Source organism: Methylobacterium sp. Leaf113, assembly GCF_001423325.1.
Taxonomy (GTDB): domain Bacteria; phylum Pseudomonadota; class Alphaproteobacteria; order Rhizobiales; family Beijerinckiaceae; genus Methylobacterium.
Genome location: NZ_LMNJ01000005.1, coordinates 169,521 through 225,535, shown reverse-complemented (window position 1 = coordinate 225,535; position 56,015 = coordinate 169,521). Strand labels below are relative to the sequence as shown.

General features: G+C 68.7%; 52 protein-coding genes (1 of these 52 only partly in view). 32 read left to right on the top strand and 20 right to left on the bottom strand.

The genetic code is table 11. The features are described 5' to 3' along the window. Nucleotides 1-24: 24 nt before the first annotated feature. Nucleotides 25-954 carry a glutaminase gene (locus ASF60_RS06010; protein WP_056182011.1) on the bottom strand — a complete coding sequence of 310 codons (930 nt, stop codon included), beginning with the start codon at nt 952-954 and terminating at the stop codon, nt 25-27. Between the two features lie 419 nt (nt 955-1,373). On the opposite strand from ASF60_RS06010, the gene ASF60_RS25520 reads away from it, so the two are divergent. Then, complete coding sequence (locus ASF60_RS25520; protein ID WP_056181874.1) at nt 1,374-1,703, top strand: NepR family anti-sigma factor; 330 nt, start codon at nt 1,374-1,376, stop codon at nt 1,701-1,703. After that, nucleotides 1,700-2,284 carry a sigma-70 family RNA polymerase sigma factor gene (locus ASF60_RS06000; RefSeq protein ID WP_056181871.1) on the top strand — a complete coding sequence of 195 codons (585 nt, stop codon included), beginning with the start codon at nt 1,700-1,702 and terminating at the stop codon, nt 2,282-2,284. The genes ASF60_RS25520 and ASF60_RS06000 overlap by 4 nt, the downstream gene beginning before the upstream one ends. A 5-nt stretch (nt 2,285-2,289) precedes the next feature. Here the strand turns inward: ASF60_RS06000 and ASF60_RS05995 are convergent, their stop codons facing one another. Next, nucleotides 2,290-2,631, bottom strand: a complete 342-nt coding sequence (locus tag ASF60_RS05995) for a hypothetical protein (protein ID WP_056181867.1) — start codon at nt 2,629-2,631, stop codon at nt 2,290-2,292. A gap of 502 nt (nt 2,632-3,133) precedes the next feature. Between ASF60_RS05995 and ASF60_RS05990 the strand changes: the two genes are divergently transcribed. Together ASF60_RS05990 and ASF60_RS05985 are read left to right on the top strand one after the other, a co-directional pair. Further along, a complete protein-coding gene (locus tag ASF60_RS05990) occupies nt 3,134-3,637 on the top strand; it encodes a YciE/YciF ferroxidase family protein (RefSeq protein WP_056181863.1) in 504 nt (167 codons plus the stop codon). 149 nt (nt 3,638-3,786) lie between these two features. Then, on the top strand, nt 3,787-5,931 hold the full coding sequence (locus ASF60_RS05985; RefSeq protein WP_056181859.1) for a helicase-related protein: 2,145 nt from the start codon (nt 3,787-3,789) through the stop codon (nt 5,929-5,931). Between the two features lie 78 nt (nt 5,932-6,009). On the opposite strand, the gene ASF60_RS05980 is transcribed toward ASF60_RS05985, so the two are convergent. Continuing rightward, complete coding sequence (locus tag ASF60_RS05980) at nt 6,010-6,375, bottom strand: SWIB/MDM2 domain-containing protein (protein ID WP_056181855.1); 366 nt, start codon at nt 6,373-6,375, stop codon at nt 6,010-6,012. A 607-nt stretch (nt 6,376-6,982) separates the two neighbouring features. Here ASF60_RS05980 and ASF60_RS25985 point away from each other — a divergent pair. Both ASF60_RS25985 and ASF60_RS05975 read left to right on the top strand, forming a co-directional pair. Next, nucleotides 6,983-7,108, top strand: coding sequence for a hypothetical protein (locus tag ASF60_RS25985; RefSeq protein WP_274533543.1), 126 nt, complete (start codon nt 6,983-6,985; stop codon nt 7,106-7,108). 132 nt (nt 7,109-7,240) lie between these two features. Next, a complete protein-coding gene (locus tag ASF60_RS05975; protein ID WP_056181852.1) occupies nt 7,241-7,678 on the top strand; it encodes a PRC-barrel domain-containing protein in 438 nt (145 codons plus the stop codon). A gap of 55 nt (nt 7,679-7,733) precedes the next feature. Here the strand turns inward: ASF60_RS05975 and ASF60_RS05970 are convergent, their stop codons facing one another. Beyond that, nucleotides 7,734-8,393 carry a response regulator gene (locus ASF60_RS05970; RefSeq protein WP_082507778.1) on the bottom strand — a complete coding sequence of 220 codons (660 nt, stop codon included), beginning with the start codon at nt 8,391-8,393 and terminating at the stop codon, nt 7,734-7,736. 142 nt (nt 8,394-8,535) lie between these two features. Here ASF60_RS05970 and ASF60_RS05965 point away from each other — a divergent pair, with 142 nt between their 5' ends. From ASF60_RS05965 to ASF60_RS05950, 4 genes are all read left to right on the top strand, one after another. After that, nucleotides 8,536-9,708 (top strand): FIST N-terminal domain-containing protein, encoded by a 1,173-nt coding sequence (locus tag ASF60_RS05965; protein ID WP_056181847.1) that lies wholly within the window; start codon nt 8,536-8,538, stop codon nt 9,706-9,708. Nucleotides 9,709-9,800: 92 nt separating this feature from the next. After that, on the top strand, nt 9,801-11,063 hold the full coding sequence (locus ASF60_RS05960) for an ATP-binding response regulator (protein ID WP_082507782.1): 1,263 nt from the start codon (nt 9,801-9,803) through the stop codon (nt 11,061-11,063). A gap of 308 nt (nt 11,064-11,371) precedes the next feature. After that, a complete protein-coding gene (locus ASF60_RS05955) occupies nt 11,372-13,345 on the top strand; it encodes an acyl CoA:acetate/3-ketoacid CoA transferase (protein WP_056181840.1) in 1,974 nt (657 codons plus the stop codon). 241 nt (nt 13,346-13,586) lie between these two features. Further along, complete coding sequence (locus ASF60_RS05950) at nt 13,587-14,507, top strand: bestrophin family protein (protein WP_056181837.1); 921 nt, start codon at nt 13,587-13,589, stop codon at nt 14,505-14,507. Nucleotides 14,508-14,580: 73 nt separating this feature from the next. On the opposite strand, the gene ASF60_RS05945 is transcribed toward ASF60_RS05950, so the two are convergent. From ASF60_RS05945 to ASF60_RS05935, 3 genes are all read right to left on the bottom strand, one after another. Further along, on the bottom strand, nt 14,581-15,201 hold the full coding sequence (locus tag ASF60_RS05945; RefSeq protein ID WP_244478335.1) for an alpha/beta fold hydrolase: 621 nt from the start codon (nt 15,199-15,201) through the stop codon (nt 14,581-14,583). Nucleotides 15,202-15,309: 108 nt separating this feature from the next. Then, nucleotides 15,310-16,476, bottom strand: a complete 1,167-nt coding sequence (locus ASF60_RS05940) for a type II asparaginase (protein ID WP_056181830.1) — start codon at nt 16,474-16,476, stop codon at nt 15,310-15,312. 204 nt (nt 16,477-16,680) lie between these two features. After that, the gene (locus ASF60_RS05935; protein WP_056181826.1) at nt 16,681-17,043 is read right to left on the bottom strand and encodes a hypothetical protein; all 363 of its coding nucleotides are present in this window, start codon (nt 17,041-17,043) and stop codon (nt 16,681-16,683) included. Nucleotides 17,044-17,142: 99 nt separating this feature from the next. On the opposite strand from ASF60_RS05935, the gene ASF60_RS05930 reads away from it, so the two are divergent. The 3 genes from ASF60_RS05930 (at nt 17,143) to ASF60_RS05920 (ending at nt 21,160) form a co-directional block, all read left to right on the top strand. Next, a complete protein-coding gene (locus ASF60_RS05930) occupies nt 17,143-18,075 on the top strand; it encodes a LysR family transcriptional regulator (RefSeq protein ID WP_056181823.1) in 933 nt (310 codons plus the stop codon). Nucleotides 18,076-18,308: 233 nt separating this feature from the next. Beyond that, nucleotides 18,309-18,611, top strand: a complete 303-nt coding sequence (locus ASF60_RS05925; protein ID WP_056181820.1) for a hypothetical protein — start codon at nt 18,309-18,311, stop codon at nt 18,609-18,611. Nucleotides 18,612-19,030: 419 nt separating this feature from the next. Beyond that, entirely contained in the window at nt 19,031-21,160 is a 2,130-nt protein-coding gene (locus tag ASF60_RS05920; RefSeq protein ID WP_056181817.1) for a TonB-dependent siderophore receptor, read from the top strand. Nucleotides 21,161-21,203: 43 nt separating this feature from the next. Here ASF60_RS05920 and panB read toward each other — a convergent pair whose 3' ends face one another. The 4 genes from panB to ASF60_RS05900 form a co-directional block, all read right to left on the bottom strand. Further along, entirely contained in the window at nt 21,204-22,028 is an 825-nt protein-coding gene (gene panB, locus ASF60_RS05915; RefSeq protein WP_056181814.1) for a 3-methyl-2-oxobutanoate hydroxymethyltransferase, read from the bottom strand. A gap of 472 nt (nt 22,029-22,500) precedes the next feature. Then, nucleotides 22,501-23,088, bottom strand: coding sequence for a rhodanese-like domain-containing protein (locus ASF60_RS05910; protein WP_056181811.1), 588 nt, complete (start codon nt 23,086-23,088; stop codon nt 22,501-22,503). A 14-nt stretch (nt 23,089-23,102) separates the two neighbouring features. Then, complete coding sequence (locus ASF60_RS05905) at nt 23,103-23,918, bottom strand: quinoprotein dehydrogenase-associated SoxYZ-like carrier (RefSeq protein ID WP_056182007.1); 816 nt, start codon at nt 23,916-23,918, stop codon at nt 23,103-23,105. A gap of 159 nt (nt 23,919-24,077) precedes the next feature. After that, the gene (locus ASF60_RS05900; RefSeq protein ID WP_056181808.1) at nt 24,078-25,031 is read right to left on the bottom strand and encodes a quinoprotein relay system zinc metallohydrolase 2; all 954 of its coding nucleotides are present in this window, start codon (nt 25,029-25,031) and stop codon (nt 24,078-24,080) included. Nucleotides 25,032-25,225: 194 nt separating this feature from the next. On the opposite strand from ASF60_RS05900, the gene ASF60_RS05895 reads away from it, so the two are divergent. Then, on the top strand, nt 25,226-25,828 hold the full coding sequence (locus tag ASF60_RS05895; RefSeq protein WP_056181805.1) for a TetR/AcrR family transcriptional regulator: 603 nt from the start codon (nt 25,226-25,228) through the stop codon (nt 25,826-25,828). A 67-nt stretch (nt 25,829-25,895) separates the two neighbouring features. Beyond that, nucleotides 25,896-26,882, top strand: coding sequence for a CobW family GTP-binding protein (locus ASF60_RS05890; RefSeq protein ID WP_056181802.1), 987 nt, complete (start codon nt 25,896-25,898; stop codon nt 26,880-26,882). 58 nt (nt 26,883-26,940) lie between these two features. Here ASF60_RS05890 and ASF60_RS05885 read toward each other — a convergent pair whose 3' ends face one another. Continuing rightward, nucleotides 26,941-28,632, bottom strand: coding sequence for a methyl-accepting chemotaxis protein (locus ASF60_RS05885; RefSeq protein ID WP_056181799.1), 1,692 nt, complete (start codon nt 28,630-28,632; stop codon nt 26,941-26,943). Between the two features lie 528 nt (nt 28,633-29,160). On the opposite strand from ASF60_RS05885, the gene ASF60_RS05880 reads away from it, so the two are divergent. From ASF60_RS05880 to ASF60_RS05810, 15 genes are all read left to right on the top strand, one after another. After that, nucleotides 29,161-30,327 carry an FtsW/RodA/SpoVE family cell cycle protein gene (locus ASF60_RS05880; protein ID WP_056181796.1) on the top strand — a complete coding sequence of 389 codons (1,167 nt, stop codon included), beginning with the start codon at nt 29,161-29,163 and terminating at the stop codon, nt 30,325-30,327. After that, nucleotides 30,324-31,433, top strand: coding sequence for an undecaprenyldiphospho-muramoylpentapeptide beta-N-acetylglucosaminyltransferase (murG, locus tag ASF60_RS05875; protein ID WP_056181792.1), 1,110 nt, complete (start codon nt 30,324-30,326; stop codon nt 31,431-31,433). Before ASF60_RS05880 ends, murG begins: the two co-directional genes overlap by 4 nt. A gap of 72 nt (nt 31,434-31,505) precedes the next feature. Continuing rightward, complete coding sequence (murC, locus tag ASF60_RS05870) at nt 31,506-32,921, top strand: UDP-N-acetylmuramate--L-alanine ligase (protein WP_056181790.1); 1,416 nt, start codon at nt 31,506-31,508, stop codon at nt 32,919-32,921. A gap of 7 nt (nt 32,922-32,928) precedes the next feature. Further along, nucleotides 32,929-33,471 (top strand): endonuclease domain-containing protein, encoded by a 543-nt coding sequence (locus ASF60_RS05865; RefSeq protein WP_056181785.1) that lies wholly within the window; start codon nt 32,929-32,931, stop codon nt 33,469-33,471. Then, nucleotides 33,468-34,400: a UDP-N-acetylmuramate dehydrogenase gene (gene murB, locus ASF60_RS05860; protein WP_056181784.1), complete on the top strand. Its 933-nt coding sequence runs from the start codon at nt 33,468-33,470 to the stop codon at nt 34,398-34,400. The genes ASF60_RS05865 and murB overlap by 4 nt, the downstream gene beginning before the upstream one ends. Before the next feature lie 37 nt (nt 34,401-34,437). After that, nucleotides 34,438-34,671 carry an AbrB/MazE/SpoVT family DNA-binding domain-containing protein gene (locus ASF60_RS05855; RefSeq protein ID WP_056181781.1) on the top strand — a complete coding sequence of 78 codons (234 nt, stop codon included), beginning with the start codon at nt 34,438-34,440 and terminating at the stop codon, nt 34,669-34,671. A 16-nt stretch (nt 34,672-34,687) separates the two neighbouring features. Further along, entirely contained in the window at nt 34,688-35,032 is a 345-nt protein-coding gene (locus ASF60_RS05850) for a type II toxin-antitoxin system PemK/MazF family toxin (RefSeq protein WP_156633889.1), read from the top strand. Nucleotides 35,033-35,070: 38 nt separating this feature from the next. Beyond that, nucleotides 35,071-35,994, top strand: coding sequence for a D-alanine--D-alanine ligase (locus ASF60_RS05845; RefSeq protein WP_056181774.1), 924 nt, complete (start codon nt 35,071-35,073; stop codon nt 35,992-35,994). Next, nucleotides 35,961-36,962 (top strand): cell division protein FtsQ/DivIB, encoded by a 1,002-nt coding sequence (locus ASF60_RS05840; protein WP_082507776.1) that lies wholly within the window; start codon nt 35,961-35,963, stop codon nt 36,960-36,962. The genes ASF60_RS05845 and ASF60_RS05840 overlap by 34 nt, the downstream gene beginning before the upstream one ends. 66 nt (nt 36,963-37,028) lie before the next feature. Continuing rightward, complete coding sequence (ftsA, locus tag ASF60_RS05835; RefSeq protein WP_056181771.1) at nt 37,029-38,351, top strand: cell division protein FtsA; 1,323 nt, start codon at nt 37,029-37,031, stop codon at nt 38,349-38,351. 124 nt (nt 38,352-38,475) lie between these two features. Continuing rightward, complete coding sequence (ftsZ, locus tag ASF60_RS05830; protein ID WP_056181768.1) at nt 38,476-40,260, top strand: cell division protein FtsZ; 1,785 nt, start codon at nt 38,476-38,478, stop codon at nt 40,258-40,260. 327 nt (nt 40,261-40,587) lie between these two features. Next, on the top strand, nt 40,588-41,535 hold the full coding sequence (gene lpxC, locus ASF60_RS05825; protein ID WP_056181765.1) for a UDP-3-O-acyl-N-acetylglucosamine deacetylase: 948 nt from the start codon (nt 40,588-40,590) through the stop codon (nt 41,533-41,535). A 220-nt stretch (nt 41,536-41,755) separates the two neighbouring features. After that, on the top strand, nt 41,756-42,634 hold the full coding sequence (locus tag ASF60_RS05820; RefSeq protein ID WP_056181763.1) for an outer membrane protein assembly factor BamD: 879 nt from the start codon (nt 41,756-41,758) through the stop codon (nt 42,632-42,634). A gap of 142 nt (nt 42,635-42,776) precedes the next feature. Then, nucleotides 42,777-44,444 (top strand): DNA repair protein RecN, encoded by a 1,668-nt coding sequence (gene recN / locus ASF60_RS05815; protein ID WP_056181760.1) that lies wholly within the window; start codon nt 42,777-42,779, stop codon nt 44,442-44,444. Between the two features lie 146 nt (nt 44,445-44,590). Next, entirely contained in the window at nt 44,591-44,800 is a 210-nt protein-coding gene (locus ASF60_RS05810) for a hypothetical protein (protein WP_244477027.1), read from the top strand. A 6-nt stretch (nt 44,801-44,806) separates the two neighbouring features. On the opposite strand, the gene ASF60_RS05805 is transcribed toward ASF60_RS05810, so the two are convergent. Both ASF60_RS05805 and ASF60_RS05800 read right to left on the bottom strand, forming a co-directional pair. Beyond that, nucleotides 44,807-45,049 carry a hypothetical protein gene (locus ASF60_RS05805; protein ID WP_056181753.1) on the bottom strand — a complete coding sequence of 81 codons (243 nt, stop codon included), beginning with the start codon at nt 45,047-45,049 and terminating at the stop codon, nt 44,807-44,809. 133 nt (nt 45,050-45,182) lie between these two features. Then, nucleotides 45,183-45,704, bottom strand: coding sequence for a GcrA family cell cycle regulator (locus ASF60_RS05800; RefSeq protein ID WP_056181750.1), 522 nt, complete (start codon nt 45,702-45,704; stop codon nt 45,183-45,185). Nucleotides 45,705-46,177: 473 nt separating this feature from the next. Between ASF60_RS05800 and ASF60_RS05795 the strand changes: the two genes are divergently transcribed. Then, on the top strand, nt 46,178-46,858 hold the full coding sequence (locus ASF60_RS05795) for an HAD family hydrolase (protein ID WP_056485042.1): 681 nt from the start codon (nt 46,178-46,180) through the stop codon (nt 46,856-46,858). A 101-nt stretch (nt 46,859-46,959) separates the two neighbouring features. On the opposite strand, the gene ASF60_RS05790 is transcribed toward ASF60_RS05795, so the two are convergent. The 5 genes from ASF60_RS05790 to ASF60_RS05770 all read right to left on the bottom strand — a co-directional run bounded on the left by ASF60_RS05790 (nt 46,960) and on the right by ASF60_RS05770 (nt 52,806). Further along, the gene (locus ASF60_RS05790) at nt 46,960-47,676 is read right to left on the bottom strand and encodes a DUF4142 domain-containing protein (protein WP_056181743.1); all 717 of its coding nucleotides are present in this window, start codon (nt 47,674-47,676) and stop codon (nt 46,960-46,962) included. 201 nt (nt 47,677-47,877) lie between these two features. Further along, complete coding sequence (polA, locus tag ASF60_RS05785) at nt 47,878-50,967, bottom strand: DNA polymerase I (protein ID WP_056181741.1); 3,090 nt, start codon at nt 50,965-50,967, stop codon at nt 47,878-47,880. 48 nt (nt 50,968-51,015) lie between these two features. Then, nucleotides 51,016-51,360, bottom strand: coding sequence for a HepT-like ribonuclease domain-containing protein (locus ASF60_RS05780; RefSeq protein ID WP_056181738.1), 345 nt, complete (start codon nt 51,358-51,360; stop codon nt 51,016-51,018). Continuing rightward, the gene (locus tag ASF60_RS05775) at nt 51,350-51,646 is read right to left on the bottom strand and encodes a nucleotidyltransferase family protein (RefSeq protein ID WP_056181735.1); all 297 of its coding nucleotides are present in this window, start codon (nt 51,644-51,646) and stop codon (nt 51,350-51,352) included. Before ASF60_RS05775 ends, ASF60_RS05780 begins: the two co-directional genes overlap by 11 nt. Before the next feature lie 44 nt (nt 51,647-51,690). Then, nucleotides 51,691-52,806 carry a YihY/virulence factor BrkB family protein gene (locus ASF60_RS05770; RefSeq protein ID WP_056181733.1) on the bottom strand — a complete coding sequence of 372 codons (1,116 nt, stop codon included), beginning with the start codon at nt 52,804-52,806 and terminating at the stop codon, nt 51,691-51,693. Nucleotides 52,807-53,177: 371 nt separating this feature from the next. Here ASF60_RS05770 and ybaL point away from each other — a divergent pair, with 371 nt between their 5' ends. After that, the gene (gene ybaL, locus ASF60_RS05765; RefSeq protein WP_056181729.1) at nt 53,178-54,992 is read left to right on the top strand and encodes a YbaL family putative K(+) efflux transporter; all 1,815 of its coding nucleotides are present in this window, start codon (nt 53,178-53,180) and stop codon (nt 54,990-54,992) included. 127 nt (nt 54,993-55,119) lie between these two features. On the opposite strand, the gene ASF60_RS05760 is transcribed toward ybaL, so the two are convergent. Next, nucleotides 55,120-56,015, bottom strand: partial view of a UdgX family uracil-DNA binding protein gene (locus ASF60_RS05760; RefSeq protein ID WP_082507774.1) — the 3' portion only. The gene runs 661 nt beyond the window's last position; 896 of the gene's 1,557 nt are visible here — the last part of the coding sequence; its start codon lies beyond the right edge, outside the window — the gene reads right to left on this strand; its stop codon occupies nt 55,120-55,122.

Below are 56,015 nucleotides of genomic sequence, written 5' to 3'. Positions count from 1 at the left end.
AGCGGTCCGGAGGTCGAGCGTCCTTTACGCCCCGAAGATCGACCATCCGAGACGCTTCGTCAGCATCTCCAGGGCGATCCGCCCGAGGTGTGAGTTGCCCGAGGTGTCGAGTCCGGGCGACCAGACGGCGATCGAGGCCTTGCCGGGAGCGATCGCCAGGATGCCGCCGCCGACGCCGCTCTTGCCGGGCAGGCCGACCCGGTAGGCGAACTCGCCGGAACCGTCGTAATGGCCGCAGGTGAGCATCACCGCGTTGATGCGGCGCGCCCGCTCCGGCGAAACCACGGAATGTCCCGTGGAAGGATTGCGCCCGGAATGGGCGAGGAAGCGCCCGGCCATGGCGAGCTGGCGGCACGACATGGCGATGGCGCAGTGGTGAAAGTAGACGCCGAGGGTGAAATCGACCGGGTTGTCGAGCACCCCGAAGGATTTCATGTAGTTGGCCAGCGCCATGTTGCGGAAGCCCGTGCGCAGTTCCGAGGCCGCGACGGCCTCGTCGATGGTGATGGTGGGGTCCTGGGCCAGGAACTGCAGGAAGCGCAGGATCTCGCCGAGGGCCTCCCGAGGCTGGTGGCCCGAGAGGATCAGATCGGTGACCGCGATGGCGCCCGCATTGATGAAGGGATTGCGCGGGATGCCGCGCTCGCGTTCCAGCTGGACGATGGAATTGAACGGGCTGCCGGATGGCTCGCGCCCGACGCGGCGCCAGAGCCGGTCGCCGGCCATGCCGAGGGCGAGGGTCAGGGTAAAGACCTTCGAGATGCTCTGGATCGAGAACGGCACGTCGCAGTCGCCGCCGGCCGCGACCCGGCCCTCGGCGTCGATCACCACGAGGCCGAAGGCCCCGGCATCGACGCGCGCGAGTTCGGGGATGTAGGTCGCCACCTCGCCGCGGTCCTGCCGATCCCGCATCTCGTCGGTGATCTCGCGGACGACACGGTCGAGGTCGGGCACGTCTGACGGCATCGGATGGGAGTTCCGCTGGAGGCTACGAAGGGGCGGGCAAAGACCCGCCAAGCGTCAGGCAAGGATCGGGCAAGGATTGGGCAAGCGCCGGGCCACGGCGAACGCGAAGCGTGCGGACGGGTGAGCCGCCGGTCGTTGCCGATGCACAGGTCCTTCGCGGCGGCGTACGGTTCAGCTTAGCGACAGCATCCGTGGACTATACCGCTGCCATGGTGATGCTTGATTGAGAGTTCAAGTTTGTATCTAATCGTTTCTGAATAAAGGACGTGGTCTTTCGGCTGCATTCGCAGACTTAAGATCCGATGAATGCTTTTTTCAGTGGCCGTTAAATCGCGCAGCCGTAGCACGGCGACCGAAATGACGGCGCTCCGGGCTCTCCCGAAGCTGCCGTCGAGCGATGGGCAGCGATGAGCACTGATTCGAGCGAACCGAACCTGAGCCTCCTGGACGGCAATTCGTTCCCCGGCACGCCGGCTGTCTGCATCGCCGCCGATGCATCGACAGTCCTCGCGGAGGAGACCGCGGCGGTTCTCGGCGGTCCTGCGGGTGTCGTGCCCCACGCCCTGTCCGTCTCTCGGCGCACTTCGCAGACCGGCATGACGCCGGAGGCCCGCCGGCGCATCGGCCGCAACCTGCGCCTCCTCTACGCCGAGGTGCTGCAACAGCCCCTTCCCGACCGTTTCGACGCACTCCTCGCCGATCTGGCCACCCGCAGCAACTCGCGAGGATCTTCATGAGCGCCGCGATGCAGAGCCCGGTCGGTACCCCACGGGGCGCCGACGACGAGATGCGCAATCTGCTGCTGGGCGCGATTCCCGCGCTGCGCGCCTTCGCCTTCTCGCTGACCTACGATCTCGACCGCAGCGACGACCTCGTGCAGGACACCCTGGTGCGCGCCTGGACCAAGGCCGACAGCTTCACGCGGGGGACCAACCTCACCGCCTGGCTGTTCACCATCCTGCGCAACCTGTTCTATTCGGAGCAGCGCAAGCGCAAGCGCGAGGTGGAAGATGCCGATGGTGCCCTGGCGGGGCGCCTCACGAGCCTGCCCGAGCAGGAGATCCGCGTCGAGATGCTCGAGTTCCAGGAAGCCCTGAACACCCTGCCGTTCAGCCAGCGCGAGGCCCTGGTGCTCGTGGGTGCGCAGAACTTCACCTACGAGGAGGCGGCCGAGATCTGCGGCGTGGCCGTGGGCACCATGAAGAGTCGCGTCAGCCGGGCGCGCGGACGGCTCATCGAGAGCCTGGGCATGAACGGCACCGACGATATCGGCGCCGATGCCTTCACGCGGGCGGCCCTGGGGGCGCCCCCCGGGTAGCGAGTTCAGACCAGGGCGCTTCGCACTGCGCGGGCGATCTTGTCGGCCGGCACCTCGCTGCGATCTCCGAGCAGGCGCCGGCCGGAGGCGATCACCTGCAGGGCCTCGCGGCTGCTGCCCTCCCGCAGGGCCACAGCCTCGAGGTCGCGCAGGTATTCGATCACGCCTTCGCGGACCTGGCCTTCACGAACCTGGCCTCCGCGAGCCTTGCCCTCACGCGCCTTGCCCTCACGAACCTTGCCTTCACGAATCTGGCCTTCGCGAGCCAGCACCGGCTCGACCCGTGACGTGACGTCGTGCGCCACCGAGGCCCAGAATGCGGCCGGTCCGGCGGAATTCTCGTGCATCGTCTCGCTTCCCTGACGTGTGTTGACGCGTAAGGGGTGACGGCCCGCGTCGAGCCACCTGCGTCGGGCATGGCGAACCTCGCCTCCCTCTGCGCGCTGCGACGCGAATCCGAACCCCGTGATCCCGTTAACAAGAAGGAAGCGGAGCGTTAAATAACTTGGATCAAATCGTAATTGAAAACCACTCTGGGTTGTCGCTCGAAAAGTCATGGGGTGACTTATTCTGGGGCCAAATCAATGGTTGATCCTGGCCATCAGGGAACACGGAGCGCAAATGGCCGGTTTTCATGTCGTGCTCGCCTAAATTGCTGCGGCCGGTCGGCTGAAGTCATGATTTGTCGAAGCTTCACCTGTGTCGAAGTTCGGCGTTGCCGAAACCTGGAATCGCGCTCGATCGACACAAGGGACAGCGAACCTGCCGCGCGGCGGCGAGCACGAGGGGCGCACCGGGCGGTCATTGCCAGCCCCCTCGAAACCGCACCGGATACCAGTGGAGGCACGCATGGGCCTGTTCACCCGAGACATCAAAACCCTCGACGATCTCTTCGTTCACACCCTGCAGGACATCTACTACGCCGAGAATCAGATCACGAAGGCGTTGCCCAAGATGATCGCCAAGGCGACGCATCCGGAGCTGAAGCAGAGCTTCGAGACCCACCTGCGCCAGACCGAGACCCAGATCCAGCGCCTGGAGAAGGTCTTTCAGATGCATGGCCACAGTCCGAAGGCCGTGACCTGCCCGGCGATCAACGGCATCATCGAGGAAGCCAACGAGGTCGCCGGCGAGATCGCCGACAAGGATGTGCTGGATGCGGCCCTCGTCGCCTCCGCGCAGGCCGTCGAGCACTACGAAATCACCCGCTACGGCACGCTGATCGCCTGGGCCAAGCGCCTGGGGCGCGACGATTGCGCGGGTGTCCTCCAGCAGAACCTCGACGAGGAGAAGGCGACCGACCACCTGCTCACCGCCATGGCCGAGCGGCAAGTCAACCAGCGCGCCGCCTGACCGGCGCGCCGCGCACGAAGCGGTCACCAACCGGCCGACGTGGGGATCTTGCGCTGATGCGGGCCGTTGCTTTTTGGGCCACGTCCCGCGCACCCTGGCGCGGCCCGGTCGCCCGTCCGTGGCGGTGAACGACTCCCCGACGAGAGCCCATGGCCCGCAAGCGCGCGCGACCGACGAACGAGATCCTGGCCGAGGTAGCCATGCGCCTCGGCCTGCCGCCCCGGAGCGTCGAATTGGATGCCCTGCGGCTCCATCTCGGCCTGCCCGAATATGGCGGCTTCGTCGAGGATGCGGTGGTGGCCAAGGCGCTGCGCGAGCTGAAGGCGCGCCGCGCCTTCTCGGAGGGCGGTGTCGCCACCGTGAAGAAGGCGGTGCCGGCCCTGCGCGCCGCGGTGATGCGGGACGGCAGCATCGCCTGGACGATCCGGACCCTGATTCCCATCCTGGACGGGGGCCGCCTCGACCTCCGGGTCGATGCGGCTCCCGAGACGGGAATCGCCGGCATCCTCTCCGGGATGGCCCATCGCAACGACCCGAACTGGCGCCTCGACGAACTGCGCGCCGCCGTCGCTGAAACCGCGGTCCGGACCGCGAAGTCCCTGCGCCGGGCGGTGGAGCGCCTGCGCGACCAGGTCGCGGAGGACCTGCGCGAGGTCGGCGCCGACGCGGTGACCTATATCGACCATCTCGACCGCTCGCTGCGGTCGCGGGCCTTCCTGCTCTCGCCGAACCTGAATCAGTCCCTGACCGACACACTCAAGGGCGTGCGCGCCCGCGCCCGCAGCGTGGCGCGCGAGGATTCGCGCCTGCGCCGCCTGCGCGACCAGGTGGGCTTCGGCGCCTACATCGAGAAGTTCACCGCGGCCCGACGCCTCGGCCGGCGCATCATCTTCCACATGGGGCCGACCAATTCCGGTAAGACCTATGCGGCCCTGGAGATGCTGCGCGCCGCGCCCACCGGCACCTACCTGGCGCCCCTGCGCCTCCTCGCCTTGGAGAACTACGAGGCTCTGGCCGAGCGCGGCCTGCGCGCCGGGATGGTGACGGGCGAGGAGACCCTCGGCGACCTGAACCCGACCCACACCGCCCGCACCATCGAAACCGCCGACCTGACGCGGCCCGTCGACGTCGCGGTCATCGACGAAATCCAGATGATCGCCGACCCCGACCGGGGCTGGGCCTGGACCAACGCCCTGTTCGGCGTGGCCGCCCGCACTGTGGTGGTGTGCGGCTCGGACGATGCGCTGGCCGCCGTGCGACGGGCGGCGGAGGCAGCCAACGAATCCCTCGAGGTCGTCACTTTCGTGCGCAAGACCCCCCTGGTGTTGCAGGAGGTGCCGGTACCCCTCGAAGACGTGACGCCGGGCGACGCGGTCGTGGCGTTTTCGCGAAGGGCCGTCCACGAGAATCGCGAGATCCTGGTGGCGGCGGGCCACCGGGTGGCGACAATCTACGGCGCGCTCTCACCGGAGGTGCGCCGGGCCGAGGCCGCGCGCTTCCGCGCGGGCGAGGCCGACGTCCTGGTCACCACGGATGCCATCGGCATGGGCCTCAACCTCGGCCCCCTCAAGCGGGTCGTATTCTCGGCCGTGCGCAAGTGGGACGGGGTCGGGGAGCGGGCGCTGACCAATTCGGAGATCCGCCAGATCGCGGGCCGCGCCGGGCGCTTCGGGCATCAGGACGAGGGCTACGTCGCCGCCGTGGACGAGACCGGACTGGAGCCGATCCGCGCGGCGCTCGCGGGGGCGCCCACGGCGCCAGCCGCCGATACCCGTTTCTTCGTGCGGCCCGACCTCATCGCCATCAACTCGGTGGCCGAGGAGATGCGCACGGACAGCCTGCGCGAGGTGCTAGCGCATTTCGCGCGTGCCACCTTCTATGCCGGATCGCCGTTCCAGCCCTCGGCCCTGGAGGAGATCCTGGAGATCGCCCGGGTGGTCGACAAGGCGCGTCTGCCGATCGCGGAGAAGTTCGCGTTCTCGGTCTGCCCGGTGGACCGGCGCGATCCGGTCTCCCTCGGCATGCTGGAGCGCTGGACCCAGGCACGGGCGGCGGGCACGACGGTGCCGGCCCTGCGCGCGAACCTGGCGGGGGAACTCGTCTACCAGGAGCGGACGGTGAAGCTCGCCAGCGCCTATCTCTGGCTGTCGCGGCGCTTTCCCGAGACCTTCGACGATGCCGAAGCGATGCGCGCCATGCGGGGGCGCGCCAACGGGGAGATCGAGCGCCACCTGCGGGAGACGGCGACCCGCAAAGTCGAGCGGCGCACACGCCGCGCCGGCAGCGGACGCTGAGCACCCGGCGCCGCGTTCGATCGCCGGACGGCCCAGGGGAGGGGCGACCCCTCCCCGACGCCGATCCGGATTTTGCGTTCAGGCCGACTTGAGGTGCGCGGCGAGATGCTTGTTCATTTCGAACATGGTGCACTTGTCCTTGCCGAAGACCTTCTTGAGCTTGTCGTCGGCCAGGATCTCGCGCTTGTTCTCAGGGTTCTGGAGGTTGTGCTTCTTGATGTACTCCCAGACCTTGCTCACGACCTCGCCGCGCGGCAGGGACGCGTCGCCGACGACGGCGGCGAGCTCGGGCGACGGCTTCAGAGGCTGTTGCAGCGCGTTGGGCTTGGCGCCTTCACCCTTCGGAGCGGCGACCTTCTTGCCCTTGGCGGCTGGCTTCTCGGCGTCCTTCTCGGCCGCCTTGGGTGCAGCCTTCTCGGCAGTCTTCGTGGTGCTCTTTGCCATGGGATGTTCCTCCGGATGTCGACGGTGAGCGCCGGTACGCCCACGGCCCGTGGCCTCGCAGCGCATAGGTGCAACAACTAAGCGGTGCCGCGAGCGTTCCAAGGGAAAACCGCCCGCTGCGCCCGCGTCATCCACAGGCGCGCAGACGGAAGGGCCGGCGAAGGGCCGGTGAAGGGCCGGCGGAGAGCGGGCGAAGGGCTGGTGCGGGACGCGACAAACCCCGCTCCACCTGCGCGGAAACGTGGTCTCGGCGGTCGTTACTTCCGCCCGACGCCACGGCGCCAGCGGATCGGACCCAGGCGGGTATGTCGGGCGAAAGATGTGAGTGCAGAGGAGGTTAGGGCGACTTCTCGGCGTTCGTCTAGGCGCAGGTCCCGGGCGGAGGCCGCCGTTCCCTCGCGCGGGCGGCGTGTCGCCCGTGCAGGCGGGCTTGCCGGCCGACGCTCAAGCCCGAGCGCTTCGTTCAGCGGAACGGTCGGTTCCACCGAGAACATTCCACGACCGGTCGGAATTTTGGCAGACAGAGCGCCTGACCCCGGGCGGATTCGGGACATCGGCCGATGGGCACCGTCACCGAACCTTAAGGGCGATCGGTGAATCCAGGGTCATGATCCTCCTTGCCTTCACGCTCTCGCTGGGCGCCGCCGCCGCACTCATCATCGGACTGGGCACGCTGGTGTCGGTGGAGGCACAAGGCCGTCCCGGTACCCGGGCGGATGCGGGCCTGATCTGACGCCGGTCTGACACCGCACGGGCGAGCCAGGCGGAGCTGACGACCGGCCCCTGTCCTGGAACCCCCGCGCGGGTCGCGGCTTGTCCGGTCGAGCGCCGGTCCCGGCGCGTCCCCCAGCCACGAGGAGTTTGCATGCCGACGGACCTCCCGAACGAGCGCAGCATCCGCCCCGCCGGCTCGATGGAGCTCGATCCCTCCGCCGAGGGCGTCGCCATCGACGAGACCTCGCGCCTGGTCGCCTCGAACAAGGTCGAAGGCACGGCCGCCTATCGCCGCGACGGCGAGCATATCGGCACGGTCTACAATTTCATGGTCGACAAGGTCTCGGGCCAGGTCGCCTACGCGGTCCTGTCCTTCGGGGGCTTTCTCGGCCTGGGCGAGAGCTATCACCCGGTGCCCTGGCGGGCGTTGACCTACAGCGTCGAACTCGGCGGCTACATCGTCGACATCGACCGCGACACCCTGGAGGGCGCCCCGACGCATGGCCCCGGCGAAGACCCCTTCGCCGATCCGCGTTACGGCGAGCGCGTCGACGGCCATTACGGCGGCTCGAAGGTGCCTACTGCCTGAAGAATGTCCGCTGCCTGACAAATACCCGCCGCTTGAAAGACTTCCGCCCGCCGGTTCACGATTCCGGCGCGGCCACGATCCGGTCGAAGTCGAGGAGCGCGGTCTCGATCACGATCTGCGTGCGGCTGATGACGTTGAGCTTGCGTAGGATTTCAGAGACGTGCGCCTTCACGGTCGAATCCCCGACCTGAAGCTCGTGGGCAATCTGCTTGTTCAGCATCCCCTGCCGGATCATCGCCAGCACCCGCACCTGTTGCGGGGTCAGGCTCGCAACCCTCTCGGCGATTGGGGCCTTGCGGGCGGTTGACGGGATCGGGGGCGCGGCCGGCAGGCTCGCCGGCACCGAGAGGCCGCCGGCCAGGACATCGGCGATGGCTCGCGTCAGCGTCGCCTTGTCGACCGCCTTCGGCACGAAGCCGGCGGCGCCGTGGTCGAGGGCTTCGTGGATGATCCGCGGATCTTCCAGGCCCGACACGACGAGGATCGGGACGCGCGGGGCCTGCGCCCGGATCGCCAGTAGGCCCTCGAAGCCGGTAACCCCCTGCATCGACAGGTCGAGGAGGATGATCTCGGTGGCGGGCTGCCGGGCCAGCACCGCGCAGGCGCCGACGATCCCATCGGCCTCGTGCACCGTCGCGTCCGGATAGGCGAGCCCCACGGCGCTCGCCAGCGCCTCGCGAAACAGCGGGTGATCGTCGACGATGAGGAGATGCATGCCCGTTCCGCCCGGTGCGTGCGCCCCTGTGCCGGAGCCGTTCGGCGCTGCATTGCGCGGCCACCGCTCGCCCGACATACTCGTGTCATCGCGGAGAACCGGGCGTCAAGCCCGGCCCGCGCCGGGCAGCGAGGGAACGCGCGTGACAGAGGGGACGCGGGTGCGCACGCACCGGTGCGGCATCACCACGACCTGGACCGACGCCGCCGACGCCGAAACGGCACTGGCGGAGATCGGCGCGGCCATCGGCACCGGCCGGGTCGCCCAGATCGTGGCGTTCTTCTCGGCCGACTACGACGTCGACACCCTCAATCGGGGCTTCTCCACCCGCTTTCCCGGTGCGGGCATCGCCGGGTGCACGATGTCCGGCGGCATCTCCCCGGCGGGCGGCCTCGATCGCGGCCTCGTGGTCATCGCCTTTCCGCCCGACGGCTTCCGCATCGTCTCGACGCTGCTCGACGCCATCGACCATCTCGACGTCGAGCGCACCGCCTCGAGCGTGCGCGCGCTGCGAAGGAGCCTCGACGGGGCATCCGCCGATCCGATCAATGGGCGCCGCTTCGCCCTGTCGCTGATCGACGGGCTCGCCAATGCCGAAGAGACCGTGGTCTCGGCCATCGCCTGGGCCCTCGACGGCATCCCCCTGGTGGGCGGCTCGGCCGGTGACGACCTCACCTTCCGTGAGACCGTGCTGCTGCATGACGGCGGCATTCATCAGCGCGCCGCCGTGCTGCTGCTGGTGGAATCGGATTTCCCGATCCAGATCTTCAAGAGCGACAATTTCGAGCCGACCGCGACCCGGTTCGTGGTCACCGCTTCCGACGACGAGCAGCGCACCGTCCACGAACTCAACGCCGAGCCGGCCGCGCGGGAATACGCCATGGCGGTGGGGCTCGACCCGGAGCGTCTGTCGCCCATGAGCTTTGCTGCCTATCCCCTCGCCGTGAAGGTGGGCGGCGAGTATTTTTGCCGGTCGATCCGGCGCATGAATCCCGACGGCTCGCTCAGCTTCTTCTGCGCCATCGACGAGGGCGTGGTGCTGACCCTGGCGCGACCGCGCGACATCGTGGCGGCGACAGAGGCCGAGCTGTCGCGCCTTGACGCGGCGCTCGGCGGCATCGACCTCGTCATCGGCTTCGAATGCGTGCTGCGCCGCCTCGACGCCGAGAGCCGTCAGGTGCGCCACGGCATCGTCGACCTCTACCGGCGCTACGACGTCGTCGGCTTCGACACCTACGGCGAGCAGTACCGTTCGATGCACCTGAACCAGACCTTCACAGGCATCGCCATCGGGCGAGGCGGAGCGGACCGGTGACGGTCCCGTCCCCCGAAGCCCAAGGGGGTGCGCCGGGCGAGAGCGCCAACCTGCGGCGGATCGCCAAGCTGGAGCGGATCAACGCCGCCCTGATGGCACATGTGGAGCGCAGCATGGACCAGCAGGGCGGTGCCTACTCGCTGTTCCAGACCGCCACCATGCTGGAGGGACGCGTCCGCAGCCGCACCGAGGAGCTGACCGGCCTCATGCACCGCCTGGAGCGCTCCAACGAGGCCCTGGTGGCCGCCAAGGAGGAGGCGGAGAACGCCAACCGCTCCAAGACCCGCTTCCTCGCCGCCGCGAGCCACGACCTGCTCCAGCCCCTGAATGCGGCACGCCTCTCGGCCTCGGCGCTGGCCGGCCTGGCCCTCGGGCCGGAGGCGGTGGCGATCTCCGGCCGGATCGAGCGCGGCCTGCAGATCATCGAGGATCTGATCAAGACCCTCCTGGACATCTCGAAGCTCGATGCCGGCGTGGTGCGCCCGGCGATCAAGCCGGTGGCCCTCGGCGATCTCCTGGCCGGCATCGCGGCGAGCTTCCGGCCCTTCGCCGCGCGCAAGGGCCTGCGCCTCGTCGTCCGCGGCCCCGACCTCGTCGTGGCCAGCGATCCGCTGATGCTCCAGCGCATCGTCCAGAACCTCGTGTCGAACGCCATCCGGTACACGCGCGCGGGCGGGGTGCTGGTGGCGGTTCGGCGGCGCGGCGCATCCTGCCGGCTCGAGGTGCTCGACACCGGTTGCGGCATCGCCGCGGCGGAGCGGGACCTCGTCTTCGAGGAATTCTTCCGCGGCGGTGCCGAGGGGGAGGGCGGTGAACCCGGCCTCGGCCTCGGTCTCTCGATCGTGCACCGCATGGCGCAGGCCCTCGACCATCCCCTCGAGCTGACCTCGCAGGTCGGGCGCGGCACCCGCATGGCCCTGACCCTGCCGGTCAGCCCTACGCCGCCCGAGCGTGTGGTGCCGGCGCCACCCGTGGCGACCCGGCTCACCGGCGCACGGGTGCTGGTGGTGGAGAACGATCCGCCCACCGCCGATGCCCTGGAGCGCCTCCTGCGGGCCTGGGACGCCGAAGTCTCGGTTCATCGCGATCTCGCAGGGGTGGAGGCGGCGCTCGCCGCGGGGCTGGACCTGCCGGACCTTCTCGTCCTCGACTATCACCTCGACCACGGGGCCTGCGGCCTCGATGTGGCGGCCCACCTGCAGGCCCGGATGTCGGCCCCCCTGCCGGTCATCGTGACCACCGCCGATCATGCGCCCGAAATCGCCGCGCAGGTCGCGGCACTGGGAGGGCAACTGATGCACAAGCCGGTTCGCCCGGCGCAGTTGCGGGCGCTCCTGACCTACCTGCTGGCATGACGAAGACGGGCTAGAGTATTTTGAATAATCCTATGGCGTCGCAAGGCATCGCAACCCTAACAAAAGAGCCTTCCCCGCCGTTGCGCGTCTGTCTTGCTGGATGTCTCCAGTCAAATTTGAGGCTGCATTGAAAAATTTGCAGCGCACCAAGATATAATTGCACTGCGGCGATAGTAGTGGCGCCCTTGCGAAGCTTCGCGCGGGTCTTTACGCTTCCGCCCCAGAACAAGACTGCCCCCGCACGCCTTTCGCCAGGATGAATCCTGTCGCTCGTCGTCGCTGTGGGCGCGCGGAGGACGGCCCGGTTCATGAAGAAAAACAAGGTCATCACGGCCGGCGAGGCGATCGCGCTGATCCGGCACAACGACGTGGTCACCACGACGGGCTTCGTCCAGAGCTGCATCCCGGAAGCGTTGCACGCGGCCCTGGAGAAGCGCTTCGTCGACACCGGCGCACCCCGTGACCTGACCCTGATCATGACGGCGGGAGCCGGCGACAGCAAAGGCCTCGGCACCGGGCGTCTGCATCACGAAGGCCTGCTTCGCCGCGTCATCGCGGCCAATTTCGGCCGCATGCCGAAGGTCGCCAAGGCCGCGCAGGAAGACAAGATCCTGGGCTACAACCTGCCTCAGGGCGTGATCTCGCAGCTTTACCGAGCCTGTGCCGCCGGCCAGCCTGGGCTGTTCTCCAAGGTCGGTCTGCACACCTACGTCGATCCCCGTCACGGCGGCGCCCGCGTCAACACCGTGACGCAAGACGAGATCGTGAAGCTCGTCGAGGTCGATGGCGAGGAATGGCTGTTCTACACCGCCACCAAGATCGACGTCGCCTTCATCCGCGGCACCTCGGCCGATCCGTCGGGCAACATCTCCTTCGAGAAGGAGGCCCTGACCCTCGATTGCCTCGCCCAGGCCATGGCGGCGCGCAACAATGGCGGCATCGTCATCGCCCAGGTCGAGCGCATCGTCGATGACGGCTTCCTGCTGCCGAAGGACGTGCGCGTGCCCGGCATCCTGGTCGACTGCGTGGTGCTGGCCGAGCCCGAGATGCACCGCATGAACTACGGGGTGCAGCACGATGCGGCCCTCGCCGGCCAGATCCGCGTGCCGGTCAGCGGCATGAAGAAGATGCCGCTCGATGCCCGCAAGGTCATCGCCCGCCGCGCTGCCTTCGAGCTGCCACCGAACGGCGTCGTCAACCTCGGCGTCGGGGCGCCCGAGGGCATCTCGGCCGTGGCCAACGAGGAGAAGGTGACACCCTACATCACCCTCACCACCGAGGCCGGCGCGGTCGGCGGCGTGCTTGCATCGGGGTCGAGCTTCGGCGCCGCCACGAACGCCGATTGCGTCATCGATCAGAACCAGATGTTCGACTTCTACGACGGCGGCGGCCTCGACATGACCTGCCTGGGTCTGGCCGAGTGCGACCAGCACGGCAACGTCAACACCAGCATGTTCGGGGGCCGCCTCAACGGCTGCGGCGGCTTCATCAACATCAGCCAGAACGCCCGCTCGGTGGTCTTCGCCGGCACCTTCACGGTGGGCGGCCTGGAGACCGCGATCGAGGACGGCAAGCTCCGCATCGTCACGGAGGGCCGCTCGCAGAAATTCCTGCCCCAGGTCGAGCAGATCACCTTCAGCGGGCATTATGCGCAGATGCGCTCGCAGCCGGTCATCTACGTCACCGAGCGCTGCGTCTTCCAGCTCACCGACGAGGGCCTGGAGCTCATCGAGGTGGCACCCGGCATCGACATCGAGCGGGACATCCTGCCCCATATGGGCTTCCGGCCGATCATCAAGCAGCCGATGCCGATGGATGCCCGCCTGTTCCGCGACGAGCCGATGGAACTGCTCGCCGACCTGCTCAACCTCAACCTGCCGGAGCGGGTGAGCTACGACCCCGAGCGCAATATCCTGTTCGTGAATCTCGAGGGCTGGCATGCCCGCGCCAAGAGCGACCTCGACGACCTGCGCATGGTACTGGTGGGCGCCTGCAAGAAGGCCGGCCAGCGGGTCAACACCGTGGTCAATCACGACGGGTTCCGCATCAACGAGAACCTGTACGACGACTACGCCCACATGATCCAATACCTGCAGGCCAACTACTATCTCACCACCACCCGCTACGCGACCAGCGCCTTCCTGCGCCTCAAGATGGAGGAGGCCCTGAATCGTCGCGGCCTCGCGCCCCACGTCTTCGAGCGCAAGGAGGACGCCCACGCCTTCCTCGAGGGCGCCGGCAAGGTCCGCCGGGCCTCGACGGCGATCGCCTCGGCGGCTTGAAGGGCGGGGCCGGCCCGACGGGCCGGTCCTTCCGCGACCGTGCGGCGTCCTCGGCGATCCAAGCCGATCCCGTGCTCCATCTGAGCCGGAGGCGGGCGTTTGTGCCCCGCCGGGCGTTTATGCCCGGCCGGTCCCAGGCCGCGTCCGCGTGCGGCTGCGCGGCCAGTCGGCTGCCGAACCCGGGCGCGTCGCGGAGGCGCGGCAATTGCCGGGGTTCGCCTAATCCGAGACAACAGGCTCCATGATCGTCCGTTCGCGCCCGAGCCTGTTCGATATTCTGTTCACCCTGCGCGGCTCGATCCTGCCGCAGGTGGCGCCCAAGGTGCTGAGCATCACCCTCATCGCGGTGATCGTGGTGGCGGTGGAGCGGCGCTGGCCCGAGGCGTTCCCGATCACTGCCGGCGTCGGCCCCTTCACCCTCATCGGGATCGCCCTGTCGATCTTCCTCAGCTTCCGCAACAGCGCCTGCTACGACCGCTGGTGGGAGGGGCGCCGGGCCTGGGGCGGCCTCGTGGTCGAGACGCGCGGACTCGCCCGGCTGCTCAGCGCCCTCCTGCCCGGCGAGGCCGACGAGCCCTTGCGCGGACGCGCCCTGCGGCGCCTCTCGGCCTTCGCGCATGCTCTCCACGCCCAGCTTCGCGGTGGCGACGTGGCCGCGGCGGCCAAGCCCTGGCTCCCGGGCGCCGAGGCGGAGCGCCTCGCCCGCCACCCGAGCGCGGCCGATGCGGTGCTCGCCGGACTCACCACCGACCTCGCCAAGGCCTATCGCCGGGGGGCGCTGACCGACGTCCTGTTCGCTACCCTGGAGCACAAGATCGCGGCCCTGGCGCAGGTCCAGGTGGTGTGCGAGCGCATCCAGAACACGCCGCTGCCCTTCGCCTACACCCTGCTGCTGTACCGCACGGCGTGGATCTACTGCCTGCTGCTGCCCTTCGGCCTCGCAGCCTCCCTCGGCTGGGCGACGCCGGTAGCCACCGCCCTGGTGGCCTACACGTTCTTCGGCCTCGATGCGCTGGGTGACGAACTGGAGGAGCCCTTCGGCCTGGCGCCGAACGACCTGCCGCTCGATGCCCTGCTGCACACCATCGACGGCATCGTGCTCGATGCCCTTGGCGAGACCGCGCCGCCGCCCCTGGAGCCGGAGCGGTATCTGCTGACGTGAAGGGGCGAGGCCGCGCGCGTGCTCGTCGCGGAAGCGCCTCGATTGTCGATCATTCGAGCGGGTGAAGGGCCGGTCAGTCGTTGACGAGCGGTCGAGGCGCGACGACAGCCATGAGATGCCGTCTGATTTCGTCCGCAACCGCCCGGACATGTGTCTGCGCCAAATCGTGGTTCGCCCCCGGCAGGATGCAAAGGCGCGCGTTCGGCAAGAGAGCAGCCAGCCTCTTCCCGACGGCGACCGGGCTGATCGAATCCGAGTCTCCCCACAACAACAGGACCGGAACTCGGATGGACGGCAAACCGGAAGAGAGATCGGCGACCGGATCGGCGATCCACTTCGCAGCGCGTGGGAAGGCCCTGAAGTAGTCCGGCCGCCAATCCGATCCGCCCAGATCGACCATCGGCACGCCGCCGGATGTCACCGTCAACACCAAGCTCTTGACGAGATCGGGAAATGCCAGCGCCACCTTGATCGCAATGATCCCGCCCATCGACTGAGCGGCGATGGCCACCGGCTCGCGGATTTCAGTGGCGACCAGAGCGACGAGATCGTCCAGCCCGTCCACGCCCTGCCGAGGGGGCTCTGCGCCCAATCCCGGCCATCCGAAAAACACACCATCCAATCCGGCCTGGGTGGCAACGGGCCTCCAGAACGAAGCACTTCCGGATGCACCGGGTAGAAACAGTGTTTTCATCACGGTTCATCCGCTCATCGTCGCTGAAGTGCGGACGTGACGAGGGTAACCGGCCATGTCGGGTCGAGGAGGGACGCGTCCATGGCGTCGACGCTCGACCCACGCTGCTCAATACTCCCAGAAGATCCGCTGCAGTTCCTTCGAGTCCTGCGTCTTCGTCAGCGCGACGGCGGCCAGGATCTTGGCCTTTTGCGGGTTCAGGTCGTGGGCCACCACCCAGTCGTACTTGTCGTCGGGCTGCTCGGCGTTGCGCAGGACGAAGCCGTCGCCGACGCGGGACGAGCGGATGATCTGCACGCCCTTGGAACGGATGTCCTTCAGGGTGTCGACGAGGTAGCCCGCCACCGAGCCGTTGCCGGTGCCCGCATGGATGATCGCCTTGGCGCCGCCCGCGACCGCCGAGGTATAGGGCTCCGGGTGCATGTTGCCGGAGCCGTACACGATGGCGACGTCGGGCAGGCTGTCGATGGTGTCGATGTCGAACTCGGACGTGGTGCCGTGGCGCTTCACCGGGGCGCGGAACCAGTAGGTCTTGCCCTCCACCACCATGCCGAGGGGGCCCCACTGGCTGAAGAAGGCCGAGGGCTTGATGTTGACGCGCTTGGTAGTGTCGCGGCCGGCCTGGATCTCGTCGTTCATGGTCAGCAGCACGCCCTTGGCGCGGGCATCCCTGGCGCCGGCCACGGTCACGGCGTCGAGGAGGTTGAGGGCGCCGTCCGCCGAGATCGCCGTGGAGGGGCGCATCGAGGCCACCATCACGATGGGCTTGTCGGTCTTCACCACGAGGTCGAGGAAGTAGGCCGTCTCCTCCACCGTGTCGGTGCCGTGGGTGACGACGACGCCGTCGACGTCGTCGCGCTTGACCAGGGCCGAGATCTTCTTGGCGAGCTCGATGAGCTGCGCGTTGGTGAAGCTCTCGGAGGCGATCTGGAAGGCCTGCTCGCCGCGCACGTCCGCCACCTGGGCGATGGCCGGCACGGCGGCGATCAGCTTGTCCACCGGCACCTTGGCGGCCTGGTAGGTCGCGCTGTTGGCGGCGTCCGCGCCGGCGCCCGCGATGGTGCCACCCGTCGCCACGATGACGACCCGCGGCTTGGCGGCGGTGGTCGGCGCCGGTGCTCCATTGCCAGGCGTGACTGTCGCGCCGGGCATCACCGTTGCGCCGGGCATCACCGTTGCGCCGGGCTTGGCCGGGATCGGTCCCTCCAGCGCGCGCGCGGGCAGGACGGTGCCGGCCATCAGGGCCATCAGGGCGATCGGCAGGGTACGGCGCATGCTGAGACTCGGGTCGTTTCGGGAGTGGCATTGTGACCCGCACCACCGATAAGGCCAGCCGAAAATCACGCCGTGCCTCGCTCAATCCCGATGCAGTCCATCCCCGCGCTGCCAGCGCCGAGACGACCGGCGGGGGCTCGGATCCCCCGGCCTGTGGGGCCGGGAGATCCGTCGTCGAGGTCGCGCGCCGGCACGGCCGGGGCCTCAGTTCAGGGCCGCGGCCTCGCGGGTCACGGCCGGCTTGGCGCGGGAGACCGAGACGCTGTCACCGGTGCGGAGGATCTCGATCGCCTCGGTCTCGCCGCCGAGGTCGCGCGGCGTCGAGAGGGTGACGCTCTGGCCGTTGGTCAGCACGGTCTCGAAGCGCACCGGGCCGGCGCTCTCCGTGCGGGCGAGGGTCACGACGACCCGGTAACCCGTGGACTCGGGGGTGTAGTAGGCGACGCCGGCCACGTCGCCGAGGCTGACGCTGCCGCCGGCGCGGGCCTTGATCGGCTCGGCCTGGGCTGCACCCGCGAGGGTGGCGAGCACGGTGGCGGCGGTGAGGAGTGTGGTACGAACGGACATGATCGAAGGTCTCTGCTCTGGGGCAAGGCGCCCGATGCCCTTGCTTCTGAGGCGAATATGCTGTGCGTTGCACCATGGATCAAACAGAACGAATCGATAATGACTATTGATCACGTCGATCTATCGCGGGCCGACCTGAACCTGCTCGTGGCCCTCGACGCGCTCCTGTCGGAGCGGAGCGTCACCCGGGCAGCCGCCCGCATCGGCATCGGCCAGTCGGCCATGAGCAGCAGCCTCGCCCGTCTCCGAACCCTGTTCGGCGACGAACTCCTGACCCGGTCCCCGGAGGGAATGCGGCCGACGCCCCGCGCCCTGGCGCTGGCCGAGCCGGTGCGGACGCTGCTGCGGCAGATCCAGTCCCTGGTGCGGCGCGATGCGGAGTTCGATCCCCGCACCGTGACCCGCACCTTCACCATCGGGCTGCCGGACAGCGCCGAGGTGCTGATTGGCCCGCGCCTGCTGGCCCATCTGCGGGCGGAGGCGCCCGGCATCAGCCTACTGCTGCGCTCCATCGACCGCATCCGCATCCTGCAGGAACTCGATGCCGACCGGGTCGACCTCGGCATCGGCTTCTTCTCGGAGGGCCAGACGCACCACAAGCAGCGCCTGCTCTATCGCGACAGCTACCTGTGCATGTTCAATGCGGACCTCGTCGGGCTGTCGCCCCCGATCTCGCTGGACGATTACCTGCGCTTTCCCCACGTGCTCACCAGTCTGAAGGAGACCGCGCACGGGGTGGTGGACGACGCGCTCGCCAAGCTCGGGCGCAGCCGGACCCTGGCGGTGACCACGCCGCGCTTCCTCGCGGTGCCGTTCCTAGTGCGCAGCGCCCCGGTTCTGACCACGATGCATGCGCGGCTCGCCACCTTCTTCGCCGGCGCCCTCGGCCTCACCGTGAGCCCGACGCCCGTGGCCCTGGAGGACGTCGCGGTTTCGATGCTGTGGCATGCCTCCTATGACGACGATCCCGCCCATCGCTGGCTGCGCCGGACGCTGCTTACCCTGGTGGAGGCACCGACCGGAACGATCTGACCCGGCGTGCCGGGCGGCGGCCCGAAGGGGTATGATCGTCCCGGGGGCCTGCGTGGGACGGGACTCGGCAGGGAGATCTTGAAGTGAGGATCTTCAAGGATGCGTGAGGCAGCGCACAGCCGGGGGGCTGACAATCATCGATTCTCTTACCGTTCATCAACCGTTCGGTGATTCTCTCTCACTGTGACGCTTCTGATTTGACGCAAGCTCTTCGGGATTGAAGGAACGGAGCTATGAAGAATACGCTGGTCGCGGCCCTGGTGGCCGCCATGGTCGCCGTCGTGGCCGTTCCGAGCGCCCAGGCGCGCGACGGAATTGGGGCGGGCGGCGCGGCCGCCCTCGGCGTGCTTGGCGGCCTCGCCATCGGCGGCGCCATCGCCTCGTCGCAGAACGACGGCGGCTACTACCCGGGTCGCCCGGTCTATCGCACGCCGCGCCCGGTCTATGTCGAAGAGGAGGTGTGCCACATGGAACGCCGCGGCTTCATCGACGCCTACGGCTACGAGCACATCCGCCGCGTCCGCGTCTGCGAATAGGACGCGTCGCCGCGACGCATCTCGGCGCGGTAACCGACGGCGCTGCTCTCCACGAACGATCCCAACGGGCTCCGCCATCGCAGGCGGGGCCCGTTTGCATGTCAGGCAGCGGCATCGCCCCCGGAGCGAGATGAAAGCTTTCGCCCGTCCGCTTGTCGGGCATGTGGATGTGTGTCTTCCAGTATTTCATTGTACTGATTCTAAGATGTTGCCTTGCGAGCACGGCGTGAAATGATCAGTTTTCGGTCCCGTCTGGATCGTTGACCGTCTGATTTTTTCATTCCAATGCACCAAAATAATCTTTGGTCGCAGGTCCGCACGTGCCAATCATCTTTGGGTTTCTGCTCGCGCACAAGTTGAATAGCGGTGCCGTTCTTCGCCGGACACTGATCGGTTCGACGGCTGCCCTCGTGACCTGCATGGCGGGTCCGGTGGTCGCGCAGCAATCCAGCCCGCCGAGCGCTTCGAACGTGACGCTTGACACCCTGGAGGTCGTCGGCGATCGCCGGGGCGTCACTGTGATCGGTGCGGCCGAGGACCCGCGCGGCCCCGTCGCCGGTTACGTCGCGACCCGTTCCGTCTCCAGCACCAAGACCGACACCCCGATCCTCCGGACGCCGCAGGCGATCTCGGTGGTGGGACGCCAGCAGATCGACGACCAGAAGCCGACGAGCTTGGCCGAGGCGACGCGCTACGCGCCGGGCATCCGCGGCGAGACCTTCGGCGCCGATCCGCGCAACGACTGGTTCCTCATCCGTGGCTTCACCGCCCAGGAATCCGGCTACTTCCTCGACGGTCTGCAACTGTTCACCTCGGCCTTCGCCACCTGGAAGCTGGAGCCCTTCGGCCTGGAGCGCCTGGAAATCCTGCGCGGACCGAATTCCGGCCTCTATGGCGGCGCCAGCCCGGGCGGCATCATCAACGCGGTGAGCAAGCGCCCGCCGATCGTGCCGATCCGCTACGTCGAGGCCGGAATCGACAATTTCGGCAACGCCTATGCGGGCTTCGACATCGGCGGTCCCGTGGAGGCCGGCACCGAGGGCAAGCTGTTCTATCGCCTCGTCGGGCTCGGCCGGGGCGGCGGAACGCAGGTCGACTTCGTCAACAACGACCGCTTCTTCTTCGCGCCCTCGATCACCTGGAAGCCGGACGCAGACACCTCGCTGACCCTTCTGGCCCAGGTGCAGCGCGACCGTGCCGGCACCCAGAACTTCCTGCCCTACGAGGGCACGGTGACACCGGCGCCCTTCGGCTTCATCAAGACGAGCCGCTTCACCGGCGACCCGGCGACCGACCGCCTGACCCGTTCACAGGACATGGTGGGCTACGAGTTCGAGCATCGCTTCGACAATGACATCAAGTTCCGGCAGAACGCACGCCACGGCACGGTCACGGTCAATCTGTCCAACCGTTACGGCGGCGGCTACGCCACCACGCCGGCCGCAGCCGACCTCAGCCGCTTCGACTTCTTCACCCGTGGCGCGGCGGTGCAGAGCGACATCGACAACCAACTCGTCATCCCGTTCCGCACGGGCGATTTCGGGCATACGGTGCTGGCGGGCTTCGAGTACCGGCGCTACCAGATCGACGACTACCAGGCCTTCGGCTTCGGTCCGTCGCTGAACCTGGTCCGGCCGATCTATCCCAACACCCCCCTCAACCTTGGCGCCCCCTACCAGAACGCACTGATCACCCAGAACCAGTTTGCGGCCTACCTGCAGGACGAGATCACCTTCGGCAATTTTTCCCTCGTGCTCAGCGGCCGCCACGACTGGGTCGCCACCGACAACGTCGACCGGCTCGGCGTCAACAACGCCACCCGGGACACCAGCGCCTTCAGCGGCCGCGTCGCCCTGATCTACAACGACGAATCCGGGCTCGCTCCCTACGTCTCCTACGCGCAGGGCTTCAACCCGACCGTCGGCCTTAACGGTGTGACCGGCCAGCTCCTCCTGCCCGAGAGCAGCGAGCAAACCGAGATCGGTCTGAAGTACAAGCCTCCGGGTTTCGACGGCTACTTCGCCGCCGCACTGTTCGACCTGACCCGCTCGAACGTGCTGACCACCAACCCGCTCAACATCCAGCAGGTGGTCCAGACCGGTGCCGTGAACTCGCGCGGCGCCGAGGTCGAGATGGTGGCCAACCTCGCACCCGGTCTGCGGGCGGTGGCTTCCTACACCGCCTACGACCTCTCGGTGACGCGGGACCTGAACACCGCGCTTCTCGGCACCACCCCGACCAACACGCCGGAGCAGTACGGCTCGCTGTTCCTGGACTACACCTTCCAGAACGGCATCCTGCGCGGCTTCGGTCTCGGCGGCGGCGTGCGCGGCGTCGGGCGCTCCTTCGCCGATCAGGCCAACCAGTTCCGGGTGCCGGGCTACGTCGTCGGCGACCTCGTCGCCCATTACGACTGGGAAGGCTGGCGCTTCGCCCTCAACGTCGCGAACGTCTCGGACGAGCGCATCGTCAACAGCTGCAGCACCGTCACGGCCTGCTACTACGGCGAGCGCCGCCGGGTGCTCGGCAGCATCGGCTATCGCTGGTAGCCGGCCGGGGCCGGCCTGCGCGGGGCAAACCCGCGGAGGCCGGTCACAACGGCTGGTAGGTGTGCTCCTCGGCCGGGAAGGTGCCGGAGCGGACCTCGTCGGCATAGTCCTTCACGGCGGCCTCGATCTGGCCCCGCAGGGTGCCGAAACGCTTTACGAATTTCGGCACTCGGTCGCTGAGGCCGAGCATGTCCTCGAGGACGAGGATCTGCCCGTCGCACGCCATGGTGGCGCCGATGCCGATGGTGGGCGTGGTGATCTCGGGGGCGGTGGCGATGGCACGGGCCACCGGCTCGACGATGCCCTCCATCACGATGGCGAAGGCGCCCGCATCGTTGATGGCGCGGGCATCGGCCATCAGGCGGCGCTCGCCGTCGGCCTCGCGGCCCTGCACCTTGAAGCCCCCCATGGTGTTCACCGATTGCGGGGTCAGGCCGATATGGCCCATCACCGGCACGCCGCGCTCGACCAGGAAGGCCACCGTCTCGGCAAAGCGTGCGCCGCCCTCCATCTTGATCGCCCCGGCCCCCGTCTCCTTGAGCACGCGAGCGGCGTTGAGGAAGGCCTGCTGCGGGCTCGCCTCGTAGGAGCCGAACGGCATGTCCACCACGATCAGCGCTCGGGAGGTGCCCCGGATCACGGCCTGCGCCTGGACGATCATCATCTCCAGGGTCACCGGCAGGGTCGATTCCATGCCGTGCATCAGCATGCCGAGGGAATCGCCGACCAGGATGAAGTCGCAATAGGGATCGAGGATGCCGGCCGTGTGCGCGTGATAGGCCGTGAGCGCGATAATCTTGCGCCCCTCGGCCTTGCGCTTGGCCAGGTCGATCGCGCGGATTCGGCGGGACTGAACGGCTTGCGACATCGAACTCCACCCGGCTGGTTCGGGCCGCCGGAACGCGGCGGACCGTCTGCTGGTGGAGGCTCTATACACCGCCTCGGAGGAGATGGCGCGGGCCGGTGTGACGCTCCCGCACGATTGTCGCGCCGCAATGCCTTCGTCGTGCGAGTGATATATCAGATATCAGGCTGCCCACCGCAGACATTGCCGGCGAATGTCACTGCGTGGAAAGTCTTGTCCGGGGGTATCGGTAACAGCGATGGCGTCGCTGCTCCGAACTCTCTCCGGGCGTTTCCTCCCTAGACTTTCGGGCGCCGTTCGATGCCTTTATTCCGCCACAACCGGCTCCCTGTCAACTGCGTTCGCACTGGGGGCTGAGTATCCGCATGCTGATTGTTTGAGCTCAGGCTGGCGAAGACGGGAAAAATCCCGCCGGGCGAGACGCTTATCCTGATCGGAATCTGACGTTCGTCCTGGCCGCGGCTCGGCCCGCGCCTCAGCGCTGGGCCTCGCCGCCGCTCCGGGCCGTCCAGGCGGCATCCTCGGTGATGACCGTGGTCGGGTGGCGCTCCTGCCAACCCTCGATGCCCTGGGGGAACCAGTGCACGGCGCGATAGCCTTCGAGCACCAGCCGCTTGGCCGCGTTCCAACTGCCCCAGCATTCGGGATGACAGAAGGCGACGATGGCCCGGTTCTTGTCACCCCCGGTCAGGTCCGCCACGCGTTTCAGGAACAGGGATTCGTGCGCCGGATCGAGGGGGGCGGCGCCCGCATTGGGCATCCACACCGCCCCGGGCACCGAGCGGTGGGCGGGCAGCCAGGGACGGTCGGACGGAAAGCCCGCCGGGCGCCGGTCGGCCAGGGACACGTCGAGCAGGACAGGCTTGTCACGGGCCATCAGGGCGTCGAGGGTGTCGATGGTGAGGACCGTGGCGCCCGACAGGGTGGCGGGGGTGTAGCCCCGCTGCGGCCCGGTCCAGATCCCGTCCGGCTCCGGCACGTTGACGGGGGAATCCGCCGGGCTCGCCGCCGCCAGGACGAAGGCGGCGGCGCCCGCGAGCGCGAGCCGGACGAGGCGCAGCATGATGGGGCGCCCGCTCAGTTGGTCGCGCTCGGGGCGGGGAAGCTGTGCTCCCACCGGCCGTTCTGGTTGTCGGAGGCCACCACCTGGATCGGCCCCTGGCCGTCGGGCTTCAGGGCGAAGTTGAGGACCGGGTTCGACGCGATCGAGATGTCGCCGTCCAGGGTCAGGATGGTCTGGCCGCCGCGGCTGATCGCGATCTTGTTGATGTAACGGGCCGGCGTGTAGTCGCGGGTAATCTGGTTCATCTGCATGCCGCTGAAGTTCGGATGGCGGATCATCAGCGTCGCCTCGACCGGCTGGCCGGGCTGGCTCTCGGCGAACTTCATCTTCATGTCGCCCATGCCCTTCATCGCCTCCTCGTCGCTCATGCCCATCGGGGCCGAGCAGCCGCCCGAAGCCTTGACGAACTTCGTGGTCTCGAAGAGTCGGCCGTCCTTGGTCTCCACCACGGCGTGGATGTTGGTGTAGTTGTTCACCCGCACCCGCAGCTTGAGTTCGTTCGCCTCGGCGCCCGGCCCGAAGGTGACGTGCGCCGCGTAGGGCGACGGGTTGTCGTCGATGATGAGGTGGACGCCCGCGACCTTGTCCTTCTCCGGCATGGTCAGGGTGATCGGCACCAGCGAGGCATCGAGCGCCCGCACCGGCGCGTCGATCGTCACGAGGCTGTCGGTCGGCGCGATCGTCTTGTCGCCGAAGATCGATTTCTGGATCTCCTTCCAGCGGGCGAGACGCTCCGACTCGTCGTCCGAAGCCCCGGCGGCGAGGCTCGGACCCGTCCCCAGCACGGTGCCGGCGCCGACCAGCGGCAGGGCGAGCGACAGGGCCGTCAGGATCGAGCGGACGAGAACAGGGTTGGTGATTGAGCGGGTCACGGCGTTTCTCCTATGGGATGATCGTTCTTCTTGCGACATCCGTTCTTCTTGCGAGATCTCTGATATCATGTGGCGCGGGGCGGGATCGGCCTCAAGTCACAGTCTTGAGCCACGGCCTCATTCCCATTCCAGTTCCTTGAAGGCCTGGGTGACGTTGCGGCCATTGTAGGTGTCGAACAGGACCCACTTGTCGCGCTCGGCCTGTCCGACCGTCTGCACCGCCTTCTCGATCGGCAGGTCCGCCGCGATGGCCTTGCGGGTCTCGTCGCGAAGCACCGTCAGGTAGCGCGTCAGGTCGTCCATGGCGGGGGCGAAGTCGACCAGGGTCGGTCCGTGGCCCGGGACGGCCTTGGTCGCGCCCAACGCGCGCAGCCGGTCGGCCTCCTTGAGCCAGCCCACGAGGCTGCCGTCGAGGGAGGGGATGCGGGTGACGAACAGGAGGTCGGCGGGAAACAGGATGCCGCTGGCGGAATCCCGCATCGAGAGGTCGCAGTTCGTATGCGCCGGGCCGTGGGCGGTGACGCGCAGGGTGCGGCCACCGAGGTCGATGTCGGCGCCGTCCGTCACCTCCAGGGTGGGGTAGACTACCGTGCCGGCGCGGTCGGCGCCGAGAATCTCGACGAGGCGGCCGCGATAGTATTCGCCCCGCGCGTCGAGGGCGGCCCGGAGGGCGCCGTGCCCGACATAGACCGGCTTGTCCTCGGCGAAGGCCGCCGCCCCGAAGCAATGGTCGGGGTGGACATGGGTCAGCACCACATGGCCGATCGGCTTGTCCGTGCGCTTCCTGATCTCCGCGCGCAGCCAGGCCCCGTCGGCGAGACTGCCGCCGGATTCGGTGACCAGGACCGAGGTCTCGCCCACGATGAAGCCGATATTGGCGATGGCGTCGTTGTTCTCGGGGCTCGCTTCCGCGTCGGGGCCGCGCCGGATGAAGATGCCGGGGCCGACCTCGTGCAGGTCGAAGCCCTCCGCCGAGCGCCCGAGGCTGGGCAGGCAGCACAGGCACAGGCCGCCGAACAAGGCGCCGCGACGCGTCGGATTCCAGCGTGATCGGCCGGCCTCAGCCCGCATGTGTGCCTCCCGTTTTTGTTCTACCAAGTAGTAGGTAGATTTCTGCCGGCGTCAACGGCATAAGGCGGAGCCTCCACGTCCCGGCGATCACGGTCCCGCGCGCCGGAATGTCCAAGTGTCGATGCGTCGAAGTGTCGAAGCGTCGAAAGGTCCGGGGCGGACGAGATGGAGCGGGCAGGGGAGATCATGGGACGATGAGGGATACCCGCGCCGCGCTGCTGCTGGAGGCCGAGACCCTGGTGCGCCGCCGGAGCTATGCCGGCTTCAGCTATGCCGACCTCGCCGAGGCGGTGCAGATCCGCAAGGCGAGCATCCACCACCACTTCCCGAGCAAGTCCGATCTCGCCCGCGCCCTCGTGGCCGCCTACGATGCCCGCTACGACGCGGCTCTGGCCGAGATCCGGGCCGGCGAGCCCGACGCGATCCGGCGGATCGAGGCTTACGGCACCCTCTATCTCGGGGGCGTCGAGGCCGGGCTGGGCTGCCTCTGCGCCGTCCTGGCGATTGAGGGCGACGCCCTGCCGGAGACGCTGCGCGCCGACATCGCCCGCTTCTTCGAAAAGCACATCGCCTGGCTGGAGGCGGTGCTCGCCGAGGGCATCGCGACCGCAAGCGTGCGGGCCTCCCTCGATCCCGCCGCCACGGCTCGCATGGTCATTGCCGCCCTCGAAGGCGCCCTCCTGATGGAGCGCCTGCTGGCCGGACCGGCGGGCTTCCGCGGCACCCTCACGGCGCTCTGCGACGGGCTGCGGGCTGCCGGGGTTTCATCCGACCGGGGTTTCATCCGAACCGACTGATACAATATAACAGGTCGCAGCGACGCCTCCCGCGCGGGCGACCCCGTGCCATCGACGAAGAGTCACCATGTCCGACAGCCCGAACCCCGCCACCGCGAAGATCCCCGTCACCGTGCTCACCGGCTATCTCGGCGCGGGCAAGACGACGCTTCTCAACCGCATCCTCACCGAGAACCACGGCAAGCGCTACGCCGTGATCGTCAACGAGTTCGGCGAGATCGGCATCGACAACGACCTCATCATCGGCGCCGACGAGGAGGTGTTCGAGATGAACAACGGCTGCGTCTGCTGCACCGTGCGCGGCGACCTGATCCGCATCATGGACGGCCTGGTGAAGCGGCGCGGCAAGTTCGACGCGATCATCGTCGAGACCACCGGCCTCGCCGATCCCGCCCCCGTGGCCCAGACCTTCTTCATCGACGAGGATGTCGGCGCGGCCGCCCGCCTCGACGCGGTGGTGACCGTGGCGGACGCCAAGTGGCTGTCGGACCGCCTGAAGGACGCGCCGGAGGCCAAGAACCAGATCGCCTTCGCGGACGTGATCCTGCTCAACAAGGCCGATCTCGTGGAGGAGGCGGACCTGGCCCGGGTCGAGGGCCAGATCCGCGCGATCAACCCCTACGCCAAGGTCCACCGCACCGAGCGCTGCGCGGTGCCACTGGAGGCGGTGCTGGAGCGCAATGCCTTCGATCTCGGCCGCATCCTCGACATCGAGCCCGACTTCCTCGAGGAGGGCCACCACCATCACCACGACGACGACATGCAGTCGGTCTCGGCCAAGATCGACGGACCGGTCGACCCCGAGAAGTTCATGCCCTGGATCTCGACCCTGACCCAGGTCCAGGGCCCCGACATCCTGCGCTGCAAGGGGATCGTCGCCTTCCCGAACGAGCCGCAGCGCTTCGTCTTCCAGGGCGTCCACCAGATCCTCGACGGCGACCTTCAGGGGCCGTGGAAGGACGACGAGCCGCGCATCTCCCGCGTGGTCTTCATCGGCCGCAAGCTCGATCCGGAGGCGATCCGCGCCGGGTTCGAGGATTGCAAGGCGGCCTGACGCCCGGCCTTTCCGGGCGCGCGCGATCACGGGGGACGCGCGTGCGTCCCCCGTGCCGTCAGGCGGCCTTCACGCCGGCCAGGAACTGCGACACCTCCTGGCCGAGGTTTACCGAATAGCGCGACAATTCCTTGGCGGCGCTCAGGACCTGGCTGGCGGCGGCGCCTGTCGAGCCCGCACCGGCGCGGACATGCTCGATGTTGCTGGTCACCTCCTGGGTGCCCTGCGCGGCCTCCTGGACGTTCCGGGCGATCTCCCGGGTGGCGGCGCCCTGCTGCTCCATCGCGGCGGCGATGCCGCCGGCGTAGGTCGACATGTCGGCGATGGTCCGGCCGATGCGCGTGATGTCGGACACCACCTCGCCGGTGGCCCCCTGGATCTCGCCGATCTTGGTGCGGATCTCCTCCGTGGCGCGCGCGGTCTGCCCGGCGAGTTCCTTCACTTCGGTGGCCACCACGGCAAAGCCGCGGCCCGCTTCGCCGGCGCGGGCCGCCTCGATGGTGGCGTTGAGCGCCAGCAGATTGGTCTGGCCCGCGATGTTCGTGATCATGGCGACGACGTCGGTGATGCTGGCCGCAACGTCGGTCAGGCGCTTCACCGTCGCCTCGGTGCGGTGCGTATCCTCGACGGCCTGGTTGGCCATGATGGAGGATTGGCTGACCTGGGTTACGATCTCCTGGATCGAGGCGGACATCTCCTCGCTGGCGGACGCCACCGTGTGGACGTTGGCCGAGGTTTCTTCCGCCGCGCTCGCCACCGTCGTCGCTTGCTGGATCGACTGATCCGCCGTGGAGGCCATCGACTGGGCGGTGGCTTCCATCTCGGTGGCGGCCCCTGCCAGCCCGTGCGTCAGGTTCGAGACGTTGGCCTCGAAGCGCTTGGTCAGCCCGTCGAGCACTTCGGCCCGGCGCATCTTGGCCTGGTTCTCGGCCTCCTGCTCGGCCGCCAGGCTGCGGGCCAGGATGGCGTTGTCCTTGAACACCCCCAGCGACCGGGCCAGCAGACCGATTTCGTCCTTGCGCGCCATGCCCTCCACGGTGACCGTCAGGTCGCCGCTCGCGAGACGGCCCATCGCGGCGCCCATGGCGTTCACCGGACGGGCGATCGCGTAGATCACGATCAGGCCGGCACTGCCCAGGGCGGCCAGCAGCCCGACGACGGCCGAAGACACCAGCATGGTCGTGGTGCTTCTGACGATCTCGTCGGCGTGAGCGGCGCTCGCCTTCAACTCAGACTCGACCAGGGTGATCCGCTGATTGGCCTGCTCGCGCAGCTTGGCCCGCAACGGTGCCGCCTCAGCCTGCGCGATCCTGTTTCCGGTCGCTGGATCGTTATTCAGAGCGGCCTCGGAGGAGCGGTTCAGAACGGTAAAGTAGGATTCCAGCCCACGCCGAAGATCGGCGTTCGCCGCGATGCGCTCGGGCGTATCGGCCAGGGCGGCAAGTTTGGCCTGCGCCTCGTAGGTCGCCTCGATGGCGCCGGCTTGCCGGGCCTTGAAGTCCTGGCTCCTCGGCCCGGTCGGATCGATGAGGATATTGCGGTTCTGGAGTGCGGCTTCGGTCAGGGTGATCTGCAGGTTAAGCGCGTAGCCCTGACGTGCCGTCTGCACCTGGACGATCTCCCGCGTCTGATCCGCAATCTGGGACAGGGCGTAGCGGGCGTAGATCACGAGACCGAGGGCGACCAGGGTCGTCATGACCAGCGGGATGATGATCTTCACCAGAAGGCTGAAGTTATTGAACGTCCTCATCAAAAATCCCGTCCTGCAGATCGAAGATTGAATTCACCTACTTAAGAATAGCGTTTCGCGATAAAATAAATCTTAATGTTCGCTATTCTGTCCGGATAAGCGAAGCAAAATCTGAGCGATGCGCCAAAATCTCGGATCTTATGTGAGTAAGAAATAGGTCTATGCTGGATAGCAGTAATCCATCGCAATCAGTATTAGAATTGTCTTTTTTGGGAGGTGGGTGTAGAAAAGAAGAAACCGTGCGTGTTTCCGCACGCAGGACCTTGGAAATCGATGGACGTTCCTGGCTCGACGAGGAGGCAAGTGCGGGAGAGGGTTTGTGCGAATGCGCTGGAGCCCGAGTGAAACCTTCTCGAAGCGCCAGCTCTTCGAGCGGCCCGACCCTCGGGACAGGCGAAGCTTCGACGGCGGATCGCAACACTTGGTTTACCATTCCGGCACAGGATCGAATTCGTGCCGGCCTGACGCCGCCGGCCGCGATCGGCTGCCCTGCCCGGGCGCCGTGAGGCCCCGGAGAGTGCTGATCCCATGATGTCCCGAGCGGAACGCACGCCCTTGACGGACTGGTGGTGGACCGTCGACCGCGGCCTCCTCGCCGGCCTCGGCGCGCTCATGGTGGCGGGCTTGGTCTTCCTCATGGGCGGCGGGCCGCCCGTGGCCGAGAAGATCGGCCTGCCGACCTTCCACTTCCTCAACCGGCAGGCGCTCTATCTTGCGCCCACCATCCTCATCATCGTCGGCGTGTCGTTCCTGTCCCTGCGCCACATCCGCCGCGTCGCGCTCTTCACCTGGATGATGGGCGTCGCGCTCTGCATCCTGGCGAGCAAGTTCGGCCCGGAGATCAAGGGCGCGCACCGCTGGATCCAGTTCGGTGCCATCGGCATCCAGCCGTCGGAATTCGTCAAGCCCGCCTTCGTGGTGGTGGCGGCCTGGGCCTTCTCGGAGGGCGCGCAACGACGCGACATGCCGGGCGGCCTGCTGGCGATCCTGCTCCTGCCCATCACCATCGTGCCGCTCGTGCTCCAGCCCGATTTCGGCCAGACCATGCTCATCACCATCGTGTGGTGCGCCCTGTTCTTCGTGGCCGGCCTGCACTGGTTCTGGGTGGCGGGCCTCGGCGTCGGCGGCCTGATCGGCGTCGCCACCGCCTACCGCTTCCTGCACCACGTGCGCGAGCGCATCGACCGCTTCCTCGACAGCGATTCCGGCGACAACTTCCAGGGCTACTGGGCCCGGCAATCGTTCAATTCCGGCGGCTGGTTCGGCACCGGCCCGGGGGAGGGCGTCGCCAAGCGCCACCTGCCCGACGCCCACACCGACTTCATCTTCTCGGTGACGGGTGAGGAGTTCGGCACCATCGTGTGCCTCGGCCTCGTCCTGCTCTTCGCCTACATCGTCATGCGGGGCCTGAAGCTGGCCCGGCGCACCGACGACACCTTTTCGCGATTGGCGATCACGGGTCTCACCACGTTGTTCGGGCTGCAGGCCTGCATCAACATGGCGGTGAACGTCCGCCTGATGCCCGCCAAGGGCATGACCCTGCCGTTCGTCTCCTACGGCGGCTCCTCGCTGATCTCGCTCGCCCTCGGCATGGGCTTCCTCGTGGCCTTGACCCGCAAGCGCCCCCGGACCACCACCCTGAGCCAGAAGCCGCCGGGCACCGCCCCGGCGACGATCGCCGGAGTGATGCGTTGACCGTTGCCACTGCCACGATCCTGCTCTGTGCCGGGGGCACGGGCGGGCATCTGTTTCCCGCCGAGAGCCTGGCCCACGCTCTGCGCGCCCGCGGCGTGCGGGTGGCGCTGGCCACCGATGCCCGGGTGGATTCGATCGCCACCGGCTTCCCGGCCTCCGAGATCGTCACCATCGCCTCCGCCACGCCCTCGGGGCGCTCCCTGATCAAGCGCGGCACCGCGCTCCTCACCCTCGGGCGCGGCTTCGGCGTCGCCGCGCGGGAGATCCGACGCATCAACCCGGCCGCCATCGTGGGCTTCGGCGGATATCCCACAGTGCCGCCGATACTGGCGGGACAGATCCTGCAGGTCCCCACCATCCTGCACGAGCAGAACGCCGTGATGGGCCGGGCCAACGCCTTCCTGGCGCGCGGCGCCCGTGCCATCGCCACCGGGTTTCGCGACGTGCGCGGCGTGCCCGTCAAAGCCCTCGCGCCCCGGACCCATACGGGCAACCCGTTGCGCCCGGCGGTGCTCGAGGCCGCGAAAACCCCTTATCCGCCGGTCGGTCCGGGTGATCCGCTGCATCTCCTGGTCTTCGGCGGCAGCCAGGGCGCCCGGGTGATGGGCGAGGTCGTGCCCGCCGCCATCGCCAACCTGCCCGCCGATCTGCGCGCCCGGCTCCATCTCGTGCAGCAGGTGCGGGCCGAGGACCTGACGCAGGTCCAGAACCTCTATCTCGGCCTGGGCCTCGCCGGCTTCGAGGCCGCCCCCTTCTTCAAGGATTTGCCGGCCCGGATGGCGGCGGCGCACCTCGTCATCGGTCGCTCCGGGGCTTCCACGGTCTCGGAACTCGCCGCCATCGGGCGGCCCGCCATCCTGGTGCCGCTCCCCGGCGCCCTCGATCAGGATCAGGCGGCCAACGCCGCGACGCTCGCCGCCATCGGCGCCGCGCAGGCGATCGCGCAATCCGCCTTCACGCCGGATCGCCTCACGGCGGAGCTGGTCGACCTCTTCACCAATCCCGGAAAATTGACCGCGGCGGCCTCAGCCGCCAAAAGCGCCGGAATTCACGACGCGGCCGAGCGGCTCGCCGACATCGTCATCGCGACGGCGGCCCGCACCTGACGGCGTCCGCCGATTGACCCCGTTCGGGCCGGTTCGTCCGGACCCCCGACGCCCCTGAGACTGGTCCTTCCCATGAAGCTGCCCGACAAGCTCGGTCCCATCCACTTCATCGGCATCGGCGGCATCGGCATGTCCGGCATCGCCGAGGTGATGCACAATCTCGGCTACACCGTGCAGGGGTCGGACGCCAACGACAACGCCAATGTCCGGCGGCTCTCCGACAAGGGCATGCGCACCTTCATCGGTCACGAGGCCGGCAACGTCGAGGACGCCGCCCTGGTGGTGGTCTCCACCGCGATCCGCCGCGACAATCCCGAGCTCGTCGCCGCCCGCGAGCGCCGCCTGCCGGTGGTGCGCCGGGCCGAGATGCTGGCCGAGCTGATGCGCTTCAAGTCCTGCGTCGCCATCGCGGGCACCCACGGCAAGACCACGACGACCTCCCTGGTCGCCACCCTGCTGGACGCCGGCAACCTCGACCCCACCGTGATCAACGGCGGCATCATCAACGCCTACGGCACCAACGCCCGCATGGGCGAGGGCGAGTGGATGGTGGTGGAGGCCGACGAATCCGACGGCACCTTCCTGAAGCTGCCGGCCGACGTCGCCATCGTCACCAACATCGACCCCGAGCACCTCGACCATTTCGGCTCGTTCGACGCGGTCAAGGACGCCTTCCGGCGCTTCATCGACAACATCCCGTTCTACGGCTTTGCCGTGATGTGCATCGACCACCCGATCGTGCAGGACCTCGTCGGCCACATCGAGGACCGTCGCATCATCACCTACGGCGAGAATCCGCAGGCCGACGTCCGCCTCATCGACGTGGACCTGCGCGGTGGCCAGAGCCGCTTCCGCGTCATGATCCGCGACCGCCGCCCCGGCTTCCGCCTGGAGATGGAGGACCTCGTCCTGCCGATGCCGGGCAAGCACAACGCCCTGAACGCCACCGCGGCCCTCGCCGTCGCGCACGAGCTCGGTGTCGAGCCGGAGGCGATCCGCAAGGCGCTGGCCGGCTTCGGCGGGGTCAAGCGCCGCTTCACCCGCACCGGCGAGTGGAACGGGGCCCTGATCTTCGACGATTACGGACACCATCCGGTGGAGATCAAAGCGGTGCTCAAGGCCGCCCGCGCCTCCACCGAGAGCAACGTCATCGCCATCGTGCAGCCGCACCGCTACACCCGCCTCGCCTCGCTGTTCGACGATTTCTGCACCTGCTTCAACGATGCCGATACGGTCATCGTCGCCCCGGTCTACGCGGCGGGCGAGGCGCCGATCGAGGGCATGGACCGCGACGGCCTCGTCTCGGGCCTCAAGTCCCGCGGCCACCGCGACGCCATCGCGCTCCAGCGTTCGGAAGACCTCGCCGGCATCGTCGCCGGCCGCGCCAAACCGGGCGACTACGTGGTCTGCCTCGGGGCCGGCAACATCACCCAATGGGCCTATGCGCTCCCGGGCGAACTCGCGGCTCTGGATGGTGTGAAGGCGTGAGACGCCGATGCGCGCTGCCTCGAAGGCGAGCACGCGCTTCCGCCGGATCTTGCGGGCCAAAGAAACCGAGGCCGAACGGCGTCTCCGGTCGCACGTGAGGGATCCGCGCCTTGCTGGACTCAAGTTCGTTCGGCAGACGCAGATCGGTCCTCATATGGCCGACTTCGGCCGTCGCGAAGCGCGGCTCATCGTCGAGGCGGATGGTAGCCAGCACGCTGCGAACACGCACGATCAGGCCCGAGATGCTTGGTTGATCGCGCGCGGCTATCGCATCCCAAGCTTCTGGAATTCCGACATCATGCATCAAACCGACTGCATCACCGCGCCGATCCTCGCGGCCCTCCCAGCCTCTCCCCGCTTGCGGGGAGAGGACGCCGAACCTCTCGCCGAGTTCGGCGTGAGCCCGAAGGGCGAAGGTGAGGGGGCGTTTCTCATGGACGCACAGCCCCTGTCCCCGGTGTCCCCTCACCCACGCTCCGCGCGCTTTGCCCCCGACAAAGAGAGCGGGGCCCTCTCCCCGCAAGCGGTGAGAGGGGAGGTGCTCGCATGACCGCCTTCCCGGACATCACGCCCGACATCCGTGCCCGGGCGCCCGGCCTGCGGGGGCGGCTGATCGCCAACCAGCCGCTCTCGGACCTGACCTGGTTCCGGGTCGGCGGTCCTGCCCAGGTGCTGTTCACCCCGGCCGATGCGGAGGACCTCGGCGTCCTGCTCGGCGCCCTCGATCCCGAGACCTCCGTCACCGTGATCGGCCTCGGCTCGAACCTCATCGTGCGGGACGGCGGCGTGCCCGGCGTGGTGATCCGGCTCGGCGGCAAGGCCTTCGGCACGGTGGCGATCGACGGCGAGACCCTGCGGGTCGGCACCGCGGTGCCGGACATGCGCCTCGCCAAGACGGCGGCCGAGGCCGGGCTCGACGGGCTCGCGTTCTTCCGCGGCATTCCCGGCTCGGTCGGCGGCGCCCTGCGCATGAACGCCGGCGCCCATGGCGGCGAGACCACCGACGTGCTGGTCGAAGCGCACGGCGTCGACCGCCAGGGCAACCCGCGCCGCTTCAGCCACGCCGAGATGGGCTTCGCCTACCGGCACAGCGGCGCCCCCGCCGACGTGATCTTCACTCAGGCGGTCTTCCGGGGCCGTCCGGGCGACCGCGCGGCCATCGAGGCCGAGATGGAGCGGGTGACGGCGGCGCGCGAGGCGGCCCAGCCGATCCGCGAGCGCACCGGCGGCTCGACCTTCAAGAACCCGCCCGGCGGCAAAGCCTGGCAACTCGTCGACGCCGCCGGCTGCCGTGGCCTCACGGTCGGCGGTGCGCAGGTCTCGGAGATGCACTGCAACTTCCTGATCAACCGCGACAACGCCACGGCCGCCGATATCGAGACCCTCGGCGAGGAGGTCCGCCGGCGGGTGCGCGAGACCTCCGGCATCGAGCTGCACTGGGAGATCAAGCGCATCGGCCGGTCGACACCCGCGGAGTAAGGCGGTAAGACGTAAGTTTTCTGCTGGAGAGTGGCCGATGACCGGTCGGGATGTTCTGACGACCTATTCGAAGGTCTCCGTGAAGAGCCAGACCGTGCTCCCGGCCGAGGTCCGCGAACGCCTCGGCATCGGCCCGGGCGACCGTCTTCGCTACGTGATCACGCCGGACGGTATCCGCATCGAGAAGGCGCGTCCCGAGGGCGAAGATCCCTTCGTGACCTTCACGGAATGGGCTGGGGCCGCCGACGAAGAAGCCTATGGCAATCTCTAGGGATCCCATCGGAGGCATGCTTGCCGCAGGCGCCGTCGTGGTCGTCCCATTTCCTTATTCCGACCGTCTCGCCGAGAAGCGTCGCCCGGCCGTCGTGGTCTCGGGACCGGCCGTCGCCGAGACGGGATTCGTCTGGATCGCCATGATCACCAGTGCGAACAACCCCGCCATGCGGGGCGATCAGGCCATCGACGATCTTGCCGCTGCCGGGCTCGATGCGCCTTCGGTCGTCAGACCCGTCAAGCTGGCCTGCATCGAACCGGCACGTATCCTCAAGCGGATCGGGACATTGCCGCCGGTGGTGGCCGGCGCGGTTTTCGATGCGATCCACGACAGGATCGGCCCCGGCCGGCCGGCGTGATGCCGCAATCCATGTCTGCGCAAATCTCAGGAGTCCCCATGTCCAAGCACGTCGCCGTCCTCATGGGCGGGTGGTCCTCCGAGCGGCCGGTCTCGCTGAATTCGGGCCAGGCCTGCGCCGACGCCCTCGAAGGTCAGGGCTTTCGCGTCACCCGCGTCGACGTCCAGCCCGACATCGCCACGGTGCTGACCGCCCTGCGGCCCGACGTGGCCTTCAACGCGCTGCACGGACCGGCGGGCGAGGACGGCACGATTCAGGGCCTGCTCGAACTCCTGCGCATCCCCTACACCCATTCCGGCGTACTCGCCTCGGCGCTGGCGATGCATAAGGAACGTGCCAAAGTGATCATGCGGGCGGCCGGAGTCAGCGTTCCGGAGGGCCGCGTCGTTAACCGTCATGAGGCCGCCAAGTCACACGTGCTGACGCCGCCCTACGTGCTCAAGCCGGTGGCCGAGGGCTCCTCCATGGGGGTCATCATCGTGCGCGACGGGCGCACCCATCCGCCCCAGGAAGTGGGCCGGGCCGATTGGGGCTATGGCGATGAAATCCTTGCGGAAACCTATGTCGCCGGGCGCGAGCTGACCTGCGCCGTGATGGGGGACAAGGCCCTCGGGGTGATCGAAATCAAGCCGGCTTCCGGGGAGTGGTACGACTTCGATGCGAAGTACGCCGAGGGGGGGTCGATCCACGTCCTCCCGGCAGAAATTAAACCAAATCTTTACCAGCGTGTCCAAGAGTTGTCGTTAACGGCGCATCAAGCACTCGGGTGCCGGGGCATCAGCCGTGCGGACCTTCGTTACGACGACACACCGGGTGGAACCGGTGCCCTCGTCGTCCTGGAGGTCAACACGCAACCCGGCATGACGAAGACGAGCTTGGTCCCGGAGATGGCAGCCCATGCGGGCTATGGTTTCGGTGAGCTCGTCCAATGGATGGTGGAGGACGCAACGTTGGGCCGGTAGGGGCCGAAGGTCCGCTCGGCGGTCCTGGCCCGCTGGGTCAAGGCTCGCTGGGTCAGGGCTCGCTGGGGTCCGCCGCCGGCACGGTCGCCTCCGTCCGCGGGGCGCTCGCGGCCCGCCTGCGCCGCTTCACGCCCCCCGGCCGCCGCTCCCGCCTCGCGCTTCCGATCGAGCGCCGGGTTCCGCGCCACCTCGGCACGGCGGCGATGTCCGTTTCCTTCGCGGCCCTCGCCCTCGCCAGCTTCGTCGGCACCGGCGCCTACGACCGATTCGTGGCCGAGAACGGCCGTCCCCTCGACGTTCTGGCGCGCCTCGCCGGCTTCGGCGTCGAGCGCGTCACCATCTCGGGCATCGCCCGGCTCTATGAGCGCGAGGTGCTGCAGGCCGCCGGCATCGACGGCCACTCCTCCGTGGTGTTCCTCGACGTGGCCGAGGCCCGCGAGCGCCTGCTGGCGGTGCCGCTGATCGCCAGCGCCTCCGTGCGCAAGGTCTATCCGAACGAGATCGTCATCACCCAGGTGGAGCGCGAGCCCGCCGCCCTGTGGCAGCGCAACGGCGAGATCGCCGTGATCGCGGCCGACGGCACGGTGATCGACCAGATGCGCGACGACCGCTACGCCGCCCTGCCGCTGGTGGTCGGCGACGACGCCAACCTCAAGCTCAAGGACTACCTCGCCCTGATCGAGGCGGCCGGCTCGCTCGCCGAGCGCGTCAAGGCCGGGACCTACGTGTCCGGCCGGCGCTGGACCCTGAAACTCGACGGCGTCGACATCCGCCTGCCCGAGACCGGGGCGACCGAAGCGCTGGCCCGGTTGGTCAAGCTCGAGCGCGACAATCGCCTGCTCGAGAAGGACATCATCGCGGTGGACCTGCGCATGCCCGACCGGATCGTGGTGCGCCTCACCGAAGAGGCCGCCGCGGCCCGCGCCGAATCCCAGAAGAAGTCCAAGACCAAGGGGACCAGCACATGAGCCGCACGATCCGTCCGGCGCATCCCGCGTCCCGCCCCCGCCACACCCGTTCCGCCCGGTAGCCCGATGCACGACCCGCACGGCCTCACCCCACGCCTGAAGCCTCTCTCCGCCCGGCGCAGCACCACCCTCTCGGTGCTCGACATCGGAACGAGCAAGGTCGTTTGCCTCATCGCCGAGCTTCAGCCGGCCGAGGCCCTCACCACCCTGCGCGGACGCACCCATTTCGCCCGCGTCATCGGCATCGGCCACCAGCGTTCGCAGGGGCTCAAGGGCGGCGTCATCGTCGACCTCGAGGCCGCCGAGAGCGCGATCCGCCAAGCGGTCCACGCCGCCGAGCGGATGGCCAAGGTCGAGGTGCAGTCGGTCATCGTCAACATGTCCGGCGGCCGCATCGGCTCGCAGCACTTCGAGGCCCGCGTCGGCACCCGCACCGGCACCGTCACGGGCTCCGACGTGGAGCGCGTGCTGGAGACCGCCTCCGCCCACGGCGTCAGCCCCGGCCGGGCCGTGCTCCACGCCCTGCCCACCGGCTACGCCATCGACGGCCAGGGCACGGTCATCGATCCGTCGGGCATGATGGGCGATGCCCTCGGGGTCGACCTCCACGTGGTCACCGGCGAAGCGGCCGCCGCCCGCAATCTCATGCTCGCGGTCGAGCATTGCCACCTCGGCGTCGAGGCGGTGATCGCCACCCCCTACGCCGCCGGGCTCTCGGCCCTGGTCGACGACGAGGCCGAAATGGGCGTCGCCGTGGTCGACATGGGCGGGGGCACCACCAGCGTCGGCGTGTTCTCCGGCGGCCATCTCGTCCACGTCGATGCGGTCGCGGTCGGCGGCCATCACGTCACCATGGACATCGCCCGCGGCCTCTCCACCCGGGTCGCCGCGGCCGAGCGCCTCAAGACCCTGTACGGCTCGGCCATCGCCACCGCCTCCGACGAGCGCGACATGATCGCGGTCCACGGGGTCGGCGAGGACGAGGGCGACGCCCCCACCCATGTGCCGCGCTCGCAGCTCGTGCGGATCATCCGCCCGCGCGTCGAGGAGGTGGTGGAGCTGGTGCGCGACCGCCTCCGGGCCGCCGGCTTCTCGGCCCAGGCCGGGCGCCGGGTGGTGCTGACGGGCGGCGCCAGTCAGCTCGTGGGTCTGCCCGAGGTGGCCCGCCGGGTCATGGAAGGTCAGGTCCGCATCGGCCGCCCCCTGGGCATCCGGGGTCTGCCGGAAGCCGCCAAGGGCCCCGCCTTCTCGGCGGCGGTGGGCCTGCTGGTCTACCCGCAGGTGGCGCATGCGGAGCATTTCGAGCCGCGGGGCCATGGCGCCTTCGCCGGCACGGGAACGGACGGCTACCTCTCGCGCGTCGGACGCTGGATCCGCGAGAGTTTCTGAGAACGACCGCCGTCGCGCCCCAAACCCCGGGTATCGGGGTGGGTGCGAACGGCCAGACGAGAATCGGCGCCTCCCTCAACCGAGGCGTCAAATGAAACGTGAAAGGCACGAGAGGCTCGACACCATGGCCATCAGTCTGCAGGCGCCGGATATCCGTGAACTCAAGCCCCGCATCACCGTCTTCGGTGTCGGCGGAGCCGGCGGCAACGCCGTCAACAACATGATCGAATCCGGCCTTCTCGGCTGCGAGTTCGTGGTCGCCAACACCGACGCCCAGGCGCTCACCTCCTCGAAGGCCGAGCGCGTGATCCAGATGGGTCTCGGCGTCACCCAGGGGCTCGGCGCCGGTTCGCACCCCGAGGTCGGCTCGGCGGCGGCCGATGAGGTCATCGACGAGATCCGGGACCAGCTCTCGGGCGCCCACATGTGCTTCATCACCGCCGGCATGGGCGGCGGCACCGGCACCGGTGCGGCCCCCGTCATCGCCCGCGCCGCCCGCGACATGGGCATCCTCACCGTCGGTGTCGTGACCAAGCCGTTCCAGTTCGAGGGTGTGCGCCGCATGCGCACCGCCGAGGCCGGCATCCAGGAGCTGCAGGCCGCCGTCGACACCCTGATCGTCATCCCGAACCAGAATCTGTTCCGGGTCGCCAACGAGAAGACCACCTTCGCCGACGCCTTCGCGATGGCCGACCAGGTGCTCTATTCCGGCGTCGCCTGCATCACCGACCTGATGGTCAAGGAAGGCCTGATTAACCTCGACTTCGCCGACGTCCGCGCCATCATGCGCGGCATGGGCAAGGCCATGATGGGCACCGGCGAGGCCTCGGGCGAGAACCGCGCCAATCGCGCCGCGGAAGCCGCGATCGCCAACCCGCTCCTCGACGACGTCTCGATGAAGGGCGCACGCGGCCTGCTGATCTCGATCACCGGCGGCAACGACCTCACCCTCTACGAGCTCGACGAGGCCGCCACCCGCATCCGCGAGGAAGTGGATTCGGACGCCAACATCATCCTGGGCGCGACCTTCGACGAGAGCCTCGACGGCATCATCCGGGTCTCGGTGGTCGCCACCGGCATCGAGCCGGCGCTGATCGCCGCCAACTCCCAGAACAACCCCGACATCGTGCAGACCGAGCAGCGCATCGCCGAAGTCGCCGAGCGCCTGCGTGCGGAAGCGAGGGCGCGGGCCGCACAGCCCGCGCCGACCTTTCGCCCCGCCGGACAGGACGGTTCCGTAGCGGCTCCGTCCGCCCCGTCGGCCGCTCCGGCTCCGGTTCAGGCCATTCCGGCCCAGGCCCCGGTGCAGCAGACCCTCCGTGCGCCCGAGCCGGTGGCCCTCGCCCCCGAGCCGATGCGGGTGGAGCTGCCCCAGGCTCCGGTGATGCGTGACGAGGTGATGCTGACCCAGACGCAGCCCCGCGCCGCCATGGCCTACGAGCTCGCGCCGCTGCCGGCGCCCGAGCCGGTCCTGCAGCATGCCGCCGGCCCGTTCGTGCCGCCGCGCCCGGCGGTGGCGGTCGCCCGCGCGCCGCGCATGCCGCAGATCCAGGACCTGCCGCTGCCGGCCCAGGCCCAGCTGCGGGCCCGCGAGGAGCAGCCGGCGGCCGAGCCGGCCGGCGACTCCAAGCGCATGACCCTGCTGCGGCGTCTCGCGACGGTCGGCTTCGGTGGACGCCGCGAGGAGACCGAGGCCGCGCCGGCCCCGCAGATGCGGGCGCCCGCCGCTCCGGCTCCCCAGGCGGCCGCTCCGGCCGAGTATCCCAAGCGCGCCCCCGTCCAGGCTCCGCCGGCCTACCGTCCGGCTCAGGGCAACCTCGATCCGCAGGGTCGCGTCGCGCCCCAGTCCCGGATGATGGACGACGATCAGCTCGAAATCCCGGCCTTCCTGCGCCGCCAGGCCAACTGAGACGGGGGCCGACCGGCCCTCTACCCGCCGGCTGAGATATTTCAGCCACAGGCCCGGAGCCTCACAGCTCCGGGCTATGCTTGTTGTTAACCTACTGTGCCAAAATGGGTTTCTGATTCTCTGTCGGAAACCGGGACTGTAACAGAGCGTAAGAATCCGTGATTTGGCCTGCCTTTGAGGCGCGGCTATACGAATTTTGGAACGAAAAGGCGCGGCGGTTTCGGCCGTCAAGCGCCGGCAGGGGCTTCAAGCAGCGGACGGATCGACAAGGGCGAAAAGCGCATCTCAACGGGATGGGCGCGCCTGATCACGGCCGAGGGCTATGGAATGCGAACGAACCAACAGACAACTCTCAAAGCCCCCGCGACCCTGAGCGGCATCGGCGTCCACTCCGGGAACCCGGTCGAGATCACGCTGCATCCAGCGCCCGCCAATCACGGAATCGCCTTCCTCCGCACCGGAATGGCCACCGGCAACGACCGGCTCATCAAGGCCCACCACGCCTGCGTCTCTGCCACCGAGCTCTGCACCGTGATCGGTGATGTCGAGAGCGGCGCCGTCGCCACCATCGAGCACCTGATGTCGGCGCTCTACGGTCTCGGGATCGACAACGTCCTGGTCGAGATCGACGGCCCCGAGATGCCCATTCTCGACGGCAGCGCGCGTCCCTACGTCGAGGCCATCGACGCCGTCGGCATCGGGACCTGCGGCGCCCCCCGGCGCTGGATCAAGGTTCTCCGCTCCGTCCGCATCGAGGTCGGCCGCGCCTTCGCCGAACTCCGCCCCATCGACCGGGGCTTCCGCCTCGATGTCGAGATCGATTTCGAGAACCCGGTGATCGGCCGCAGCCGCAAGGCGATGGACCTGACCCCCGCCGCCTATCGCCGCGAGATCGCCGGCGCCCGGACCTTCGGCATGATGCGGGATGTGGAGCGCTACTGGAAGGCGGGCTTCGCCCTCGGCGCTTCCCTGGAGAACACCGTCGCGGTCGGGGAGACCGCCGTGGTCAACCCCGAGGGCCTGCGCTACGCCGACGAGTTCGTCCGGCACAAGTTCCTCGATGCGGTCGGCGACCTGGCTCTGGCCGGCCTGCCGATCCAGGGCGGCTACCGCTCCTATTGCGGCGGCCATCGTATGAATGTCGGCATCCTCACCGCCCTGTTCTCCGATCGCGCCAACTACGCCATCGTCGAGGCGCCCGGCGCCCGCCGCGAGACCAGCCTGACCGAATTCGGAGCCAGCCTCGGCATGGCCGCCTTCGTCGGCGATCTGTAGCGCCACCGACACATCGGTCGTTTCTGTTAAGGGTTCAGCCCGCCCGCCGCTTTCACGCCCAAATCGCGCTTCACGGTGAAGCGAGCGTGAAACGGGACGTCCGTCCGGTGTGCAGCGCACCCGGATCGTGGCATGAGGCCGTCAGCCACGCGACCGACCTTTAGTGATGGCGTGACGACGCGTGTCCAAAAACGGACCCGTCTGTTGGGGGAAGACCGGAATGCGCCTTACTCATCCCAACCGCGGTGCGATGGCGGCCGTGCTGGTGACCGTGATGGGCTTCGGGCTCGGCGGCTGCGACGCCCTCGATTCGATCAATCCCTTTGCCGAAAAGTACAAGCCCGAAGTCATCCCGGATGTTCCCGCCGACAAGCTCTACAGTGAGGGCTTGGCGCGGATGGAGGACAAGGACTACGAGGGCGCCTCGAAGAAGTTCGGTGAACTCGACAAGGCCTACAGCTACTCGGACTGGTCGCGCAAAGCGCTGCTGATGACCGCCTACTCGAATTACGAGGGCGCCAAGTACGACGACGCGATCAACGCGTCGAAGCGCTACCTTCAGCGCCATCCGGCCAGCAAGGACGCGGCCTACGCCCAGTACCTGATGGCGATGTCGCACTACAAGCAGATCCCCGACGTGACCCGCGACCAGGACCGCTCCGAGAAGGCGCTGGCCGGCCTGCAGGAGCTCGTCCAGAAGTATCCGACCTCGGAATACGCCGCCGACGCCAAGGCCAAGATCCAGATCACCCGCGACCAGCTCGCCGGCAAGGAGATGGAGGTCGGTCGCTTCTACCTGGAGCGCCGCAACTTCCCGGCCGCGATCAACCGGTTTCGCGACGTGGTCAGCAAGTACCAGACGACCCGGCACGCCGAGGAAGCCCTCGAGCGTCTGACCGAGGCCTACATGGCTCTCGGCCTGACCCAGGAGGCTCAGACCTCCGCCGCCGTGCTCGGGCATAACTTCCCCGACAGCCCCTGGTACAAGGACGCCCACGCGCTCCTGCAGAACGGGGGCCTGGAGCCGCGCGAGGAGAAGACCTCGTGGATCAGCAAGGTCTATCGCGGCGTCATCGGGCGCACCGCCGAGGCCCAGTAGGCCCGACGCCGTTCCGGCGCCCGTCCGGCGATCCGCGTGCCGCTTTGCCGCTCCCCGTGGGGGCGGCATCTTTTTGCGTGAAGCCGGCGGCACTTCGCCGTAAAGACAGCGCCAGCGTTCACAACGGGACCCCAGACGCGGCATGCTGAGCCAGCTCGCGATCCGCGACATCGTTCTCATCGACAAGCTCGTCCTGAATTTCCGCGAGGGCCTCAGCGTCCTCACCGGTGAAACGGGTGCGGGTAAGTCGATCCTGCTCGATGCCTTCGCGCTGGCCCTCGGCGGCCGCGGCGACGGCCGCCTCGTGCGCCATGGGGAAGGGCAGGGCGCCGTCACCGCGGTGTTCGACGTGCCCCTCGACCATCCGGCGCGCACGCTCGCGGCGCAGGCCGAGATCGACACCGAGGGCGACCTGATCCTGCGCCGCGTGCAGATGGCCGATGGGCGCACCCGGGCCTTCATCAACGACCAGGCGGTGGGCGTGCAGGTCCTGCGGGCCATCGGCGCAGCCCTGGTGGAGATCCACGGACAGCACGACGATCGGGCCCTGGCCGATCCCACCACCCACCGGGCCATCCTCGATGCGTTCGGGGGCCTGCAGGGGCCTCTGACCCAGGTCGGCGAGGCGGCCCGGCGGGTGAAGGCTGCCCGCAGCGCTCTGGCCGAGCACCGCGCCCGCGTCGAGGCCGCCGCCAAAGAATCCGATTTCCTCCGGCACGCCGTGGCGGAACTGGAGACGCTGGCCCCGGAGCCGAGCGAGGAGACGACGCTGGCCGAGCGCCGCACGGTGATGCAGCAGAGCGAGAAGGTCGCCCGCGAACTGAACGAGGCGATCGAAGCCTCGGGCGGCGGCATCGTCTCCCACCTGTCCTCGGCCCTGCGCAAGCTGGAGCGGCGGGCGTCGCAGCTGCCGGCCCTGGTCGAGCCCTGCGTCGCCGCCCTGGATGCGGCCCTGACCGCCCTCGACGAGGCCCACACGGTTCTCGACGCGGCTTTGCGCGAGGCGGAGTTCGATCCGCGCGAGCTGGAACGGGTGGAGGAGCGCCTGTTCGCGCTCCGCGCCGCCGGGCGCAAGTACCAGGTGCCGGTGGACGACCTCGCGGCTCTGCGCGAGCGCTACGCGGCCGATGTGGCGGCAATCGATGCCGGCGCCGAGGCCCTGGGTGGACTCGAGGGCACCCTCGCGGCAGCCGAGGCGGCCTACGCCAAGGCGGCCGCCAAGCTGACCGAAGGGCGCAAGCGCGCCGCCAAGGCTCTCGACGCGGCGGTCAAGGCCGAACTGCCGCCGCTCAAGCTGGAGCGCGCCCGCTTCATCACCGAGATCGCCACCGATCCGGACTCGCGCGATCCCTCCGGCTACGACCGCGTGGAGTTCTGGGCCCAGACCAATCCGGGCACCCGGCCGGGACCGATGATGAAGGTCGCCTCGGGTGGCGAACTTTCGCGCTTCATGCTTGCCCTCAAGGTGGTGCTGGCCGACAAGGGCTCGGCCCCGACCCTGATCTTCGACGAGATCGACACCGGCGTCGGCGGCGCCGTGGCCGACGCCATCGGCGCCCGGCTCGGGCGCCTCGCCACGCAGGTGCAGGTGGTGGCGGTGACGCATGCGCCGCAGGTCGCCGCCCGGGCGGAAACGCATTTCCTGATCGCCAAGGACCCGGTCAAGGGCAGCGACCGGGTCGCCACGCAGGTCTCGTCCCTGGAAGCGCCGGCCCGCCGTGAGGAGATCGCCCGCATGCTCGCCGGCGCCACCGTCACCGACGAGGCCCGGGCCGCCGCAGCCCGCCTGCTTCAGGCAGCCGAAGCCTGATGGGCAACGTCTGACCGCCGACGCCTCTGGCAGCTGGGCAACCCAGGGTTAACGTTTTCTTAACCATGTTCGGTGACACTCGCTAAACCACAAGTGCGCTCCGATTCGGCGCCGGCGTTGGATCGCTCGAACGAGGGACTGAGACGTTGGACCAGAGAGTAAGCGACGGCGACATGCGGGAGGACGGTATGAACGCCTGCCAGCCCAGCCTGACCGACGACACGCGTCATCGTCTCGGGACCGCGCTCCGTTCGATCTACGAGGAGACCTGCGACACGCAGCCGATCCCCGACAGCCAGATCGACCTTCTCCTGCGCCTTCGGCACAAGGAGCGCGACCGGCGTCGCTTCGACTGAGCGCGTCTACCAGCGTCGCGCGTTCGGCAGGCGCTTATATTCGGCGGCTCGGATCAGAGTCATGACCCGGTCCAGGCTGACCAGCAGGGACTGCTCGTCGGCCGTGGCCTGATCGATCGCATCCTGACCGGGGCCGAACTGCCGCTTCAGCTGAACCAGCGCCAATTGCCGCTCCAGTTCCTCGCGCTGCCCATGCAGGTCGAGGAAAGCGGCTTCGTCGGCATCGATCGTGCTCGTCGGCTCCGTCACGGCGCGTCACCTTCTTGCGCCGATCGGGAACCGGCGACGGGGATCAACGCACGAAGTCTCGAAACCGTGCCGTCTCGCGGGACTTTGCCGGCAGGGCTTTTGGCCCCTCTGCCTCGGCCCGCAAGGTGTCGGATCAGCGAAAGCCGCCCACGCGCCGGTCGCGCTTGCGCTCGGCCGCCGGCTGATAGGCGATCTGCGCGTGGGCGGTGCAATAGGGCAGGCCGGTGATCGCGCGATCGCCGCAATAGTGGAAGTCGGGCGAGGTCGGGTCGCCGATCGGCCAGCGGCACATCGACTCCCGCAGGTCCATGATCGTCACCCGACGGGTGATCGACAGGGACACCGGTGCCACCAGCGTCGGTGCGGCGGGCGCGCCTTCGAAGCGGGCAGGCGCGCCGTCCGTCTCGGCGACAACCGCGACGGGCATCTCCGCCTCCGGCTCCGTCTCACGGCCGATCTTGCGCGGCGCCACGCCGGGCGCCTCCGCCGACTTGACCCGGCCCGAGAGCCCGAGCCGGTGCACCTTGCCGATCACCGCATTGCGGGTGACGCTGCCGAGCTGCGTGGCGATCTGGCTGGCGCTCAGGCCGTCTTCCCACAGGCGACGCAGCAGCTCGACCCGCTCGTCTGACCAACCCGGGACCGTTTCCATCATCGCCCCCTCCGAAATCGTCCGCATCTGCCCCAGCGACTCGCAATACGCCCCGAACCCCGGCCGATGGCACGGGCAGAAGGGCGATTCTCGGTGATGGGCAGCGGCCCCCCGGCCGTCGATGGAGGGGACCGTACAGGAGCCTGAGACGCGGAGGCAAGTGCGACGGCGACGGAGGTTCCATGCCCGGCGCACCTGTCCACCGCCAAAGGCCAAGCCTTTCGGGGCCAACGGCAGCAAGCCCTTCGGGGCCAACGGCAGCAAGCCCTTCGGAGCCCCCGCGGCAGCACACATCTCGCGGCGCGCGGCAGGATGGGGTACAGCCCCGGCATCCCCCCGGCCTCACGCCTGCGGCGATGGTCCCCGTCCCGATCCGCCTCGCGGCGCCTTCCGTCCCGCGCGCGTCCCTTCTGCGAGTGCCCATGACCGCCCCTCCGCCCATGACTGCCTCCCCGTCCATGACTGCCCCTCCGCTCATGACCGCCTTGCCGCCCATCGCCGTCTTCGACCTCGACGGAACCCTGGCCGAGACCGCCGGCGATCTCATCGGCACGCTCAACGTCATCCTGCGGCGCGAGGGGCTTCAGGCGCTGCCCCTGGAGCAGGCCCGCGACATGATCGGCGCCGGTGCCAAGGCGCTGATCCAGCGCGGCTTCACCACGGCGGGCGAGCCCCTCACGACCGAGCGGCTGGAAGCGTTGTTCTCGGACTTCATCGCCCATTACGGCGACCACCTGTGCGAGCAGTCGCACCTGTTCCCCGGCGTGGTCGAGGCGCTCGACGCGCTCGACGCGCGCGGCTTCCTCCTGGCCGTCTGCACCAACAAGTACGAGGGGCAGGCCATCCGGCTGCTGCAACTCCTCGGCATCGCCGACCGCTTCGCCACCATCTGCGGCCGCGAGACCTTCCCCTATTTCAAGCCCGACCCGCGCCACATCACGATGACCATCGCGCAGGCCGGCGGCGATCCCGCCCGCGCCGTGATGGTGGGCGATTCCCGTGCCGACATCGACGCGGCCAAGGCCGCCGGCATTCCGGTGGTGGCGGTTCCGTTCGGCTACACGGACCGGCCGGTCACCGAACTCGGCCCCGACCGGGTCATCGCCCATTTCGACGACCTCGGCGCGGCGGTGGCGGCCCTGGTGCCAGCCGCCTGAACCGGGGCGAAAGCCGCTGCGACGGGCTGCGTCCCCGGCGCAACGAAAAAAAGGCCGCCCCATGGGGCGGCCCTTCGGCATTCAGAACGGAGACGACGCGCTCAGTTGATGCGGTCGGCCAGGTTGGCCGAGTGGGCGTGCTCGCCGGCGATGTAGGGCAGCGCCTGGTTGGCGAACTCACGACCCTGGGCGTTGTCGCCGTTGCGGGCGTAGGAGGCGTAGAGGCCCAGGGTGCGGGCGTCCGACCGAGCCTGCTGGTCCACGTAGGTGCGGTCGAAGTCGCGTCCGGCGCGGGCCGACTTCAGGCGATCGATACGACCCTGACCTTCGGTGCCGATGGCGACGCGGCGACCCGGCTCGGAGGGGCTGTTGTCGATGAGACCGACGCCGCCGAGGACGCCACCGACCACGCGCTGGGCGATGCCGGCCGAGATGGTGACGGGAGCGAGGATCACGCCGACCGGGTTGTCGAGGCGGGTCTCGAAGGGCTGAGAATCCGACACCACGGTGCCGCTAGCGGTCAGCGAGGTGCCCTCGGGCAGCAGCGCCTGAGTGGTGGCCTTGCGCTCGACGAGGACGTTGTGAGCGTACTGGCGCACGCGCGGGTTGCGCGACCGCTCGAGGGCGATGCGGCTCGACTCAATGCTGACGGCGTCCGAGCGAAGAGCGGCGGCGCGGAAGTCGGAGGTGTCGGTCACGGCCGGCTGGTTGCCGTCGAACTGCGGGGCGACGCGGAACGACAGGGGCTCCTGGGCCAGGGCCGGGGTGGCGAGGGCAGCGACCGACAGGCCGAGGGCGGCAAGGAAGGTTTTGGTCATGGCGGGTTCTCTTTCCGTGGCACCCTTGGTGGCGCCGTTGGCGAACATCGTTTGCGGTGCGGCAACACCCGACGTCCGGAGCCGTTCCAACCCTGCGTCGCATTGGAGCATTGCGTGCGGAGGGGTGTCAGGCCGTGGCCGCCACTCCAGCCCAAGGTCCGGTCGCGCGGAATGACGTCGCCCCGCGGCGCCATCCGCGCGTCAGTGCGCCTCCTCCCAGTTCATCGCCGCCCGGGCCTCGACCACCAGCGGCACCTTGAGGGTCAGGGCTGGGGCCGGGGCCTCGACCATGATGCGGGTGATGACGGGCAGCGCCTTCTCCACCTCGTCCTCGGGGGCCTCGAACACCAGCTCGTCATGCACCTGCAGCAGCATGCGCAGGTTCAGCTTTTCGACCTTCAGAGCATCCTCCATCCGGATCATCGCCCGGCGGATGATGTCGGCGGCCGAGCCCTGGATCGGGGCGTTGATGGCCTGACGCTCGACGCTGGCCCGCTCGTTCGGGTTGTTCGATCGGATCTGCGGATAGTGGCAGACGCGGCCGAACAGGGTGGTGACGTAGCCGAGATCGCGGCACCGGCGCTTGGTGTCGTCGATATAGGCGCGGATGCCGGGGAAGCGCTCGAAATACTGCTTGATGAAGGCGCCGGCCTCCTCGCGGCCGATGCCGAGGCGGTCGGCGAGGCCGAAGGCCGAAATGCCGTAGATGATGCCGAAGTTGATGGTCTTGGCGCGCCGCCGCAGGTCCGGCGTCATCTCCGACAGGGGCACCCCGAACATCGCGCTGGCGGTGGCCGCGTGGATGTCGATGCCGTCCGCGAAGGCCTGGCGCAGCTGTGGGATATCGGCGATGTGGGCGAGCAGGCGCAGCTCGATCTGGCTGTAATCGGCCGAGATCAGGCGGTTGCCCTCCTGGGCCACGAAGGCGCGGCGGATGCGGCGCCCCTCCTCCGTGCGGATCGGGATGTTCTGCAGGTTCGGCTCCGAGGAGGAGAGCCGGCCCGTGGTGGTGGCGGCGAGCGAGAACGAGGTGTGGACCCGGTCGGTCTCGCGGTTGGCGTGGACCTGCAGCGAATCCGTGTAGGTGGATTTCAGCTTGGCGAGCTGGCGCCATTCGAGGATCTTCTTCGGAAGGTCGTGACCGGCCTGGGCCAGCTCCTCCAGCAGGGTCGCGGGTGTGGCCCACTGGCCCGACGGCGTCTTCTTGGCACCGGGCAGTCCCATCTTGCCGAACAGGATGTCGCCGATCTGCTTCGGCGACGAGACCTGGAATGTTTCGCCCGCATCCGCCTGGATCTCCTCCTCGAGGCGCACCAGGATCTGCGAGAAATCGCCCGACAGGCGGCTCAGCATGTTGCGGTCGATGCGGATACCCTCCGCCTCCATCCGGGCGATCACCGGCACCAGCGGACGCTCCAGGGTCTCGTAGACCGCGACCCGCTTCTCGGCCACGAGGCGGGGCTTCATCATCCGCCACAGGCGCAGGGTGACGTCCGCATCCTCGGCCGCGTAGGCGGTGGCCTTGTCGAGGGGCACCCGGTCGAAGGTGACCTTGGCCCGCCCGGTGCCGGCCACGTCCGAGAAGGTGATGGGCTGGTGACCGAGATGGCGGCGGGCGAGTTCGTCCATGCCGTGGCCGCCCTTGCCGGCATCGAGCACGTAGGAGATCAGCATGGTGTCGTCGAAGGGCGCCACCCGGATGCCGGAGCGGCCGAGCACGGCGAAGTCGTATTTCAGGTTCTGGCCGACCTTGAGCACGCCGGGATTTTCGAGCAACGGCTTCAGGCGCTCGATCACGACCTTGACGGCGATCTGGCCCGCCAGCGGCTGGAACACGTCGGTGGCCGCCTTGGCGTCGCCGAACAGGTCACCCTCCGCACCCGTCACGGGCTCCACGTGCCGGAGCGGGATGTAGGCCGCCCGGCCCGGTGCGACGCAGAGCGAGATGCCGACGAGGTTGGCGCTGTTGGCGTCGAGGGAATCCGTCTCGGTGTCGACGGCGATCACGCCGGCCTCCTCGGCCTCGGCGATCCAGGCATCGAGTTGTTCGACCGACCCGATCGTCTCGTAGGCCGCCGTGTCGAACGGCTTGACCGATTCCGCCGCCCGGGCCGCCACGAGGTTGGCGGGCGTCGGCTCGGACGACCCGCGGGGCTTCGGCGCGACGTCGGGCAGGCCGAGATCGGCGAAGGGGTCGATCTCGGCCTGCCCGGCGCCGGACGCGGTCTCGGGATCGACCGGAACGGGATCGCCGTGAGCGTCGGGGAAGAACGGTGCGTCGGGCTCGGGCTCCCGGTTCGGCAGCAGGGCCGGGTCGGGCTGCACCGCCTCCGGGTCGACATGGAGCATCTGGGCGATGCGCCGCGTCAGGGTGTTGAACTCCATCGCCTTGAGAAAGCCGACGAGCTTCTGCGGATCGGGCTTGGGCAGCCGCAGGTCGTCGAGGGGGATCGGAACCGGCACGTTCTCTTCGAGCGCCACCAGCTTTCGCGAGAGCCGGGCCTGATCGATGCTGGCCAGCAGGGTTTCGCGGCGTTTGGGCTGCTTGATCTCGGCGGCGCGCTCCAGCAGCGCGTCGAGGCTGCCGTATTCCTTGATCAGGGCGGCGGCCGTCTTCAGGCCGATACCGGGCACGCCCGGCACGTTGTCCGAGGTGTCGCCGATCAGCGCCAGGGCATCGCCGATCTGCTCCGGCTGAAGGCCTTCCCACTTGGCGATGATGGCGTCGCGGTCGAGATTGCGCTCGGGCCGGTAGCCGGCCTTGCCCTTGGAGCCGGATTCGAAATCGTAGAACCGCACGAGGGGGCCGACGAGCTGCATCAGGTCCTTGTCGGAGGACACGATGATGACGCCGGCGCCCCGCGCCTCGGCCTGACGCGAATAGGTGGCGATCAGGTCGTCGGCCTCGTAGCGGATCAGCTCGATCGGCTGCAGGCCGAAGGCCCGCACCGCGTCGCGCATCAGCGGCATCTGGCGCTTGAGGTCGTCCGGCGCATCCGGCCGGTGGCCCTTGTAGTCGGGAAACATCTCCTTGCGGAACGAGCCCTCCGACTTGTCGAACACGATGGCGAGGTGCGTCGGCATCACGCCGGCGGCCCCCTCCTGCACGAACTGGGCGATCTTGGTGCAGAACAGCCGCACCGCCCCGGTCGGCAGGCCGTCCGAGGGCCGGGTGTTGTACTTCTGGTCCTGGTTGATCGACTGGAAGTAGGCCCGGAAGATGAATGACGAGCCGTCGACCAGGATGATCTGATCGCCGGGGCCGACGGGAGCGGAGGCGGGAGCGGTCATCGATCCATCAATAGAAAGAGAAAGGAAGTGGCGATGGCGCCACGACAATCATTCGTCGGCGTGCAGTTCGTTCCGGCATACCGTCAGAATGTCAGGCAATGCCTCATGGACGGTCCCCCAGAGGAGCTTTGCCGAGACACGCTCGTATCGATGCCGATAGACGTTCCCCGAATCGGCGATCTGCCGCCATGGAATATGGGGGTTCCGTCTCCGTGTTTCTTCGTCGACGCGCCGGCTCGCCTCCGAAATGATCTCGAGGCAACGCGTCACGCCGTAGAGGAGGAGCCGGTTGTCGGCAAAATCTTCGAAGCTCAGGTCTGCGGTGAAATCCTGAGCGGCCTCGACGTTTTCGATGATGCCGAGAAGGGCGCGACGTCCACGCTCAGAAAGCATGGATCGCGTCGCGCTCGGCTCTGGGACGTACGTGAGGTCTCAGCATCGAGCGCGTTGCAACGTCCACTTCGATGGGGAACAGATCGGCGATGAACCCGATGACGCCGACATATCCGTAAACATCCCGGATGGTGGTTTCATCGATGTCGATCAGAATATCGAGATCGCTTCCGGCATGCGCCTCGCCGCGCGCAACCGAGCCGAAGAGGGCGGCATGCAGGACGCCACGCTCGCGCAACGCAGCCTCGTGTGCACGAAGGATATCAAGGGCTGTGCTGCGATCCATGCCGCGACCGTACTCGAAATCGGTGCCGAGCTGAAGGGCTCCCTTCAGGTCGCCGCCCCCACCGTATCGGCCATCTGGGCGTCGCGGGTGCCCAAAGGCTGCTCGGGTCCGCGGGTGGTGTCGGCCTCGGTCTGGTGCTCCATCTCGGCGTTGATCTCGGCGCCGACGAGCACGATCGTGGTCGAGATCCAGATCCAGGTCATGAAGCCGATCACGGCGCCCAGCGAGCCGTAGGTCTCGTTGTACTTGCCGAAATTGGCGACGTACCAGGAGAAGCCGAGCGAGGTGATCAGCCAGGCCACCGCCGCGACGGCGCTGCCCCAGGTCACCCAGCGCCAGCGCGGCGCGTCGCGGCTCGGGCCGTAGCGATAGAGCAGGGCGAGGCCGCCCAGCACGGCGGCGAGCAGCACCGGCCAGCGCAGCAGGGCGATGTACCAGGCCTCCGAGCTCAGGCCGATGATGTTGATCGCGGCCGGCACCACGACGATGCCGACCAGCGCCAGGATGATGAACAGCAGCGCGCCGCCCGTGAAGGCGAGGGAGCGCAGGTTGAGCCAGATGAAGCTGCGCGTTTCGCGCTCCTCGTAGACGATGTTGAGCGCGGAGAAGACCGCCTTCATGCCGCCGTTGGCGCTCCACAGCGACAGCACGATGCCGGTGAAGAAGGTCAGCCCCAGCGTGGTGTCGCCCTTGGCGGCGATGCGCTTCACCTGCTCGCCGATGATGTCGAGGGCGCCGGAGGGAACCACCCCCTGCAGGGTCTGCAAATGCTCGTTGATGGTGACCACGTCCGCCACCAGTCCATAGCAGGACACCAGGGCCGCGATGGCGGGGAAGATCGCCAGCAGCACGTAGAACGTCACTCCGGCGGCGACCGAGACGATGTTGTTCTCCGAGACGTCGTGGAACACCCGCAGGCCGATATCCTTCCAGCCCTTGGCGGGAATGTCCGAGGGCGTCCGGGCGCCCCGGCCGCGGTCGGCCTCCCGCGCCGCCACCTGCCGTGCCTCGGGGCCGGCATGGGACGGGGAAGTTTGGCGGGACGGGTCGTTCGGGGTCGCTGGAGAAGGCCGTGCGACCGTGCCCCCCGTCCGGCGCGGCAGGGCGACCAAGCCCAGCAATGCGCTGGCGAGCGCGACGGTCCAAAGCGTCGAATGCATGTCCCTGGTTGTATTCGTGGTGGTCGATGTCTCGTCGGGTAATGTCATCGATCGTCTGTTCCGCCGGATGGAGCGTACTTGCAAGATGACGCATGAATTCGTCACGCGCGCATACCTTGCCTCGACAACGGAGCGTGGCGGCTGAGAGTTTCATCCGCCCTCACGGAATCGCGAGGCGGCGGAGCGGGGCGGGTTTATTCCCCGAAACCCGCCGCGCGCGCCGAGCGTTGTGCGTCGCGGCACCCGAGGCGCCGCGGGCTGCGGAATTTCGGGCGCATCTCGGACGTGAAGCCGGTTGGCCGCTTGCCCCGGCGGGCGGCAGGCGGCACGGCCCTTGGACCCCTGTCCCTCGACCCGGAGACTCCCGCCCCGTGCCGCACGCGACCGAGCTGATCGCCATCATCGCCCTGGGCCTCGTGCTGGCCTTCGTCTGCGGAATGGCGGCACAGCGCCTCCGGTTGCCGCCCCTGGTCGGGTATCTCCTCGCCGGCGTCCTGGTCGGCCCCTACACGCCGGGCTTCGTCGGCAACAGCCAGCTCGCCGGCCAGCTCGCCGAGATCGGCGTGATCCTGCTGATGTTCGGCGTCGGCCTGCACTTCTCGATCAAGGACCTGATGGCGGTGCGCGGCATCGCGTTGCCGGGTGCCATCGTGCAGATCGTGGCGGCGACTGCGATGGGGGGCGCCCTGGCACTGGCCTGGGGCTGGGGCCTCGGGGCCGGCCTCGTCTTCGGCCTCGCTCTCTCGGTGGCGAGCACGGTGGTGCTGCTGCGCGCGCTCGAGGAACGCCGGCTTCTCGACAGCGACAAGGGCCGCATCGCGGTCGGCTGGCTCATCGTCGAGGATCTGGCGATGGTCCTGGCCCTCGTGCTGCTGCCAGCGCTCGCCCCGTCCCTCGGGGGCGACGGCGCGGGCGCCGCGCACCATGCGGGCGACGGCAACCTGTGGCTCACCCTCGGGCTCACCCTCGCCAAGGTCGGGGTCTTCGCCGCCGTGATGCTAGTGGGCGGCCGCCGCTTCGTGCCCTGGCTCCTCGACCAGGCGGCGCGCACCGGTTCGCGCGAGCTCTTCACCCTGGCGGTGCTGGCGCTCGCCCTCGGCATCGCCTTCGGCTCGGCCGAACTCTTCGGCGTCTCGTTCGCGCTCGGCGCCTTCTTCGCCGGCATGGTGCTCGCCGAATCCGACCTCAGCCATCAGGCGGCGGCGGATTCGCTGCCGCTGCAGGACGCCTTCGCGGTGCTGTTCTTCGTCTCGGTGGGCATGCTGTTCGATCCCGGCATCCTGATCCGCGAGCCGCTCTCGGTGCTGGCCGTGCTGGGCGTCATCCTGGTCGGCAAGTCGCTGGCGGCGGTGGCGATCGTGCTGGCCTTCAAGCATCCGCTCGGCACCGCCCTCACCATCGCGGCGAGCCTGGCCCAGATCGGCGAGTTCTCGTTCATCCTCGTCAGCCTCGGCCTGTCGCTGAAGCTCCTGCCGGAGGAGGGGCGCGACCTCATTCTCGGCGGCGCCATCCTGTCGATCACCCTCAACCCGCTGTTCTTCGCGCTCACCGACTGGGTCGGGCGCAAGGTCGCGGAGCGGCCCGACCTCGCCGCCCGCTTCCAGCGCAAGGACGTCGCGACGCTGGCGGTGTCGACCGAGGGCGAGCCCCATCGCGGCCACGCGATCATCATCGGCTACGGCCGGGTCGGCAGCACCATCGGCAAGGCCCTCAAGGCCTGGGACCTGCCCTACATCGTCCTCGACCGCGACCGGCGTCGGGTGCTGGATCTGCGCCAGGAGGGGATCGAGGCGGTGTTCGGCGACGCCACCGCGCCGGGTATCCTCCAGGCCGCCGACATCGCCCAGGCCCGGCTTATCGTGGTGGCGACCCCCGAGGCGCACACGGCCCGGCGCATCGTCGAGCTGGCCCGCGAGGTCCGGCCCGACATCGACACGCTGGTGCGGACCCACAACGACGGCGAGCGCCGCCACTTCGAGGAGCAGGGCGTCGGCCTCGTCCTGATGGCCGAGCGCGAACTGGCCTTCGGCATGACCCTCTACGCCCTGCGCAGCCTTGGCCTGAAGGAGGGCGAGGCCCGCATCTTCGTCGACAGCACGCGTGTCGAGAGCCGTTCGGCGCCGGTGGAGACCGCCATCGATCAGGTCACGCCGGAACTGCGCCCGCACAAGGAGGAGGGGGCCTGACAGGGCGTCCGTTCGCTCGACACGGGCGCCCTGTCGGCGAGCCCGTGCAGCGCCTGAGTGGGATCGAAGTCCGCCATCGCGAAGGTGATGCCTCTCCGAAGGACTCGATGTGAGTTCGGACGAGGCCTCAAGCCGCCAGCGATTGCCCGAGATCATGGACCCGGCGAAGGTCGTCGACGAAGGCGGCGTAGGCCTCGGCCTTCGCGGCGTCCGGCAGGCGCAGCAGATAGGACGGATGCACCGTGATGAAGCCCTGGAACGGCTTGGCGAAGTCGGCGGGGCCGCGCGCCCGGGTGATCGGGATCGCCTTGCCGGTCAGGGCCAGCACGGCGGTGGCGCCGAGCGCCACCACAAGCTTGGGCGCGACGAAGTCGAGTTCCCGCTCCAGCCACCAGCGATAATGGCTGATCTCGCCGGCGGTGGGCTTCTGGTGAATGCGGCGCTGGCCCCGCTCCTCGAACTTGAAGTGCTTGACCGCATTGGTGAGGTAGGCCGCGCCGCGCACGATTCCCGCCTCGCCCATCGCGCGGGCCAGCAACTGCCCCGCCGGCCCCACGAAGGGCCGCCCCTGGCGGTCTTCCTGGTCGCCGGGCTGCTCGCCCACGAAGGCGATGGTGGCGCCGACCGGGCCTTCGCCGAGAACGGCCTGGGTCGCCCCCGGCACCAGCGGCTCCGAGCGCCGGATGACGGCGTTGAGAGCCTCCAGCGAATCCGGGGCCTGATCGGCCATGGCCGCCACGGCGCGGGCGGGATTGCGCTTGACCGGCATTTGCGGCTCCCTCTCGATCATGGCGCCCGTGCGGGCCGCCGCCTGCCGGACGAGGCCCGGAATCGCGGCGGTCTCCGGCATGTTGCGCCAGTACTTCTTCGGCATCTCCGCCCGCATCGCCGCGAGGTTGGTGCGGGCGGGATTGAAGGTGCTTTCGTAGTAATCGCGCCAGCCCGCCTCGAAGCCGTCCGCCTCCGGTGCGTCCTCGCGTCGCCCCGGCGGACCGAAGGCGAGGCTGGTGCCGTCCCAGCGGG

Coding starts and splice junctions, on each gene's coding strand:
- ASF60_RS05790 (WP_056181743.1), bottom strand. CDS start 47,676: ATGACCAAAACCTTCCTTGCCGCCCTCGGCCTGTCGGTCGCTGCCCTC.
- ASF60_RS05855 (WP_056181781.1), top strand. CDS start 34,438: ATGACCGGTCGGGATGTTCTGACGACCTATTCGAAGGTCTCCGTGAAG.
- polA (WP_056181741.1), bottom strand. CDS start 50,967: ATGACCGCTCCCGCCTCCGCTCCCGTCGGCCCCGGCGATCAGATCATC.
- ASF60_RS05800 (WP_056181750.1), bottom strand. CDS start 45,704: ATGATGGAAACGGTCCCGGGTTGGTCAGACGAGCGGGTCGAGCTGCTG.
- ASF60_RS05995 (WP_056181867.1), bottom strand. CDS start 2,631: ATGCACGAGAATTCCGCCGGACCGGCCGCATTCTGGGCCTCGGTGGCG.
- ASF60_RS05925 (WP_056181820.1), top strand. CDS start 18,309: ATGAAGAATACGCTGGTCGCGGCCCTGGTGGCCGCCATGGTCGCCGTC.
- ASF60_RS05960 (WP_082507782.1), top strand. CDS start 9,801: ATGGCACATGTGGAGCGCAGCATGGACCAGCAGGGCGGTGCCTACTCG.
- ASF60_RS05780 (WP_056181738.1), bottom strand. CDS start 51,360: ATGCTTTCTGAGCGTGGACGTCGCGCCCTTCTCGGCATCATCGAAAAC.
- ASF60_RS05920 (WP_056181817.1), top strand. CDS start 19,031: ATGGCGGGTCCGGTGGTCGCGCAGCAATCCAGCCCGCCGAGCGCTTCG.
- ASF60_RS05980 (WP_056181855.1), bottom strand. CDS start 6,375: ATGGCAAAGAGCACCACGAAGACTGCCGAGAAGGCTGCACCCAAGGCG.
- murB (WP_056181784.1), top strand. CDS start 33,468: ATGACCGCCTTCCCGGACATCACGCCCGACATCCGTGCCCGGGCGCCC.
- ASF60_RS05945 (WP_244478335.1), bottom strand. CDS start 15,201: ATGAAAACACTGTTTCTACCCGGTGCATCCGGAAGTGCTTCGTTCTGG.
- ASF60_RS05940 (WP_056181830.1), bottom strand. CDS start 16,476: ATGCGCCGTACCCTGCCGATCGCCCTGATGGCCCTGATGGCCGGCACC.
- ASF60_RS05985 (WP_056181859.1), top strand. CDS start 3,787: ATGGCCCGCAAGCGCGCGCGACCGACGAACGAGATCCTGGCCGAGGTA.
- ASF60_RS05950 (WP_056181837.1), top strand. CDS start 13,587: ATGATCGTCCGTTCGCGCCCGAGCCTGTTCGATATTCTGTTCACCCTG.
- ASF60_RS05895 (WP_056181805.1), top strand. CDS start 25,226: ATGAGGGATACCCGCGCCGCGCTGCTGCTGGAGGCCGAGACCCTGGTG.
- lpxC (WP_056181765.1), top strand. CDS start 40,588: ATGCGAACGAACCAACAGACAACTCTCAAAGCCCCCGCGACCCTGAGC.
- ASF60_RS05970 (WP_082507778.1), bottom strand. CDS start 8,393: ATGCATCTCCTCATCGTCGACGATCACCCGCTGTTTCGCGAGGCGCTG.
- ASF60_RS05955 (WP_056181840.1), top strand. CDS start 11,372: ATGAAGAAAAACAAGGTCATCACGGCCGGCGAGGCGATCGCGCTGATC.
- recN (WP_056181760.1), top strand. CDS start 42,777: ATGCTGAGCCAGCTCGCGATCCGCGACATCGTTCTCATCGACAAGCTC.
- murC (WP_056181790.1), top strand. CDS start 31,506: ATGAAGCTGCCCGACAAGCTCGGTCCCATCCACTTCATCGGCATCGGC.
- ASF60_RS05900 (WP_056181808.1), bottom strand. CDS start 25,031: ATGCGGGCTGAGGCCGGCCGATCACGCTGGAATCCGACGCGTCGCGGC.
- ASF60_RS05775 (WP_056181735.1), bottom strand. CDS start 51,646: ATGGATCGCAGCACAGCCCTTGATATCCTTCGTGCACACGAGGCTGCG.
- ASF60_RS06000 (WP_056181871.1), top strand. CDS start 1,700: ATGAGCGCCGCGATGCAGAGCCCGGTCGGTACCCCACGGGGCGCCGAC.
- ASF60_RS05975 (WP_056181852.1), top strand. CDS start 7,241: ATGCCGACGGACCTCCCGAACGAGCGCAGCATCCGCCCCGCCGGCTCG.
- ftsA (WP_056181771.1), top strand. CDS start 37,029: ATGCACGACCCGCACGGCCTCACCCCACGCCTGAAGCCTCTCTCCGCC.
- panB (WP_056181814.1), bottom strand. CDS start 22,028: ATGTCGCAAGCCGTTCAGTCCCGCCGAATCCGCGCGATCGACCTGGCC.
- ftsZ (WP_056181768.1), top strand. CDS start 38,476: ATGGCCATCAGTCTGCAGGCGCCGGATATCCGTGAACTCAAGCCCCGC.
- ASF60_RS05865 (WP_056181785.1), top strand. CDS start 32,929: ATGCGCGCTGCCTCGAAGGCGAGCACGCGCTTCCGCCGGATCTTGCGG.
- ASF60_RS05845 (WP_056181774.1), top strand. CDS start 35,071: ATGTCCAAGCACGTCGCCGTCCTCATGGGCGGGTGGTCCTCCGAGCGG.
- ASF60_RS25520 (WP_056181874.1), top strand. CDS start 1,374: ATGAGCACTGATTCGAGCGAACCGAACCTGAGCCTCCTGGACGGCAAT.
- ASF60_RS05910 (WP_056181811.1), bottom strand. CDS start 23,088: ATGCTGCGCCTCGTCCGGCTCGCGCTCGCGGGCGCCGCCGCCTTCGTC.
- ASF60_RS05885 (WP_056181799.1), bottom strand. CDS start 28,632: ATGAGGACGTTCAATAACTTCAGCCTTCTGGTGAAGATCATCATCCCG.
- ASF60_RS05890 (WP_056181802.1), top strand. CDS start 25,896: ATGTCCGACAGCCCGAACCCCGCCACCGCGAAGATCCCCGTCACCGTG.
- ASF60_RS05990 (WP_056181863.1), top strand. CDS start 3,134: ATGGGCCTGTTCACCCGAGACATCAAAACCCTCGACGATCTCTTCGTT.
- ASF60_RS05850 (WP_156633889.1), top strand. CDS start 34,688: ATGCTTGCCGCAGGCGCCGTCGTGGTCGTCCCATTTCCTTATTCCGAC.
- ASF60_RS05880 (WP_056181796.1), top strand. CDS start 29,161: ATGATGTCCCGAGCGGAACGCACGCCCTTGACGGACTGGTGGTGGACC.
- ASF60_RS05930 (WP_056181823.1), top strand. CDS start 17,143: ATGACTATTGATCACGTCGATCTATCGCGGGCCGACCTGAACCTGCTC.
- ASF60_RS05935 (WP_056181826.1), bottom strand. CDS start 17,043: ATGTCCGTTCGTACCACACTCCTCACCGCCGCCACCGTGCTCGCCACC.
- ASF60_RS05820 (WP_056181763.1), top strand. CDS start 41,756: ATGCGCCTTACTCATCCCAACCGCGGTGCGATGGCGGCCGTGCTGGTG.
- ASF60_RS05840 (WP_082507776.1), top strand. CDS start 35,961: ATGGATGGTGGAGGACGCAACGTTGGGCCGGTAGGGGCCGAAGGTCCG.
- ASF60_RS05770 (WP_056181733.1), bottom strand. CDS start 52,806: ATGCATTCGACGCTTTGGACCGTCGCGCTCGCCAGCGCATTGCTGGGC.
- ASF60_RS05795 (WP_056485042.1), top strand. CDS start 46,178: ATGACCGCCTTGCCGCCCATCGCCGTCTTCGACCTCGACGGAACCCTG.
- ASF60_RS25985 (WP_274533543.1), top strand. CDS start 6,983: ATGATCCTCCTTGCCTTCACGCTCTCGCTGGGCGCCGCCGCCGCACTC.